This window comes from Desulfoluna sp. CLI2B, from assembly GCF_056847375.1.
Genome location: NZ_CP186557.1, coordinates 6,248,829 through 6,306,499, shown reverse-complemented (window position 1 = coordinate 6,306,499; position 57,671 = coordinate 6,248,829). Strand labels below are relative to the sequence as shown.

Here is a 57,671-nt window from a genome sequence, read left to right as displayed (position 1 = left end):
GGATGCGACGGCCCGTGCAAAACCCAGAGGGACCCGGGGCCGGGCGGCGGACTCAGCCGAAGAGGCTGGCCATGGCCTCGAATCGCTCAAGCTGGGTGTCGCCGTACCGGGCCATGAGGCGTCGCACCTTGTCCATGGATTTTTCAACGGTCAGGGTGTCGGGGTTTTTGGAAAAAAATTTATCGGCGTAGCAGATGATCTTCTCTTCCAGGGTTTCGGGCTGGAGGTCCCGGTGGGGCAGGGGCAGATCAGCGTCCATGATCTCCCGGGCCGAGAGCCCGGCCCCGGTATGGCGCTCGCACACCCGGGCATGACGGGGAAGCCCCGCCTCCAGGAGCATTTCAGCACCGATGACGCCGTGACGGATATAGGGGGCCTCCCCCCGGCACCCGATGCCCGGCGCCCAGGTACGGACCATGCCGATGTCGTGGAGCATGGAGGCCTCCTCGATAAACCGGAGGTCCGGGTTCAGGTGGGCCACCCGCTGAGCCACGGCCAGTGCCTTGTGGGCCACGCAGCGGCTGTGGGTCAAAAGCACCTCAAGGGCTTCTGACCCGTTGCCGTAGTGGGCCTTCAAGATGGCGTCGACGTCCACACTCATCGCTTGCGCCTCGCCATGAGGGCGGCTTCGATGAAGGGATCCAGGGCACCGTCCATGACGGCCTTGATGTTTCCGCTCTCTTCATCGGTGCGATGGTCTTTCACCATCTGGTAGGGATGCATCACGTAGGAACGGATCTGGCTGCCCCAGGCGATCTCGTCCTTGTTGTCGTGCATCTCCTGCATCTCGGACTCCACCTTCTGCATCTCCACCTGGTAGAGGCGGGAACGCAGCACGCTCATGGCGATTTCGCGGTTCCGATGCTGGGAGGATTCCTGCTGGCACTGCACCACGATCCCCGTGGGGATGTGGGTGATGCGCACGGCACTGCTCGTCTTGTTGACGTGCTGGCCGCCGGCACCGCTGGCCCGGAAGACATCCACGCGCAGGTCTTTCTCCTGAACGTCGATGACGATCTCGTTGTCCACTTCGGGACAGACGAAAACCGACGAAAAGGAGGTCTGCCTCTTGCCGTTGGCGTTGAAGGGAGAGATCCGCACCAGCCGGTGCACACCGCTCTCCACCTTCAGGTAGCCAAAGGCGTTGGTCCCGGTCACCGTAAAGGTGGCACCCTTGATCCCGGCTTCGTCACCGGGCTGGTAGTCCACCATGGTCACCTTGAACCCCTTGTGCTCACACCAGCGGGTGTACATGCGCAGCAGCATCTCAGCCCAGTCCTGGGAGTCGGTGCCCCCTGCGCCGGGGTTGATGGAAACGATGGCGTTTCGATCGTCATCTTTTCCATCGAGCATCATCTCAACAGAGAGGCTCTTCAGTCGCTTATCAATCCCGTCGGCATCACGCTCTTCAAGGGTCTCCTTGTCGCCCTCTTCCATGGCGAGTTCCAGCAGGAGTTCACCGTCTTCGATGTCCTTTGAAAGCTCGTTCCAGTTGTCTAAAAGGGTGGTCAGGAAGGACCGCTCCTTGAGAACGGCGGTGGTGGCGTCGGGATTGTTCCAGAAGTCCTTGTGGGACACCTGGGCTTCAAGTTCTTTTAGTCGAAACTCTTTGCCAGGCAGGTCAAAGACAACCTCCCAGCTGTCCCAGGCGAGTACTGAACTCTCGAAATGCCTGTTTCAACTCAATTGACATGTTTTATCTCCTTAAAGGGCTTGCCGTCAAAATCGTCTGCCCACGCCCTCAGCAACGCCCCCCGGACGGGTCAGCGATGGCAGAGCAATGGGTTACCAGCCGGTACACACCCGGCCTCAACTCCCCTATCTACCATTGATCCCCAGACAGTGAAACCGTTTTTTCATGCCCCCCGGAAAAGCCCCTGGCCTTTCACAGAAATCGCCGCCTGATGCCCCCGCCCACCGGCCCGAAAGCAAGGGCCATGGCAACACAAAGCCATGCAAAAAAATCACCGTAGCGCACATACAGGCTGGTCAGGGTCATCACCGGAAGGGAGGCCACGCGCCAGGCCTCTTCATACAGGTCCGTGGCCCCGCTCACGCGCCCCACGGGGTCCACAAACCCGCTGATGCCGGTGTTGGCGCTGCGGGCCAGGGCCCTTCGGGTCTCCACCGCCCGGAAACGGGCCATCTGAAAATGCTGGTAAGGTGCCCCGGACCGACCGAACCAGGCGTCGTTGGTCAGGTTGATGAGAAGCCCCGCTCCAGACCGCACCGACGCCACGGAGAGCTCCGGGAAGATGGACTCAAAGCAGATCTGGATCCCGGCGTGCCAGTCCAGCCCCTTGATGGTGTCTCCCTTGGTCCCGGCAGAGAAATTACCGGCCGAGGCCACCAGGCGCTTGACGAAAAAAAGCAGGTTCTGAAACGGGATATACTCCCCGAAGGGAACGAGGTGCACCTTGTCGTAGCTGCCGATGACCGCCCCTTCCGAGGTGACGGCATAGGCCCGGTTAAAATAGCGCCACCCCTGCCCTGCGCGTTCCGCCGCAGGGGCTCCCAGGATCCAGTCCGCATCTCCTTTGGCAAGCCCCCGGTTCACCTCGCGGGTCAAGAGCCCGTCCACCGGGTTCAGGTAATAAAAAGGTGTGGCTGTCTCGGGCCATACAACCACGTCGGGCTCTTTGGCCAGGGCTTCCGTTGAAAGCGTCTGATAGGTCTTGATGGTTGCGGTCTGGTAGGCTGCGTCCCACTTGACCGCCTGATCGATATTTCCCTGAATCACAGCAACCTTCAAGGCCTTGGCCTTGCCTTGCGCTTCATCCACCTCGGCCATGCGATGGGTGCCGTAGGCAAAGGCCCCGCCCACACAGGCAGCGGCCAGCGCCACCGCCAGCACGGGTGCGCCCCACGCCGAACCGAAATGCCCGTCGCCGTTTCGCCCCATTCCGTGCACCACGCACAGGGCCAGGGCCGTGTTCACCAGCACCACGAGGAACGAAAGCCCGTACACTCCGGTGACATCCGTCAGCTGAATAAGGGCCAGGGCATCCTGCTGGGTGTAGCCCAGAAGCCCCCAGGGAAACCCGGTGAGGGCTTTGGTGCGGAGGTATTCCAGGGCAACCCAGAGAACAGGGGCCAGCACCAGGGAATAAAGCGTACCCCGTCGCCAGCGGGCAAGGCACCAGGCAAAGGCCCCGACGTAGGCGCCAAGGTAAAGGCAGAGCAGGAGAAGGGCGGCAATGCCCGCAATCCAGGGAATACCACCGTATTGATGAATGGTCCCCACCACCCAGCGCAGCAGGGCCAGAAAATGAAGGACACCGGTGAGATACCCCACCCGCAGGGCGCGCTTGGGTTCAGAGGTCAGGGAAATCACGATCAGGGGAACAAGGGCCCCCCATGCCAGCAGCCCCAGGGCGGGGCCGGGAAAGGCAAAGGTCAGAAGAAGGGCCCCGGCACATGCCCAGAACAGCTCCGACCGGATCCGGGAACTTGACTCCCCCCGCCATACGGCGATGTCGCTTAAAGATACCACCTGTTTGTCTCCTCGCATGAGATGAGATGCGGAGCCGTGGGCTCCGGCTGAATTCAGTGCTTGCGGTTTCCATGGGGTCGGACCTGCCAACGGCCCTCAGCTGCCAACTATTGACCAGCCGCGGGCAGGGTGTCAATGGATTTTGCGACGGCTTGCGGCCCGCGCCAGCCCACGAATTCCTCATAAGGACAAGCGGTTGGGCCCATATTTTTATTTGTGATTTCCCAACCGGTGTGGTAAAAATAGCCATATATGCACCCTTGATGAGGAGGCTGCGGCCTTAATTCCTGACAAACGCCTCACACCGTAAGGGCACTGTCCCAATCCCCAGGAATCATAAACCGTGAAACCGTTACCCTCAGCGGAACCGATACGTCGACCAACGGGCCAGACAGCCCCGCCATTTCACGCTGACATCCCTCTTTCCCGAGCCCACCCCTTCGACAGGTGACGCGGCATGCGCAGCACCGCCAGGATTGCCGGACAAGAGGCCGGGGCATGCCCGGCCCACAACCCGAACAACCATAATGACGCCACAACCCCATCCTTATTTTAACGACGAAAAGGTGGAACATGAGTGAAATCATTCGAGATGACCGTCGCGTGACCATTCGCCCAGGACGAGATATTGTCGCCTCCATGGCCGGCGAGTTTCGATCGGAATTAAACGGTGAGATTGCCGAAGAGCTGGAGGAACTGACCATCGACCTGCATGGGGTTGAGATGGTGGACTCCGTGGGGATCGGGGTCATTATCGCCACCCACAACACCCTGGACCAGCACGGCGCCACCCTGAAGGTGATCAACATTGCCGAAGACATCTACGGGCTCTTCACGACCATGCGCCTGGATCGCCACTTTACCATTGAAAAGGCGGGGGATTCGCCCTGAGGCGAAGGCAGGGGCGGCCTTCATTTCGGCCATAAAAAAACCACCCCTCTTTTCAAGGGGTGGTTTCAAGAAATCTGGTCGGGGCGGCAGGATTCGAACCTGCGACATCCTGCTCCCAAAGCAGGCGCGCTACCAGGCTGCGCTACGCCCCGATTAAACGACAGGGAAACTAACACAGTTGCCTGGACCATGCAAGGGCTAATACCGCCGCCTGCTCAGCGCAGGAGATAAGCATCGATCCCGGCAGCCACGGCGGCTGCCACCCGCCGGAGGTGCTCGGGACTTTCGAGCCGCCCCTCTTCAGGGATGCATGGCCGCTCCCACCTCCAGAAGCACCACCGGCATCCCGGCGCCCCTGGCTATTCCCAAGGGGACCGCCGAGTAATCCACCCCTTCATACCCGTCAAGAAGGGCCAGGGGCCGCTCCAGCACCGTGGCCAGTGCCTGGCTCTCCGGAATATGGGGCCGATGGCCTCCGCCCCATCCGTTATCACGGCCCGAATCTGTCGCACGGCCCTTGGGTTCATGCTGAACAAAAAGGGCGATGCGGTTGGCATCACGGGAGAGCCCCCCACCTGCGTGCAATGAAATCAAGAGGTCACCGTGGAAGCTGTTGGCAAGTTCGACCCGACGCATGACGGACATCTCGCGGTCCGACTCCCGCGTCAGGCGCACATCACAGGAGAGTCCCAGCTGCCGCCTCAGTTCGAGGGCCAGGGCCAGGGCCACATCTTTCTCTCGGGACCCGTAGGAACCGGTCACACCGACATCGTCGCCGCCGTGCCCGGGATCCAGGACCACCACGGGCCTCTCCCCCCCATAACCTGCTGCCGCAAACAGCAGAACCATGACACAGGCGGAAACCAAGGCCACGGCCTTCGGCCCCCTTCCACTTTTGAGCATTCCTTCACCCCTTCGGCGGCGCTGCGCGGGGAGGATGAAACCCGAAGCCCCTTCTCATCACGCCCTTCACCAATAGTATTTGACATTGCCCGAAAAATTTATTGTCAATTTCGCCGATTTTAACCCAGGGCCCCCGAGAATCGCCCAAAATCTTGATTCCAAGGCCCTTTCAGGCGTTCAACGCCGCTGAAAACTATAAAAGATAAAGCGGCATTTGAACAGGAAAAAACATCCCCCGAGCCCCATGCCGAAACCCGGCAGGCACCGGAAGATGATGACATTATGAAACAGGGCTGCACCCTCGCGCGGCCCTTACGGGTATTCACCTTTTGCCGACCAAAGGGTGGGGTAACGTCAGCAGCAATCAAGGCGCATGTCGACCGCCTGGTTCCAGGCAGGCCGAAAGGGTGCCGAAGTGGAAAGGATCACAATGAATTTTACTGTAGAAGACGTCAGCAGCGTCAAGAAGACCCTGCATATCGAAGTGCCGAATGAAACCGTTGTTGGCGAACTGGATGCCGCATACAACCAGCTGAAGAAAACAGCCAAGGTCAAAGGCTTTCGCCCCGGCAAGGCCCCCCGTTCCGTTCTGGAGCGCATGTATAAAAATGATGTCCACGGCGACGTCGTCTCCAAACTGATCCAGTCCGCTCTCATGGAAGCGATCCGTGACAAAGAGTACAGCATCATCGGCCAGCCCGAGCTGGTGGAAGCCCCCGAGCTGGATCCTGCGGCTGATTTCAAATTCACCGCCTCCGTTGAACTCCGCCCCGAACTCGGCGAGATCAACTTCAAAGAGATGAAAATCACCAAGACCCTTTACAAGGCCACCGACGAAGAGCTCGACGCCCAGCTCCAGATGCTTCGCCGCAACGGCGCCAAGCGCGAGCCCATCGCCGAGGCACGCCCCGCAGCCGACGGCGACTACGCCGTGCTGACCTACGAGGGTTTCAAGGACGGCGAGTCCTTCGAGAACACCCCCCTCGTGGAAAACCAGCAGATGAAGATCGGCGCTGCGGCCATGAGCAACCAGTTCGATGAGCAGCTCGTGGGCATGAACGCCGGGGACGAAAAAGAGTTCGAGATCACCTACGCCGACACCTACGTCAACTCCAACCTGGCGGGCAACACCCTCACCTTCAAGGTGAAGCTCAACCAGATCCTGGAAGAGGTGCTCCCCGAGCTCACCGACGAATTCGCCAAGACCATGGGTCCCTTCGACTCCATTGACGCCCTCAAGGAAGAGATCGTTAAAAACCTCACCGCCAACTACGAAAAGAGAATGGAGCAGGAGCTCAACGAGCAGATCTTCTCCACCCTCATCGAGCGCCATGAGTTTGACGTCCCCGACATCATGATCGAGTACGAACTCGACGCCATTCTGGCCGAGGCCGAGCGCGCCTTCCAGATGAACGGCATGAGCATCGAGCAGCTTGGCAAGAGCCGCGAAGAGCTCCGTGATCAGTACCGTGAGCTGGCCGACAAGCAGGTTCGCCGTCACCTCCTCCTGGCCGCCATCGTCCAGCAGGAAGAGATGGAACTCACCGACGAAGAACTCGAAGCAGGTTACGCCGATATGGCCGCCATGGTGGGCCAGCCCGTGGACGCCATCCACGCTTTTTACCAGGCCAACCCCGACAAAATCGATGTTTTGAAGCTTACCCTGCTTGAAAAAAAGGCAGTGCGTCTTATTATTGAGATTAGCGACGTTGACGAAGTGGAACCAACGCTCGAAGACGCAGACGCCGCGGAAGCGGACGAAGCGTAACGCCGAATTAAAACCAAGGGCTGCCCTTTGGGGCAGCCTTTCACCAAGGAGGAGACACTCGTGCCACTTATCCCCATGGTAGTTGAGCAGACAAGCAGAGGTGAAAGGTCGTACGACATCTATTCACGACTTCTCAAAGACCGGATCGTTATTTTAGGCACCGCCATCAACGATGAAGTCGCCAACCTGCTGGTGGCGCAGCTACTCTTCCTGGAATCGGAAGATCCTGACAAAGACATCTACCTGTACGTCAACTCCCCGGGGGGGTCCGTAACAGCCGGTATGGCTATTTACGACACCATGCAATACATCAAACCGGAGGTTGCTACCGTCTGTATCGGACAGGCCGCCAGCATGGGGGCCCTGCTCCTGTGCGCAGGGGCCGAGAAAAAACGATACAGCCTTCCCAACTCCCGTATCATGATTCACCAGCCATTGGGTGGAGCCCAGGGCCAGGCGGCGGATATCGAAATCCACGCCCGGGAGATTCTCCGCATGCGCGAAGAACTCAACAACATCCTGGTAACCCACACAGGGCAGCCCTACGACAAAGTTCAGGCGGATACCGACAGGGATTTCTTCATGTCCGGCCTGGAAGCCAAGGAGTACGGCCTCATCGATCATGTCGTCAAGAACAGGGAAGATCTGGCGAACCTTGTAAAATCGGAGGAGTAATCCATGACAAAACAGTCGGACGGAAATGATAAGCTTTTCTGCTCGTTCTGCGGTAAAAACCAGAAAGAAGTCAAGAAGCTCATCGCCGGTCCCGCAGTGTATATCTGCGACGAATGCATCCAGCTCTGCAGCGAGATCATTGAGGATGAAGGCATCAAGGAGCCCCAGAGCCCCGAAGTGCTCTTGACCCCCAAGGAGATCAAAGAGCGACTCGATGAGTATGTCATCGAGCAGGATCGGGCCAAGAAAGTCCTCTCCGTAGCCGTCCGGAACCACTACAAGCGACTGGACTCGGCCATGAGCTCGTCGGAGGTGGAACTTCAAAAAAGCAACATCCTGCTCATCGGGCCCACCGGATCGGGGAAAACCCTGCTGGCTCAGACCCTGGCGCGCTTCCTGGATGTGCCCTTCACCATTGCCGACGCCACCAGCCTCACCGAGGCAGGCTACGTGGGCGAAGACGTGGAGAACATCATCCTCTCCCTGCTCCAGAATGCGGATTACGACGTGGAACGGGCCGAACGCGGCATTGTCTACATCGATGAGATCGACAAAATCGCCCAGCGTTCCGACAACCCTTCCATCACCCGGGATGTCTCCGGTGAAGGGGTGCAGCAGGCTCTCCTCAAGATCATCGAGGGAACAACGGCCAGCGTCCCCCCCAAAGGGGGCCGTAAGCACCCGCAGCAGGACTTTGTCAAGATCAACACCAACAACATCCTGTTTATCTGCGGCGGTACCTTTACCGGCCTGGAGAAACTGGTCCAGAGGCGAACCGGCGAAAAAGCGCTGGGCTTCGGGGCCACCGTCACCAGCCGACAAGACAAGAGCCTGGGTGAACTCCTCACGATGGTTCGACCGGAAGACCTCATCAAGTTCGGGCTCATCCCCGAATTTCTCGGACGCCTTCCCGTCATCGCCACCCTGAACGAGCTGGGCGAAAACTCACTGATCAAGATCCTGACGGAACCCAAGAACGCACTGATCAAGCAGTTCCAGAAGCTCTTCGAGTTCGAAGACGTGAAGCTCCGGTTCACCGACGACGCGGTGAAGGCCATCGCCCACGAGGCGGTGGAACGTAAGTCCGGTGCCCGCGGCCTTCGGGCCATCCTCGAGCGATCCATGCTTGATATCATGTACGAAATCCCTTCCCTGGAAAACATCAGCGAGTGCGTGATCAATGAAGATGTGATCCTCGAAAAAATCATCATTCTCTACGAAACACCTCAGCAGCAGGCTTGAGGAACACGGAACCCCTCCGCGGAACCACCTGACGTACCGGCGCAGGACCGGCCCCGTCCTTCAGACCCCCGCGGGTGACTGTTCCCCTGGCCCTCTGGCCGGCACAATCCGGTTGAACGCCCTTTCCGCCCCTTAGCGGTGCGGAAAGGGCCCCGGTTTGATCGGCGATCCCCTGTGGGACCATCCTTTGAACGTGCCCTTCAGGCCGCTGACCCTTCCTCCTCGACCAACTACCTTATCAGATGATGGTGAAGAAGCTCCGATGATCAATATACCGAAGATATTTAAAAACGATGATTCCAGTTCCAGCCGTGTGACGCTTCCGATTCTTCCCCTGCGGGACATCGTGGTTTTCCCCGGAATGGTGGTGCCCCTGTTTGTGGGACGGACCAAGTCCGTCAACGCACTGGCTGAGGCCATGGGAAAAAACAAAACCATTTTCCTGTCGACCCAGCGCATCGCCGGAGTGGACAACCCCGAAGAGCAGGACATCAGCAGTGTCGGAACCGTGGGCACCATCCTTCAGCTTCTCAAACTGCCCGACGGCACGGTCAAGGCCCTGGTGGAAGGCAAGGCCCGAGGCCGCATCGTCTCGTTTATCCCCGGCGAGGAATTCCTGTCCGTGGATGCCGAGCCCATGCCGGAAACCCCGGTGACCGAAGCCGAAGGCGAAGCCCTGTCCCGGGCCGTCATCGATGCCTTTGAAGAGTACACCAAGCTCAACAAGAGCATCTCCAAAGAGCTCATCGGAAAAGTTGCCGCCATCGAAGAATCAGGAAAGCTGGCCGACACCGTCGCCTCCCACCTGCCCTTCAAGGTCGCCGACAAGCAGACCCTTCTGGAAGCGGTGGACATCGGCAAGCGCATGGACATCCTTCTGGGGCTCATCAAGCGCCCCCCGAGAAGGCGAAATCTTCGAAATGGGTCAGAAAATTCGCGGTCGGGTGAAAAACCAGATCGAGCAGACCCAGAAAAACTACTACCTCACCGAACAGATGCGGGCCATTAAAAAGGAGATGGGTGCCGACGACAGCGCCGACGACGAACTCCAGGAGCTTGAGCAGCGCATCAAGGGCAAGCGCCTCTCCAAGGAGGCGGCCTTCAAGGTGAAGCAGGAATTCAAAAAGCTCAAGATGATGTCGCCCATGAGCGCCGAAGCCAGCGTGGTACGAAACTACATCGACTGGATGCTGGACCTGCCCTGGTACAACCGCAGCAAGACCAAGAGCGATCTCACCGAAGCCGAGGCCATCCTCAACAAGGACCACTTTGGCCTGGAAAAGCCCAAGGAGCGCATCCTGGAGTACCTGGCCGTGCAATCCCTGGTCAACAAGGTGCGGGGCCCCATCCTCTGCCTGGTGGGCCCTCCGGGTGTGGGCAAGACCTCCCTGGCACGCTCTGTTGCCCGGGCCACGGGCAGGCGCTTTATCCGCATCTCCTTAGGGGGCGTGCGCGACGAAGCGGAAATCCGGGGACACCGCCGCACTTACGTGGGCGCCATGCCCGGTAAAATCATCCAGAACCTGAAAAAAGCCGGAGTCAACAACCCGGTCTTCTGCCTCGACGAGGTGGACAAGATGAGCACCGACTTCCGGGGCGACCCCTCGTCCGCCCTTCTGGAGGTACTGGATCCCGAGCAGAACAACACCTTCAACGACCACTTCCTTGATGTGGACTACGATTTGTCGGACATCCTGTTCATCACCACGGCCAACACCCTCTCGGACATCCCCCTGCCCCTGCAGGACAGGATGGAGGTGATCCGTATCCCCGGCTACACCGAGCAGGAAAAATACATGATCGCCAAGGACCACCTCATCCCCAAACAGACCAAAATGAACGGCCTGAAAGTGGATGAGATCGACTTTACCCGCCAGGCGGTGTTCGACATCATCCGCAACTACACCCGGGAGGCAGGGGTTCGTAACCTGGAACGGGAGATCTCCGGCGTCTGCAGGAAAAGCGCCCTGGAGGTGGTCAAGAAGAAAGCGAAAAAGCCGGTGAAGATCGTGCCGAAGAAGGTGGAAAAGCACCTCGGCCCCATCCGCTTCCGCTACGGCCAGGGAGAAGAGAAGGACCAGATCGGCATTGTCACGGGCCTGGCCTGGACCCAGGTAGGGGGCGAGCTCCTCTGCATCGAGACAGCCCTGATGCCCGGCAAAGGCAACCTCACGGTCACGGGCAAACTCGGGGACGTCATGAAAGAGTCGGCACGGGCCGCGGTAAGCTACGTGCGATCCAAATCCGCAGCCCTGAAGCTCGACGACGATTTCTACAGCAAGGTGGACATCCACATCCACGTACCCGAAGGAGCCATCCCCAAAGACGGCCCCTCTGCCGGCATCACCATGTGCACGGCCCTTGTCTCCGCCTTTACCAAATACCCCGTGGACAAAGATGTGGCCATGACAGGCGAGATCACCCTCAGGGGACGGGTCCTGCCCATCGGCGGCCTCAAGGAGAAGATCCTTGCCGCCCATCGTGGGGGCCTGAAAAAGGTGATCATCCCCAAAGAGAACGAAAAGGACCTGGAAGAGATTCCGGCCTCCATCCTCAAGCAAATGGAGGTGGTTCCGGCCGACCATCTGGATGACGTGTTAAACGAAGCCCTTATCACGCCTGAAGGAACCAGCCTTTTCACCAGCCCGGAGCTGGCCTGATCCGAGGCAAAAAAAAATAACACCGGGTCACTTTATTCCCTTGACGTGACCCGATGAATATTGCTAAAAAGGCTTCGTTCCTGAGGGCGAAAGCCTTCACGGCAACGGGCGATTAACTCAGTTGGTAGAGTGCGACCCTTACAAGGTTGAAGTCGCAGGTTCGAGCCCTGCATCGCCCACCACCTGCGGGGGTGTAGTTCAGTTTGGTTAGAACGCCAGCCTGTCACGCTGGAGGCCGCGAGTTCGAGTCTCGTCACTCCCGCCACCATAAAAAGAACAAGGGTTCCTTTTTTAAAAAGGAACCCTTTTTTTATGCCCTGAAAATGCCTTTTTCATCCCCCTTACAAAAAAAAGGCCCCGAAGCCATGCCCCGGAGCCTTTAAAGTACGGTCGCTTCCGCGTTCGTTAGTCGCCGGACGCCCCGGGCGATGCCGCAAGGAAATCGGCCAGGGCATTGGCCAGCCCGACGAACTCGGCCACCGTCAGGGACTCGGCCCTTCGGTTCACTGCGATCCCCGCAGCGCCCAGCACCTCCTCGGCCTGTACCGGACTCAGGGGCAGCTCACTATTGGACAGAGCGTTGCGAAGGTTCTTGCGACGTTTCCCGAAAGCCGCCTTGATCACGGCAAACAATAACGCCTCGTCCGTGGCCACGTGGGGCGGATCGGCAAGGAAGGTCACCTCGATCACCTCAGAGTCCACCTTGGGCCGGGGAAAGAACTTGGAGGCATCCACCCGCACCAGGGTCCGAATCCGCGCACAATAGCCCAGCATGGCCGCCATACGGCCAAAATTCCGAGTTCCCTCAGGGGCCGTGATGCGCTCGGCCAACTCCTTCTGGAACATGAAAAGGGCCTTTTTCACCCAGCGACGCTCACGAATCATCTGCACGAGAATCTGGGACGAGATATTGTACGGGAGGTTTCCCGCCACAATAATGGGCCCCCCGTGGGCCTCGGCGATCTCCGTCAGGCTGACGTTCAGAATGTCTTCATTCAATATCTCCACGTTCTCGGTGCCCGAAGCAAGAAGCTCGGAGCGAAGAACAGGCAGGATCTGGCTGTCTTTTTCAATGGCACATACGCGGGCAGCCCGCTTTGCAAGGGGCACGGTCAAGGCCCCCAGGCCCGGGCCGATCTCCACCACAAGGTCCTCGGGCGCGATGCCCGCGCGCTCGGCGATAAGCTCCGGCACCGAGGGGTCGTTCAAAAAATTCTGCCCAAACTTCTTTTTCGCATGCATATCCCACGCAGCCAGGGTAATTCTAGGCGATGTCATCGTCACTCTCCTCGCCGCATTGGCGATTTCCATCATTCTTGTATCTTGATTTACTGATCACTTTTACACTCGTGTATGTGCCCGCAATCATCTTTCGCGTTAAAAAATAGGTTACAATGGTAGGAATAACAGCCAACACAATACTTCCCGCAAGCATCATGCACGCCAGCCCGAAATGGTGAGCAAGAAAGCCTTTGATCCGTTCCAGTTTTTCTGCCAGAGGGATCCCGCTTTCCATCACCCGAATCATCAGGTCGATATTCGGTCCATCCCCGCGGTTCCCGCCGAACAGCCCCACACCGACCTTGTAACTGCTGTAATAAAACAGGGGGATCGTCAACGGATTGGCAATCCAGACCCCTATTGCTGCCGCCGGCTTACTGCCATGGAGAACAAAGGCCAGGACGATTGCTAAAGCCGTATGAAAAGGAATGGTGGGAGTTACACCCACAAACACGCCGATTGCCATTCCCATGGCAATATAGTGAGGATAGCCCCAACCTCTAATTTTTTAGAAAGAAAAACGAAAATTGTTTTTTTTATTTTGTTCCAATACTTATGTCATTAGACATAAGGATTTCTGTCCAGATAAGAATCATTGTTCAAATCCCTAAAAAAGCAAAGCCTTAGAAAACAACGTCACATAAACAAAAACTGTAACAACGACCTAATTTTTTTCCCGGGTGGACGTTTTCGTTACAGTGACTGTCGCAGGGTATGGAAAGGGCTGAAACGGCACCGAAATTTTCATGGGCCGATCCACCAATCCATTTTATTTTCGGCGATTTGAAAATACCATGAAACGCATACCCTTTCAACACGATTTGTGCTTTTTCCGCCGTGACGTCCCCACGTTTTCATGATTTTTACTAAAAGGTCCGTTTTTTCCTTTGAAGATTGCTTGACTCTCATAAACAATTAAGTTATCTAACGGGTAATCCTTACTAGAGGATGTCTCTTGATCGATTTCTGTTTTGCCTACAAGCATAAACCATGTTTGTCATGGAGCTCCTGAGCGTGCGTGCTGACGAGAGGGGGGAAATGCGCGTGCAGGGGTGTGCAGATCGGTCGTGTGGTATTCAGACATCCTTCTGGTTGTATATAAACCCAAATAATAAGAAACAAAACAGCACAAGGAGGACATATGTCTGCAGAGACCCCCAACCCCGTTCAGGAAGAGCAAGCACCCGAAACCCCGGCCACCCGTCGTCGCGTACGTACCAAGCCGGTGAGCATTGACTCCCTTTTCAAGACCATCATCAAAAGCTACGATATCCCGTCCCGTCAGGACATCGAAAAGCTTTCTGCTCAGATTGATCGTCTTGAAAAACTGATTCGCCAGACCTCAGGCCGTGGCTACGTCGCCAGCGCCGGAAAAGAAAAAGGCGACCGCTCCGAAATGACTGCCTCCGGCACAGTGCTCAAGGTCATTAAGAGCTCACGCAACGGAGCCGACTTCGCTAAAATTCAGGCAAAAACCGGTTTTGAAGACAAAAAACTTCGCAACATCATTTTCCGCCTGAACAAAATCGGCCGCATCAAGCGCAAGACCCGTGGCGTGTATATCGCCGCCTAAAGAGCCGGAAGCTTCATACCGGGCACCTGCCCTCTGACGTCCTTCTTCCAAGTGACGCCCGGTATACACGCTTCAGGGACATGGAAACGGCCCGTGCACTTCGGCATACTCATCCGTGCCGACACCCCTCACCCGCTGTCACCAGACATCGTCGGGTTGAAATCCGGGTGCGCCTGTACGAACCCGCGTTTCCGGGTCCCACATCCATTTCATTTGCTCTTGCCCGATTCAGGATCGTTCTCCCTTACAGGTTGTGGATATCCCGGGCCCCTGGATTTACGCCAGGCACGTATTCGTGCCCCTTTGCATAGCAAACGGGTGATTCCAAGGCCCTTACGCCGTCGCGCACAGGCGATGCACTCCCTTTGCGCCCTGGCGGCCGGTGTGTTGTCCACAACCTGTCAGGGAGGACAACCCCCTTTCCTTCCCCACTGTTTCATCCGAAGAAAACACGAACTCTTTGGCCCAGCCCTCGACAAACGGGCTTGGGATGCCCATCTTATAGAATCGCAGCGCACCTTCACGCGCCCGACCGGATTGTCACGTTAGGGGCCCGAGGCGCCCACAACACATCACCCGGCCCCGAGCCGAGCACGGTGAATCGTCTTTGGTGGCCTTGTCCTGCATGCAACCCGGCGTGCGCAGAACCATAGATTTTGGGATGAACCAGACCATGACACACAACGACCCCTGCAACACCCCCCATCCAGACAGGGCAGCCCCTTCCGCCACTGGCCTGCGCGTCAAGGCGTGCCCCATCCCCGACATCCATGCCTATTATTACGAGCTGAAGCACGATGCCAGCGGGGCGTCCCACATCCACATCAGCGCAGAAGACCGGGAAAACACCTTTTCCGTGGCTTTCAAAACCGTGCCCAAAGACTCCACGGGGGTGGCCCATATCCTGGAGCACACCGCCCTTTGCGGCTCAGAGCGCTACCCGGTACGAGACCCCTTTTTCTCCATGATCAAGCGGAGCCTCAACACCTTCATGAACGCCTTCACCGCGTCGGACTGGACCATGTACCCCTTTGCCAGCCAGAACCGGAAGGACTTCTACAACCTCATGGATGTCTACCTGGACGCCGCCTTCTTTCCCCGCATCGATGAGTTGAGCTTCAAGCAGGAAGGCCACCGCCTCGAGTTCGAAGCCGGCAAAGAGGAGATGAACATATCCTTCAAGGGGTGGTCTACAACGAGATGAAAGGAGCCATGAGCTCCCCCCACCAGGTGCTGGGACGCGCCCTCAACAAAGCGCTCATGCCCGAGACCACCTACGCCAACAACTCCGGCGGGGACCCCGAAGCCATTCCCGACCTCAGCTGGGATGAGCTCAAGGCCTTCCACGCCCGGCACTACCACCCCAGCAACGCCTACTTTTTCACCTATGGGGACATTCCCCTGGCCGATCACCTCAAGGTCATCAGCGAAAAGGTCCTCTCCCGTTTCGAAAAAATCGACCCCAAAACCACGGTGGAACCCCAGGGGCGCTGGACCGCACCCCGCAAGGTGGTGGAGTACTACCCGGCCGACGAGGAAGAGGGACGGGACAACCGCGCCCAGGTGAGCCTGGTCTGGCTGGTAACCGACATCCTCAACACCCGGGAGACCCTGGCCTTCAGCCTCCTCTCCCAGATCCTCCTGGGCAACGCGGCCGCGCCCTTGCGCAAGGCCCTCATCGACTCGAACCTCGGCTCCTCCCTCTGCGACGCCACGGGCTTTGACTCCGACGCCCGGGATGCTTCCTTTGGCTGCGGCCTCAAAGAGACCCGCGTTGAAGACGCCAACGCCATTGAGGCCCTGGTCTTTGATTCACTGGCGCGCATCGCCGACGACGGCATCGACACGGACCTCATCGACTCGGCCATCCACCAGATGGAGATAAGGCGGCGTGAAATCTCCAACACCCCGTACCCCTACGGCATCAAGATCCTCCTGGGACTTGCCGGCTGCTGGTTCCACGGCGGGGATCCCGAAAAGCTCCTCCTTTTGGATGACGACCTGAGCGCCATCAAGGATGCCGTCAAGCAAGGGGGCTACTTCGAATCCCTCATACGTGAGCGCCTGCTGGAGAACCCCCACCGGGTCCGCTTCACCCTGGCCCCGGACAGCACCCTGGCCGCCAGACAGGCCGAGGAAGAGACGAGCAGGCTGCAAGCCATCGCCCAAAAACTCACCGAGGACGAAAAGAAGAAGATCAACGCCGATGCCCGGGCCCTGAAGGTCCTTCAGGAGGCAGAAGAGGACATCTCCTGCCTGCCCACCTTAGAGCTTTCCGACATCCCGGCCACCATCGACTCGGTCATCCCGGCAAGCAGGAACGGCCAGCGCATCTTCACCTACCCCTGCGCCACCAACACCCTTCTGTACTACACCGGCGTGCTGGAGGCAGGCAGCCTTGACGACGACCTGGTGCCCCTGGTCCCCTTCTTCTGCTCCGCCATCATGAAGGTGGGCACCGCCCAAAAGAACTACGAGGAGCTCGCCCGGGCCATTGCCGCCCACACCGGCGGCATGGGGCTCTCCCCGGCTTCCCGGAGGCGTTACGACGAAAACCGATCCGCCCTGCCCCTCATCGCCGTCAACAGCAAGTGCCTTGCCAGGAACCGGGGGGCCATGTTCGACCTTCTCACCGAAACCCTCACCCAATACCGGTTCACCGACCTCAAACGGCTCCGCAACCTCCTGTTGGAATACCGGGCGTCCTTAGAGGCCGCGGTGGTGCAGAACGGCCACAGCCTGGCCATCTCCCTTGCCAACCGAAACTTCACCGACTCCCTGGCCCTTTCGGAACTCTGGAACGGTGTCGGCCAGATCCGGTACATCAAAGAGATCACCGAGGACCTGGTACGCGGGGACGCCTCCGAAGAGCAGCTGGCCCGCATCGGCGACCAGCTCGCCCGCATCGGCGACGCCTTCCTCAACCGGGGCAACCTGCGCTGCGCCCTGGCCGGAGACGAAGCCACCCTGGCCCGGGCAGAGGCCGATCAGCTTGCCCTGTCCCAGGCCCTGCCCGAGGGCTCCTCGCCCTTGAGCTTTGCCTCGGTACCGGCAACCTGCACCCCGGTCCACGAAGGGTGGGCCACCAACAGCGCCGTCTCCTTTGTGGCCTCCTCCTTTCCCGTGGTCTCCATGGGGCACGAGGACGCACCGGCCCTGTCCATCATCGCCCGGCTCCTCCGCTCCCTCTACCTCCACCGGGAGATCCGGGAAAAGGGCGGGGCCTACGGCGCCTTTGCAGCCTACAGCAGCGAAGAGGGCACCTTCAGCATGGGATCCTACCGGGATCCCCACGTGGTAAAAACCCTTTCGGCATACGACGGCGCCGCCCGGTACATCACCGGCACCGACTACACCGACGAGGACGTCAAGGAGGCCATTCTCCAGGCCGCAGCCGCCATCGATCGCCCCGAGACACCGGCGGCTGCCGCGCGCAAAGGATTTTTCCGCGAGCTGGTGGGCCTCTCCGACGACACGCGCAAGGCCTTTAAAGAGGGACTCCTGGCCTTGAACGCCCAAAAGGTCCGGGCCGCTGCCGCGCGCTACTTCCCCCCCGAAGCCGACCTGGCGAGTGTGGCGATTATCTCCGGTGCCGACAGGCTCAAGGGACTCTCCGGCCGCCTGGACAAGGAGCTCGAGATTCACACCATCTGATCCGAATCCGGCAGGGGCGTAAGCACCGCCCCTGCCCTCCTCCCCTTCCGACACACACACCCCCCAAGGGTGTGCGTGTCCGTACCCCGCAGGACCACAAACAAACCGACCAACACCCCACACCGCCCCAAACTTAATAAAACTTTCTCACATTCTCTCATCACAGAGACTCTACGCAAGACGCTTTTTACCATTTAAATATAGATACTTGAATACACAAACCACTTTCCGCAAAATTTTATTCTCGGATAATAAAGATTTTCTTTGACAATAATTTTTTTTTCACTATAAAACCCTATCAGTCAACAGCGGTCATGATTGAAATCACGAGTTAAGGAATAGATCATGAAAGAGACACTTTTCACAGAAAAAGCACCGGCAGCCATCGGGCCCTACTCCCAGGGCGTCGTGACTCCCAACCTTGTCTTTGTTTCAGGACAGCTTCCGGTCGACCCGAAAACCGGAGCGTTTCCCGCAGGAGGCATCGCCTCCCAGACAAGACAATCCCTTCAGAACCTCGCCGAAATCCTCGCATGCAAAAACATGACCCTGGGCCATGTCGTGAAGACCACCGTCTTCCTGTCCAGCATGGACGATTTCAGCGAAATGAACGCCGTCTATCAAGAGATGTTCGGGGAAGGCAACTACCCGGCACGATCGGCCGTCGAAGTGGCACGACTTCCCAAGGACGCCCTGGTCGAAATTGAAGCCATCGCGGTCGTCGGTTAGGCACCGGACATCTCTATCTCTTACGATTCATATAAAATCAGATACATTGGAGGCTAACATCATGGCAATCAAATACGTCGCCGAACCCTTCCGAATCAAAATGGTCGAAACCATTAAAATGCTCACCCGCGAAGAGAGGGTGCAGAAAATCGCCGAGGCGAAATACAACACCTTCAACCTCAAGGGCGAAGATGTCTACATCGACCTGCTCACCGACAGCGGCACCAACGCCATGAGCCAGGAGCAGTGGGCCGGCGTCATGCGCGGTGACGAAGCCTACGCAGGCAGCTCAAGCTACTACAAGCTCCTCGACGCCGCCCGGGACATCACCGGCTACAAGTACATCCAGCCTGTGCACCAGGGCCGTGCCGCGGAAAAAGTACTCTTCGGCGTGATGATGGGAGAGGGCCAGTACTCCATCTCCAACATGCACTTCGACACCACCCGCGCCCACGTGGAACTTGCCGGGGCACGCGCTGTGGACTGTGTGGTTCCCATCGCCAACGAGCCCTCCAAACGAGCTCCTTTTAAAGGCAACATGGATGTTGAGCGGCTCGAATCCTTAATTAAGGAATACGGCCCCGAGAACGTAGCCCTGGTCATCATGACCGTCACCAACAACTCCGCAGGGGGTCAGCCTGTCTCCATGGCCAACGTCAAAGAGACCGCAGCCATCTGTAAAAAATACGGCATCAAGCTCAACATCGACGCCGCCCGCTACGCGGAAAACGCCTACTTCATCAAACAGCGCGAAGAAGGGTACGCCGACAAGTCCATCAAAGAGATCATCAACGAGATGTTCAGCTACGCGGACAGCTTCACCATGAGCGCCAAAAAAGACACCATCGTCAACATGGGCGGCCTGTTCGGCGTCAAGGATGACGAAGAGCTCTTCACCGCGTGCAAGGGACGCACCATCTCCTTTGAAGGCTTCACCACCTACGGCGGTCTCTCCGGCCGTGACCTCGAAGCCCTGGCCATCGGCCTCTACGAAGGTCTCGACGAGGACTACCTCAGGTACCGCATCGGCCAGATGGAGTACCTTGCCTCCCGCCTGGACGACGCCGGCATCGCCTACCAGTCCCCTGTGGGCGGCCACGGTGTCTTCGTAGACGCCAAGGCGCTGTTCCCCCACATCCCCTACAATGAGTTCCCGGGCCAGGCCCTGGCCATCGAACTCTACATCGAGGCCGGCATCCGAACCTGCGACATCGGCTCCTACATGCTGGGCAACGACCCGGACACCGGCAAGCAGCTCGAAGCCAACTTTGAGTTCACCCGCTTTGCCATCGCCCGCCGCGTATACACCCAGGCCCACATCGACATCATGGCCGACGCCCTCATCGAGATCAAAAAACGGGCCGACCAGGTCAAAGGCTACCGCATCACCTGGGAGCCCCCCGTCCTGCGTCACTTCCAGGCTCACCTTGAACCCGTAAAATAGTCCACCTCCACATACCTGCAGCCCTTCGGGGCTGCCTACAGTCTAGTATCCGGGCAAAAATCAGCCCAACGCCTTGCGGACACCCCCTACAAACGTGTACCAACCTTTTGTCTTGTTTTTGAACAACACATCCATGGGATGACCGTTCCACCCATGGATGTCGACCGCAGATTATGTTCCGGAAAAGCAGCAATGCAGCTGTATCTTTCCGGAAGCTCTCTCTTTGATTTTTTTTCTGGTGTTTTTTGAAGGAGTGAAGCTGTGTCTGAACAAAAGAAGATCAATACGGATCCCGTCGACAGGGATAACTTTGATTCGAGAGTTGGATTCATCCTCGCCTGCATCGGTTCTGCAGTGGGGATGGCAAATATTTGGCTGTTTCCTTATCGGCTCGGGCAATTCGGCGGAGCCGCCTTTCTCATCCCTTACATTCTATTTATTGTCATCATCGGCCTCTTCGGCGTCATCGGAGAGATGTCCTTCGGCAGGGCCATGGGCACCGGCCCCTTAGGCGCCTTCAAAAAGGCGTGTGAGCGTCGCGGGTTCCAACCCAGGCGAAGTCTTCGGCATCGTCCGAGTTGCTCAGGCTCACTGAGCATTGCCATCGGTTACGCGGTGGTGGTGGGCTGGATCCTCCGGTTCACCGTGGGCTCCTTCACCGGAGCCGTCACCAGTGCCCCGGACTGCGGCGCCTATTTCGGGCAGATCGCAGGGCCCATGGGCAGCGTCAGTTGGCACCTCCTCGGCCTTGCCCTCACCTTTGCCGTCATGATCCTGGGTATCTCCAACGGCATCGAAAAGGTCAACAAGGTCATGATGCCCGGCTTTTTTATTCTCTTTATCCTGCTGGCCATCCGGGTCTTCACCCTCCCGGGGTCCGGGGAAGGCTACCGGTATCTCTTTGTGGCCAAGTGGGACCTTTTAAAAGACCCCAAAACATGGGTCTACGCCCTGGGACAGGCCTTCTTCTCCCTCTCCCTGGCCGGATCCGGCACCGTGGTCTACGGCAGTTACCTCAAAAAGAGCGAAGACGTGGTGGGCTGCGCCAAGAACGTGGCCATCTTCGACACCCTGGCCGCCCTGCTGGCCGCCGTGGTCATCATCCCGGCCGTCTTTGCCTTCAAGCTTGATGTCACGGCCGGTCCTCCCTTGATGTTCATCACCATGCCCAACGTGTTCAAGATGATGCCGTGCGGCACGCTCTTCTCCATCGTTTTCTTTGTGGCGGTCCTCTTTGCCGGCGTCAGTTCCCTGATGAACCTGTTTGAAACGCCGGTGGAGGCCCTTCAGCAGCGACTCAAGATCTCACGGGTCGCGGCCATCGTCATCATCGCCCTCATCAGCGGCACCGTGGGGCTGATCCTGGAAAACGGGGCCACCTTGAGCACCTGGATGGACATCGTCTCCATCTATCTCATCCCCTTAGGAGCCCTTCTGGCGGGCATCATGTTCTTCTGGGTCTGCGGCCCGGGCTTTGCCAGGGAGCAGGCCCAGACCGGCCGGGACAAAACCATCGGCGCCTGGTTCGAGCCCATGACGAAATACGGCTTCTGCGGAGCCACCATCATCGTCTACATCCTGGGCATCGTTTACGGAGGCATCGGGTAAACCCCATGGCCATCGCCTGCTGATCCCATCCCGTAACCCAAGTGTGGGTTACGGGATTTTTTTTACGCCGGAGTTGCAAAGCCCCTTTATTTTCCGGGGTCTTCCCGGCGTTTAAGCCCAGTTACGCATTGCATCCTTACCGGCGGTGGTATAAGTACAAAAGGGTATCATTCACGCAACAACGTGCAGTCCGACACCAGCTGAGGGGCGAGGGGGCCCTTTCGGGAACCAGGCCGTATCGGCCCGAAGCCCGAGGTACAGGAAAACACGAAGACATGCCAGGCACCGGCGTTTCGCAAGCGTTAAAGCCATGCTGCCGTCATGCTGAAAACGGATCCGAGACCATGCTCCGGGGCCATTCCCCCCTTTCCACGGTGGCCGGTAAACGCACCCAACATATCTTGAAAGACAAAAGACCATGAACGACGCCTTAAAACGCCAGTACAGCCTGATCGTGGAATTTCTGGGAAAAGCCCTGGGCCCCGATTTCGAAGTGGTCCTCCACGACACGGAGGATCACATCAACTCCATCGTGGCCATCGCCAACGGGCATATCAGCCAGCGAACCGTGGGGGCCCCCCTGACCGACTTCGGCCTGGAGGTCATCTCCAACGAAAGCTTCAGCGAAAAAAAATACAAGATCAATTACAACGGGGTCTCTAAGGATCATCGCATCCTGAGGTCCTCCACCATGTTCATCCGCGACGACAACAAAAACATCGTGGGCCTTCTCTGCATCAACTTCGATGACCGCCGCTACAAAAACATCAGCGAGCAGATCCTGAAGCTCTGCCACCCGGACATGCTCATCGAGAGCAACAACGCCTACGAATCGGTGGATTCCCTTGTCAACAATGCAGGGGAACGGTTCTACGACTCGGCCATTGAAGAGACGGATGCCGTCATCCAGGGCTACCTGAACAAGCACAACACCTCCATCGACCGACTGGTCCAGGACGACCGCATCGACATCGTGGACATCCTGAACCAGAAAGGGATCTTCAAACTCAAGGGCGCGGTGCGCACCGTGGCCAAACAGCTCGGGTGCTCGGAGCCCACCATCTACAGGTACTTGAGCAAGCTGTAGCCGTGCGCCCTGCCCCTGTTCATCAGGATGTCAACCGGCGCACCAGCGCCTCTTCGGCCTCCGGGGTGAGGGTCCCCTTGCGGCTGGCCATGTCCACGGTGTGGAGGCACAACGCCTTGTAAAGGGCGGCAAGGCCCGGCTTCATCTCCGCGATCTTATCCAGGTGGGTGCCGATGGTGTCCACGTCGCCCCTGGCAACAGGCCCGGTGAGGGCCGCCACCGGGCCGACCTTCCGGATGTTGGCCATGGTCCCTTCGATCAAGGGCCCAAGCACGCTCCAGGCGTCCTCTTCCGAAACCCCGGCATCACCGATGAACTGCCAGGCCATGTCCTGGACGGTGACAAAGCAATTGGAGGCCACCACGGCTGCGGCGTGGTACATGGTCTTGGCCCGGGTCTCGATGGTAAGGCCCCTGGCCCCCAGGTCCGCTGCAAGGCCCAGGGCAAGCTCAACAGACGGCGCGTCCCCTTCAACGGACATGATGATGCCCTCAAAGGGGTTGATCTCCCGGTCGGCCCCGGCAAAGCTCTGCAGGGGGTGCATGGATCCGATACGGGCCCCGGCAAGTCTGGCCTTCTCCATGATGGTGGACGGCAGTGAGCCGCTGCAGTGAAGGACGGTGGCGCCATGTTTGAACCCTCCGGCCGCGGCAATGGCCTCGGCCACCTCGGTGATGGTGTCGTCCGGCGTGGTGATAAAGACCAGATCGGCGTCCCGGGTCACGGCCACCGGGTCCGTCGAATACGGGGTCCCGGAAACCAGGCCCGCCGCCTTCTCCGCCGACTCGGCGCTGCGGCTCGCCACCCCGCACAGGGGGTATCCCACACGGTCCAGATGGATCACCAGGCTGGTTCCCACTCGTCCACATCCCACCACTGCACATCTTGCTTTCACGTCTACTCCCCCTTCTTTCCAGCTTTTCATTGGAGCGCACCGGCCCCTGCAGGCCCAACGCCCTTTCCTGCATCGCGGATGCAAGGCCCAACCCTGTTCAACCACAGAACTTCCGGCTGGGCCAACAATGTTCATGCATACTGCAGCTCCGGGAAAAACTCAATTCATTTCCCGGTAACGCCATCTAAAAAACATTCATCTTCAGCCCGGCAATTACCTGTTGCGATACAAGTAGGGGTTGATTTGCACCCCTCCATGCACACGGGACGGCGCAACCGCTTGAAAAATCACTGGGAATCATCCGGACACCGCCCGCAGCCCCATGGCTGCCCCGGGCGCCTTACCTGCCAGTATCCGAGACTCCCACGGTCTTTTTAAGGGCGGCACTTTCGTGCATGCGGCAGGGGGCACCGACCCCATCCCGGAGCGCCGCACACGGGGCCGGCTTTTTCTTTTGAACTTCAAAACGCAGGTACGAAGGCGGTTTAAGCACAGCACATGATACAGCTTATCAAAGGATTCAAAGATGTTCTGCCCGGTGAAATCGAAGTGTGGCAGACCATCGAACGCGCAGCCAAAGAGACATTTGAAAACTTCGGGTTCCAGGAACTCCGCCTTCCCATCGTGGAAAAATCGGAGCTCTTTTCCCGAAGCATCGGCGACACCACCGATATTGTGGAAAAGGAGATGTACACCTTTGAGGACGGCAAACGGGGGCACGTGACCCTGCGTCCCGAAGCCACCGCATCGGTGGTCCGGTCCTACATCCAGCACAAGATGTACGCCAAGGACCCCATCCGAAAGTTCTACACCATCGGCCCGATGTTCCGCAGGGAACGCCCCCAGAAAGGGCGCTACCGCCAGTTTTACCAGATCGACGCCGAGGTGTTCGGGATCGACTCCCCGTACCTCGACGCCCAGCTCATCTTCATGCTGGCCACCCTGCTGGAAAAACTCAAGGCCAGGGACGTCAAGGCCCACATCAACTCCCTGGGCTGCCCCTGCTGCCGTCCCAACTTCCAGAAGGCCCTCAAGGACCTCCTCGACGCCAAGAAAGAGAGCCTCTGCGAGAACTGCCTCAGGCGAAGTGAGAAGAACCCCTTAAGGGTCCTGGACTGCAAGGTCCCGTCCTGCCGCGAGGCCGTGGAAGGAGCGCCCTCCATCCTCGACCACCTCTGCGACGACTGCCGCGAGCACTTTGAGACCGTCAAGGCCGTGCTCACGGAAAACGGGGTGGACTATGAGGTGGACACCCGCCTGGTGCGCGGCCTCGACTACTACACCCGCACCGCCTTTGAGGTGCTCACCACCTCCCTGGGCGCCCAGAACGCCGTGGCCGGCGGCGGGCGATACGACGGGCTGGTCAAGGCCCTGGGCGGGCCGGAAATACCCGCCATCGGATTTGCCATCGGCTTTGACCGACTGGCGGAGATCGTGGCCATGCAGCAGACCATCGAAGCGGACGGCCCCACCCTTTACATCGCCCCCTTAGGCGATGCGGCCACGGAAAAAGCGGCCACCTGGGCCATGCAGTTGGCCGCCAACGGCGTCTTCTGCGAGGCCGATTTTGCGGGGCGCAGCCTCAAAAGCCACATGAAGCGGGCCGATAAGCTGAACGCAGCCCATGTCCTCATGGTGGGCGACGATGAGCTGGACAGGGGCGTGGCCGCCCTGAGGAACATGGCCACCAAAGAGCAGTGGGATCTTCCCCTGGATGGGCTGGTGGAGACACTGGTCGACCGATTCAACTAAACGATATCAGAAAGCACAAAGGAGTCAGGGCATTGACAGATCTACTTGGTGATATGAGACGAACCCACAACTGCTGCGACTTAACCACCGCCCACGTGGGAGAAGAAGTGGTCCTTATGGGCTGGGTACAGACCCGGCGGGACCACGGCGGCGTCATTTTCGTGGACTTGAGAGACCGAAGCGGCATTGCCCAGGTGGTCTTCAGCCCCGAGGTGAACACCGAGGTCCATGAAAAAGCCCACGCCGTCAGGAGCGAATTCGTCCTCGGCGTCCGGGGCACCGTGGCCGCGCGCCCCGCAGACATGGTCAACGACAAAATGGTCACCGGCGCCATCGAGGTGAACGTGGACGAGCTGCGCATCTTAAACCGCGCCGTGACCCCGCCCTTCGCCGTCGAAGACGACATCGAGGTGGGTGAAAACATCCGCCTTAAGAACCGCCACATCGACCTGCGGCGTCCCAAGTACCAGAAAAACATCATCGCCCGGCACCAGACCACCCAGGCGGTTCGGAACTACCTCAGCGGCAAGGGATTCCTCGACATCGAGACCCCCTTCCTCACCAAAAGCACCCCGGAAGGCGCCCGGGACTACCTGGTGCCCAGCCGCGTTAACCAGGGCCTCTTCTACGCCCTGCCCCAGTCGCCCCAGCTCTTCAAGCAGCTCCTGATGATGAGCGGCTTCGACCGCTACTACCAGATCGTCAAGTGCTTCCGCGACGAGGACCTGCGCGCCGACCGCCAGCCTGAGTTCACCCAGATCGACATGGAGCTGAGCTTTGTGGGGGAAAAAGAGATCATGTCCATTGCCGAAGGCATGGTCTCAAGCGTCTTTAAAGAGGTGCTGGGTGTGGACCTTGAGCCCCCCTTTGAGCACCTGCTCTACGCTGACGCCATGGACCGCTACGGCCTGGACAAACCCGACCTGCGCTTCGACATGGAACTCAAGGACGTCTCCACCATCGTGGAAACCTCCGGCTTCAAGGTCTTTGCCGACGTGGTCAAGAAAGGCGGCATGGTCAAGGCCCTCAACGCCAAGGGCTGCATCGACTTCTCCCGCAAGGAGATCGACGATCTCACCAAGTTCGTCTCCATCTACCGCGCCAAGGGCCTGGCCTGGATCAAGGTTAAGGAAAACGAGTGGCAGTCCCCCATCGCCAAGTTCTTCACCGACGACGAGAAGAAGGCCCTTGCCGAGCGCATCGACATGGAGCCCGGCGACCTCATCTTCTTTGTGGCGGACCAGCCCAAGGTGGTCAACGAGTCCCTGGGCAACCTGCGAAACCACCTGGCCGAAAAGCTGGGCCTCATCAACAAGGACGAGTTCCGCTTTGTGGGTGGCCAGCTTCCTCTTCGATCCGGAGAAGAGACGGAAAAACGCTACCAGTCCCTGCACCACCCCTTCACCGCACCCCTGGAGGAGGATTACGAGCACATCGAGACCGATCCTTTGAAGCTGCGTTCCAGGGCCTACGACCTGGTTCTCAACGGCTCCGAGATCGGTGGCGGCAGCATCCGTATCCATGACCGTGCCATCCAGGAACGCATGTTCTCGGCCCTGGGCATGGACAAGGAAGAGTACGAGGAGAAGTTCGGCTTCCTCTTAAACGCCCTGGAATCCGGTGCGCCTCCCCACGGCGGCATCGCCTTCGGCCTGGACCGCCTGGTGATGATCCTGTGCGGCATGCCCTCCATCCGGGACGTCATCGCCTTCCCCAAAACCCAGAAGGCCTCCTGCATGCTCACCGACGCCCCTTCCGAGGCGGGCATGGCACAGCTCAACGAATTGGCCCTTCGGATCAAAAAAATCGAATCGTAGAGCAATTCAAGTCAGATACCCCCGACACCGGTTTCCCGCCGGTGCCGGGGGCAAAAAAAACAGGGTCCTCGCCCTGTTTTTTAATTGACACCGCCCGGAGTTCGGGCTAAATAGTCTGAGTCTTTTGACTGATCCCCAGTAGCTCAGTCGGCAGAGCAAGTGGCTGTTAACCACTGGGTCCGCGGTTCAAATCCGTGCTGGGGAGCCAAAAAGCAACTGTCTGTTTCAGACAGCGCCGATATAAAAAACCTCGAAGGCTTAAGTCTTCGGGGTTTTTTTGTGCCCTTTTGCCCACCAAATCGATAACCACCTGAAAAAACGTTTCAATACACCACACATGACCATTCCTTGGCGGAACACGATATGGTATAAAAGGAGAGCATTTCCTTTCCCCCCTTAGCAGAGGCTCACCGGACACCACGGCATACCACAGCAAAGCCCCTTGAAAGGCCCGCCTCGGTTTCCGTGGGAACCCCCGTGGGCCTGGCAAAAACAAACACAACCCGACAATTGAACGACGCGGGCGGTCTCAACCTGCTGATCTGCCCATCGCCTTTGGCGGCCGCGTCACCCCAAGGAGATAGGCCATGGCCCGCTCCACACGGGAATTTTTCATTGAGCAACGCCCCCACTCCGGCCAGTGGCTGTCCACGGCCCTGGGACTCGGCGGTGCGATCCCTCTCATGGGCACTCTGTTCATCGGCACCCGCTACCCGGACTGGCGTCTCGTCTCCCAGCCCCTCCACACCTCCCTGGAAGTGGCCGGGGCCACCCTCGGCCTGGTGCTGGCCGCCCTCCTCCTCCTGAGCCAGGAAAAAACCACCACCCGAAGGATGTGGATCGCCCTGGCCCTCATTGCCATGGCCGTCTTCGACATCTTCCACAGCTGCACCCCCGAGGGCCGGGCCTTCATCTGGTTTCGAAGCCTCTCCGTATTGACAGGCGGCCTCTTTTTCGCCCTGGTCTGGTTCCCCGACCGCCCCCTCTCCCGGACCACGGTGCTGGTGGCAGCCAACGCAACCCTGCTCGCCTCGGTGACCGCAGGCACGCTCATCACCACCTGGCCCCAGGGCCAGACGCTCCCCCAGGCAGGCTCACCAGGCCTCTCCCCCGCCGACATCACGGCCCTTGCAGGGGGCCTTCTTATCCTCATGGCCGCCCTCAACTTTGCGGTGAACTACAACCGAACCAGGCAGCAGGAAGAGCTCCTCTTCCTGCTTCTGGCCCTTTTGTTCGGCATATCCGGCATGTTGTTCTCCGTTACCACCTCCTGGAAGGCGGGCTGGTGGTTCTGGCACCTCCTGCGGTTTTCCGGGTACCTCATCGCCTTTCTCCTGGCCCTTGTGGCCTACCGCAAAACAGAACAGGAGATGCTCCGCACCCATGCCGAGCTGGACACCCTCTTCCATGTGGGGGTGGACGGCAAACGCATGGTGGACAGCCAGTTCAACCAGGTCCAGGCCAACGACACCCTGGCGGCCCTGGCCGGAGGCGCCCCCCCGGGACCCGGCCCTGTGAAATGCTACGAATCCTTCGGCGGCCCCCTGTGCCACACAGACGCCTGCCCCCTCACCCAGATGAAGTCAGGGGCCACCACCCACATCCACACCGAGGTGGAAAAAAAACACCCCGACGGCACCCAGGCCTTTTACCTCCTCAACGCCATGCGCCTTGAAAAACCCGACGGAACTTTCGGGGGTATCATCGAAAGCTTCTGGGACATCACCGACCGCAAAAAAACGGCCCGGGCCCTGGAAGACCAAAATGAGCTGAAAACCGGCCAGACACAACTCTCCCACCTCATGCAGAGCGAGTCGGACCCCGAGGCCCTCTGCCGCCGGATCATCACCTTTCTCTGCAAGTATTTAGGCGCCGTCACCGGCCTGATCTATCTGGCCGACGAGACCGGGACCCTGCGCCTGGTGGCCAGCTACGCCCACAAGCGGCGCAAGCACCTGGCATCCGCCTACCGCCCCGGCGAAGGGCTCGTGGGCCAGGCTGCCCTGGAAAAAGAGGAGATCATCCTCACCCAGGTCCCTGAAGGCTATATCACAATCGAGTCGGGCCTGGGCACGACAGCCCCCACCACCCTGTGCATCAAACCCGTGATCCGCAACGACCAGGTCAAAGCGGTTCTGGAGCTCGGCACCCTCACCACCTTTTCGGAGTCCCAATCCCAGTTCCTGGACCTGGTGACAGGCAGCATCGCCCTGGCCGTGGAAAACACCCAGGGCCGGACACGGCTTGCCCTCTCCCTGGAAAAGTCTGAAAAGCTGTCGGAAGAGCTCCGGGCCCAGCAGGAGGAGCTTCGCCAGTCCAACGAAGAGCTGGAAGGGCAGGCATCGACCCTGTTGCGCTCAGAAGAGAGGCTCAAAGAGCAGCAGGAAGAGCTCAAAGCCATCAACGAAGAGCTGGAAGAGAAAAACGAACTCCTCCAGTGCCAGGCCCGGGAGATGCTTGCCGTTAAAAGAGAGACCGAAGAGAAGGCCGAAGCCCTGGCCCTGGCCAGTTCCTACAAATCGGAGTTTCTGGCCAACATGTCCCATGAACTCCGCACCCCCTTGAACAGCCTGCTGCTCCTGGCCCGATCCCTTGCAGACAACAAGGAGGAGACCCTGACACCCGGGCAGGTGGAATCAGCCGAGGTCATCCACGCCAGCGGCACAGACCTGCTCAACCTCATCAACGACATCCTCGACCTCTCCAAAATCGAGGCCGGGCGCATGGAGCTGGCCCCGGTCACCGTGGATCTCAAAGAGTTCACGTCCGATGTCCAGGCCGGGTTCCGGCACCTGGCAAGAGAAAAAAACCTCGAACTCGTGACATCAGTCTCACCGGAAGCCCCGACGCACATCGTCACGGACCGAAAGCGCCTGGACCAGATCATCAACAACCTCATGGCCAATGCCATCAAGTTCACGGCATCGGGGCGTGTCACCCTCACCGCCAACCCCTGCCCCGAAGGCGTCCGGCTCCTTCAATCAAAGCTCACGCCCCAGACCACCCTGGCCCTGTCCGTAACCGACACGGGTATCGGCATCGAAGAGAGCCGCCAGAAAATCATCTTCGACGCCTTTCAACAAGCCGACGGAACCACCACACGGCATTGCGGGGGCGCCGGACTGCAACTATCCATCGCCGAAAGCTCGCGACCCTCCTGGGGGGCGAAATACAGCTCACCAGCCAGCCGGGCAAGGGAGCCACCTTCACCCTTTTCCTCCCCGTCTCCCTGCCGTCCAGGCAGCCCGTCCCGGAACCGACCCCGTCCCCCGGCACCGCCCCCTCACCGATACAGGACGACCGGGAGGCCCTGGACTCGGAGGACAGGATCATCCTCGTCATTGAAGACGACCCCGTCTTTGCCCGGCACCTCTGCACCACATGCAGGGACAAAGGGTTTAAGTGCCTGGCCGCCCCATCCGGAGAGGAGGGCTTGGCACTGCTGAAAACGCACCTGCCCTGCGCCGTGCTCCTGGACATCACCCTTCCGGGGATGGATGGGTGGGCGGTGCTCACCGCCTTAAAAGAAGACCTTCGCACCCGCCACATCCCGGTGCACATCATCTCCGCCCACGACGCAGCAGCGGAATCCCTCCGCCTGGGAGCCGTGGGGCACGCCACCAAGCCCATGAGCACCGAAGCCCTGGAGAAGACCTTTTCCACCCTGGAGGAGATGACGGCCCAACGTCCCAAGCACGTCCTGGTGGTGGACGACAATCGGGAGACACGCCAAAGCGTGGTGGGGCTCATCGGATGTGAAGGGGTGCGCACCACGGAAGCGACCTCGGCCTCTGAGGCCATGGACGCCCTTCGGGCCAGGCAGTTCCACTGCATCATCCTCGACCTGGGCCTGCCGGACATGGACGGCCTGGAGCTCCTGCGCGCCCTCCGCGCCGAGGGGGTGCCCCTCCCGCCGGTGATCATCTACACGGCCCGAAACCTCACCGTCGAACAGGAGATGGGCATCCGGGAACACGCCGATGCCATCATCGTAAAGGACGTCCGCTCCCAGGAAAGACTCCTGGACGAAGTCTCCCTGTTCCTCCACCAGGTGGTGAGCCGCATGCCGGACCGGCAAAAACAGATCATCACCAACCTCCACGACACCGATGCCCTTTTGCGGGACAAAAAGGTGCTCATTGTCGACGACGACATGCGCGCCACCTTTGCCCTCTCCAAACTCCTGCGGGAGAGGGGCATGATTCCCCTGAAGGCAGACAACGGGGAACGGGCCCTGAAGGTCCTGTCCCGGGAGCCCGACCTGCACCTGGTGCTCATGGATGTCATGATGCCCGTGATGGACGGGTTTGAAACCATCAGGAGAATCCGCGCCCAAGAGGCCTTCCGGAACCTGCCCATCATCGCCCTCACCGCCAAGGCCATGAAAGAGGACCGCACCAAATGCCTTGCCAGCGGTGCCAGCGACTACATGCCCAAACCCGTGGACCCCCACCGCCTCATCTCCATGATGCGCGTGTGGCTTCACCGATAGTAAGGAACCCATCAAGCGCCTCTGCTGACGAAAAGGCACAAACCGACACCCAGTCAACGCTCATGGGAAACGTTCCGGCAGACCTAGATGACACACACCACGGACACCCCCAGCCCCGCCCCCACGGAACCCTGCTCCTGGGCGCACAGGCAGAAAATCCTCATTGTCGACGACAAGCAGGAGAACCTCATTGCCCTCAGGAAGACCCTCACCTGCCTGGATGTGGAGATCATCGAAGCCTCAAGCGGCAACCAGGCCCTTGTGGCCACCCTGGACAACGATTTTGCCGTGGCCGTCGTGGATGTAAAGATGCCGGGCATGGACGGTTACGAGCTGGCGGCAATCCTCAGGGGAGAGGAGCGAACCCGGGTGCTCCCCATTATCTTCAACACCGCCGCCACAGCCGATGAGCACCAGGCATTCAAGGGGTATGAGGCCGGGTGCATCGACTACATCGTCAAGCCCGTTGACCCGGCCATCCTCATCGGGAAAGTCCGCACCCTGCTGGAACTCGACACCCACCGAAGGCAGCTTGAGAAGATGGTGGAAGCGCGCACCCTCCAGCTCAGCCACCTCAACTCCGTGCTCCTGGGCATCCGCCACGTCAACCAGCTCATCGTCCGGGAAAAAAAACCCGCCCGCCTCATCCGGGACGCCTGCCGAAAACTCATCGAGACCCGGGGCTTCCACTTTGCCTTCATCACCCTTCTGGATGCCTCGGGAAAACTGGAAACCGCGGCGGAGACCGGCCTTGGCAACGATTTCCCCCCGTTTCTGGACAACCTCAAAGCCGGCACATTGTCCCGATGCTATGAAAAAGCCCTGATCCAGCCGACCCCTGTTCTCACGTGCCTCCCCCACGCAGACTGCGCCGACTGCCCCCTGTCCGGTAAGGGCCGCGACCACGCCTCCATCACCATCCGGCTGGAGCATGCCGACAGGGTCTACGGTCTCATGACCCTGGCCATGCCGCGCCAGCTGGCAAGCGACCTGCACGAACTGAGTCTCCTGGAGGAAGCCGGGGGAGACCTCGCCTTTGCCTTGCACACCATCGAAAAAGAGCTCCGACTTCGCATGGTCCTGGACAACATGCGGGACGTGATCTGGCTCATGGACATGAACCTGTACCCCATCTGGATCAGCGCCGCACGCAGCCGCGGGTACACCACAGAAGAGCTCAAAGGCCTGCCCCTGTCAAAACAGATGACCCCGGACTCCTACCGTCGGGTGATGGAGGCGTACAACACCACCATCACCCCGGAAAACCTCATCGACCCCCGGAAAAAACTCTCCATCACCATGGAGATCGAGTTCACGAAAAAAGACGGCTCTTCGGCCTGGGCGTCGGCCACCTTTGCCGTGGTAAGGGATGACGCAGGTATCCCCATCGGCATCGTGGGATCAAGCCACGACATCGGCGAACTCAAAGCATCGGAGGCAGCCCTCATGATGAAGACGCGGGCCCTTACCGAACGGGTCAAGGAGCTCCATTGCCTCTACGAGGTGTCCCGGCTCGCGGCGGACTCCACCGCACCGGTCAGGGAGGTGCTGCAGGAGGTGGTCTCCCTCATTCCCGCAGGCTGGTTCTACCCGGAACTCACCTGCGCCCGCATCACCTGCCACCGCCAACGCTTCACCAGCGCGGGCTTCCGGGAAACGCCCTGGACCCTCTCCGCAGAAATCCTGGTGTCGGGTGAGAAGGTGGGCCAGGTGGAGGTCTTTGTCCTCAAAGAGTGCCCGTCCCTGGACGAGGGCCCTTTCCTGAAGGAAGAGAGGGAACTCATCGACAACCTGGCCCGGCGGTTGGGGACCATGCTGGAGGCACGGCGTGCCCGAAGCCGGGACAGGCTGGCCCGGGATGTGCTGGAACTGCTCAACCGCAAGGAGCACTCACCGGACTTTCTGGACGAGATCCTTTCCATCATCCGTCGCAGCACCCATGTGGAAGCCCTGGGCATCCGGCTGCGGGACGGCGACGAGAGTCCCTACGGACACACCCAGGGGTTCCCCGAGCATTTTATCCAGACCGAAACCCTCCTGTGCAGGCGGGGCGCCGACGGAAGTGCCCTCCGAGACAACAAGGGAGAGGCCCTCTTGTGGAAGGTCTCTGCGGCCGCGTGCTCTCAGGGAGCGCAGCGCCCCTGCCCCGTCACCGACAGGGGAAGCTCGACCAACAGCACCGAAACCTGGGGCCAATCCGCCCCCTCAGCCATACAGGAAGCCTGCCCCAGAAACCTCTGCAGCACCCAGGGGTTTCAGTCGGTGGCCCTGATCCCCCTGAAGGCTGATGAACAGATCCTGGGCCTGCTCCACCTGGGGGACTCCCGCCCCGGCTGTTTCAACCGGGAGATGATCCATTTCCTTGAAGGCCTGGGCACCAGCATCGGCATCGCCCTTGCCAAAAGCCGCGTGGAAGGGGCCTTAAGGGAGAGCGAAACCCTGCTCAACGAAATGGGGGCCATGGCCAAGGTGGGCGGCTGGGAGCTGGACCTGTCCACCCGAGCCATGCGCTGGACCCGAGAGACCTACCGCATCCACGAGATCCCCGAGGGCAAATCAGTGACCCTTGCCGAAGCCCTGGCCTTTTGCGACACCGCATCCAGGCCTGCCATGGAACAAGCCCTTGCCTCCTGCCGGGAAACAGCCACCCCCTTTGATCTCGAGCTCCACGTCACCACGGCGGGGGGCCGGAACCTCCAGGCCCGCGTCACGGGCCGTGCCGCAGGCCCTGCGGGCAAGGTCGAAAAACTGACCGGCACATTCCAGGACATCACCAAGCACAAAAAACTGGAAGAGCAGCTCCACCAGGCCATGAAAATGGAGGCCATCGGACGGCTGGCCGGTGGGGTGGCCCATGACTTCAACAACGCCCTGACCCCCATCCTGGCGGTGAGCGACATGCTCCTCAGCGACCTCTCCCCGGGAGAGCCCATGCACGAGGATATCCGTGAAATCCAGGAAGCGGCTGATCGATGCGCCCGCCTCACCCGGCAGCTCCTTGCCTTCGGCCGCAGGCAGCCCATGCGGCTCACCTGCCTGAACCTGAACACGGTGGTCACCCGCATGGAAAAAATGCTCTCCCGCGTCATCGGAGAAGACATCAAACTCGTAAAACGCCTCACACCGGACCTCGGCAACACCCGGGCAGACGAGAGTAAAATCGAGCAGATCATCGCCAACCTGGTCGTCAACGCCCGGGACGCCATGCCCCGCGGAGGAACCCTCACCATCGAGACCCGCAACGTCACCACCGATACAGGGCCCGACGGTCCCGACACCAGGCCGCCGGAGCCCATGGTGATGCTCGCCTTGACCGATACCGGAGACGGCATGGACGAAAAGACGCAGGCCCACATCTTCGACCCTTTTTTCACCACCAAGGAAAACGGCAAAGGAACGGGCCTCGGGCTTTCCACCGTCTACGGCATCGTCAAACAGAGCCAGGGGAACATCCGGGTCCGGAGCAAGCCGGGGCAAGGAACATGCTTCCGGGTCTGCCTGCCCCGGGTTGACGACGAGTCGACCAGCTGCCCGTCACCACCCCGGGACCCGGCCCCCAAACCCAGCTCCCGGGGCACCGAGACCATCCTGCTGGTGGAAGACGAAGAGAGCGTCCGGCGGACCGCCCGGCGCATCCTGGCCGCAAAGGGCTATACCGTTTTGGAAGCAGGTCACGGCGAAGAGGCCATCACACGCTTCAAGGGCCACACCGGGGCCATCCACATCCTGGTCACCGACGTCATCATGCCTGGCATGAGCGGCAAGGAGGTGGCCGACCACCTGGTGACCTTGGCCCCGGCCTTGAAGGTATTGTACGTATCCGGGTACACAGACAACGTCATCAGCCGCCGGGGTGTCCTCGACAACGGCACCTCGTTTATCCAGAAACCCTTTACCTCAGAGGACCTTGCCGCCAAGGTCCGGAAGGTCCTGGACAGCTAAAGGGCATGGGCATGCATTTTTCTATTGACACCACCGGCAAATCACACTAAATAGTCCGAGTCTTTTGACTGATCCCCAGTAGCTCAGTCGGCAGAGGCAAATCGTTTGTGACCCGCTGGGTCGCAAATTCTCAAATCCGTGCTGGGGAGCCAAAAACAACTGTCCGTTTCGGACAGAGCCGATATATAAAAACCCCGAAGGCTTAAGCCTTCGGGGTTTTTTTGTTTGGTCTGCCGGTTCAACGCATGGAAAAACATAAAAAAGTCCCCCACATGGGCTCAAACCCCTTGACAGCGTCAACCAAATAGCTATATTCACAAATAACGATTTATGTAGAACCTTCGTACCATGAGAGATGACCGGCCTGTCCCTTTCTCCCCACAGGCAGCCATCCAGCTTTTTAAATCGCTAAATGGCGATATATAGTTTCACAGAGACACAAAAAGGATATCAATCATGACCCACCAGCTCCTGACCGGCACGCCGTGCCCATGCAAAAAAGAGGCAACCGGCCGTGACACCGCGTCTGCCACCGGAGAAGAAAAATCAAAGACACCTGCCATGATCACGGCAAGCGCCCTGGGCATCGCCCTCTGGTTTGTGGTTTACCTGAACCTGACCCCCCTGGCCGAGGCCATCACGGCATTTTTATCGGCCATGACGGGCTTTTCGCGGGAAAGCCACCTGGGAAGCGCCCTTGCCTTCTTCATCTACGAAGTGCCCAAGGTACTTATGCTCCTTACCCTGGTGGTCTTTGCCGTGGGCATTGTCCGCTCGTTTTTTACCCCGGAAAAAACCCGGGCCATGCTGGCAGGAAAAGGGGCCTTCACCGGAAACATCCTGGCGGCCCTGCTGGGCATTGTCACCCCCTTCTGCTCCTGTTCCGCCGTCCCCCTTTTCCTGGGCTTCGTCACCACCGGTGTCCCCCTTGGGGCGACCTTCTCCTTTCTTATTGCCGCTCCCATGGTCAACGAAATCGCCCTGGTTCTCCTGTACGGCCTCTTCGGATGGAAGGTGGCGGCCCTTTACCTTGGCACCGGCCTGGCCATTGCCATGACCGCCGGGTGGGTCATCGGCAAGCTTAAGATGGAAGGCCACCTGGAGTCCTGGGTCCACGAGATCCAGGCAGGAGCCGGGCCCATGGCTGAAGACCTGGGCCTGGGGGAATCGGCTCCGGCGTCGAAGCCGTGGGGGAAATCCTCGGAAAAGTCTGGCTCTATGTCATCCTGGGCATCGCCGTAGGAGCCGGCATCCACGGCTACGTCCCCGAAGGGATCATGGCCGGGTTCATGGGCAAGTCGGCCTGGTGGTCCGTGCCCCTGTCGGTTCTTCGGGGCGGTGTGCCATGTACTCCAACGCCGCCGGTATCATCCCCATTGTCCAGGCCCTCCTGGGCAAGGGCGCGGCCCTAGGGACCGTCCTGGCTTTCATGATGTCGGTCATCGCCCTCTCCCTTCCCGAGATCATCATCCTCAGGAAGGTTCTCAAACCCAGATTGATCGCCACCTTCATCGGGGTGGTGGGCACCGGCATCCTCCTGGTGGGATACCTCTTCAACCTCATCATCGCATAGCACGGGGGATCAGCATGGATCACATCACGAAACTACGCGTCGGTAAAAACACCATCGGCATCCGGGGCCTCAAAGAGGCCCTTGCCGAGGCAGCGGAGAAATTTAACGGCACCCCCGACACCGCGGCGGGACGTGTTCTCCTTGAAAAACTCTCGGCAAAAAACTACATCGCCCCGGCGGCCGCCCCCACCTATGAGAAAGCCTTTCACAGAGCCTACCTCCGGCACATCGGCGCACCGGAAGACGACGCCGTGCCCGCAGGGCTGGTTGAGATCAAGGTCCTGGGCCCGGGGTGCCCCCAATGCGAACGCCTGGAGCGATCGTACGATTGAGCCAAGTGATGACCGGAGCCGGGGTCTGCAAGCGGCTTTCGACCCATGTCCGGGACCTCACGGAGATTGCATCCTACGGGGTCATGGGCACCCCTGCCCTCATCATCAACCGGGAGGTCAAAGCCGTGGGCAAGGTGCCTTCCAAGACCAACCTGACGGCCTGGGTCACAGAGGCCTCAGCCGGAGGCTAAGGAAAGGCTTCCCGAAAGAAAACCCGGGGCGTTGTCCCCGGGCTTCACAAAACCCTTGTTTGAAACAAATGGAGTATGTCCCATGTCTGAGTCCACCATCAAACGACTCTCTTTCTTTGACCGATACCTCACCTTCTGGATCTTCCTGACCATGGCCGTGGGGATGGAAGGGGGTAGGCTCCTTCCCGAGGTCCCAAAGCATCATCACCCGATTTTCCGTCGGAACCACCAACATTCCCATTGCCGTGGGCCTCATTCTCATGATGTACCCGCCCCTGGCCAAGGTGAAATACGAAAAGCTGGGCCTGGTGTTCAAAAACACACGGGTCCTCGCCCTCTCCCTTGTCCAGAACTGGGTCATCGGCCCCGTTCTCATGTTTCTCCTTGCCATGGCCTTCTTGTCCGGGCACCAGGAGTATATGGTGGGGCTCATCCTGATCGGGCTGGCCCGCTGCATCGCCATGGTCATTGTCTGGAACGACCTGGCCGGGGGAGACACCGAGTACTGCGCGGGGCTCGTGGCCTTCAACTCGGTGTTTCAGGTGCTCTTCTTCCCTTTGTATGCCTGGCTCTTTATCACCGTTCTGCCGGGGCTCCTCGGCCATGAAGGCATGGCCGTCGACATCTCCATGGGCCAGATCGCCGAAAGCGTCTTCATCTACCTGGGCATCCCCTTCATCGCCGGAATGCTCTCCCGGTTCATTGGTCTCAAAACCATCGGTGCGGACCGTTACGAAGACGAATTCATCCCCAGGATCAGCCCCCTGACCCTTGTGGCGCTGCTCTTCACCATCTTCGTCATGTTCTCCCTCAAGGGTGAGTACATTGTCCAGCTCCCCATGGACGTGGTACGCGTGGCTATTCCCCTGTGCATCTATTTCGTGGCCATGTTCTTCGTATCGTTCTGGCTCTCCCTGAAAGCCAAAGCCACGTACGGGCAGGCGACCACCTTATCCTTTACGGCCGCCTCCAATAACTTCGAGCTGGCCATTGCCGTTGCCGTTGCTGTCTTCGGACTCGATTCGGGACAGGCCTTCGCCGCTGTCATCGGCCCCCTGGTGGAGGTGCCCGTCCTCATCGGCCTCGTGAATGCCGCTTTGTGGTTGAAGAAATCCTGGTACCCTGAAACCGACGGGACCCCGAAGGATGAGGCCCCGTTTCCCGGCAACGTCCTGGAATAACGGATACGACGGGTCAAGCCCTTTACCCGGGCACGTCACAAGCTACCGGTCGTTTTGTTCCTCGGGAATCCCGGTGACCTCTAGCCGGGAAAACCGGGAGCAGGCGGCCTCCAGCTCATCTTGTTGCGTTACCCGGTTGACCACAAGGTGCCGGCAGGAGATCCCGGCCCGGGCCACGGATGCCACCAGACGTTCCGTCTCGGCCAGGACCATGCTTTCAGGCAGGGTCACGCAGACAAAGGCGGTCCTGTCCCTGTCCTGCAGCGCCCCCTGCATCCTCCGGACACGGCGGGACAGGTGGAGGGACCCGTTGGTGGCGGTCAGTTTCACCGCCCCATAATATTCCTCAGCACCGCAAAAAAGGCCTTGAGCCACTCCCTCACCAGGCCGGGCATTTCCAGGAATCTAAGCAGGTGGCCGGTGGGGGAGCCGTCCAGGATCAGGATGTCGTGGGCGCCGTCCCCCCTGGCATCCATCACCGCATCCAGGGCCATGATCTCATCGACAGGAGGCCGGGAGAGGAGTTTCTGCCATCACCTCCCGGTCAAAGGCGATGTCCATGCCCCGCCCTGCAAACCGCTTGAAGAGCGTCTGGATCTCTTTTCGGTACCCCTCCTTGAAACGCTCAAACAGCCCATCTGCATTGATCTCATACGCCGAGAGGTTCTCCGTTATGGGCGTGACCCGGTCCCCGATGGGCGTATGATAGGCATCGGACAACGAGTGGGCCGGGTCCGTTGAGACAATCAAAAAGCGTTTTCCCTTGAAGCAATCGGCCAGCTGAACCGCCAGGGATGCCGCCACCGTGGTTTTCCCCACGCCGCCCTTGCCCCCCACCACAATGACCTCCAGATCGGCGGCCACCCCATAGCGAAGAAACCGACACACCGCAGAGTCACAGAGTCCCGAAAGGGTCGATTCCGTTGCGTGGTCCGGGGCCTTGTCTTTATCCCAAGGCTCCGGTGAAGCAGCCCCAGGCTCACACACCTCACATTCAATGCGGGCCCCCAGGGCCTTCAGGCCGGGGAGCCCTTTCACCTCTGCCCCCTCCTTTGTCACCAGGACCAGGTCATACCGGCGGAACCGCGCCTGGATCTCCCCAACGATCCCGGGCCGGTTCTCCCCATTGCCTGACGGGTCCACCCGGTTCACGAGGATCTCCCGACACGGGATATGGTCGGCTTCGAGATGCTGCACCAGCCGCTCGGTCTCACGGAAACTCATAAGCTCCGGGGTCATCACCGGCACAAATCGGGTACGGTGACCGTTCCTGAAGAGCGTTCCCACCGCCTCGATATCCCGGCCCAGGCTCTCAAGGAACCGGTCACACCGATCCTTGGTGTACCTCTTCCCGGAAAAGACCGATGCCATGTAACGATGCTTGTGCAGCATCAAATCCATCACCCGAATCCACGTGCGCATGTGCTCCGGAAGGGCCAGAAGGCGCAAGGTATGCCCGGTGGGGGCCGTGTCCAGAATCAGGAGGTCACACGCCCCCTCGGCCAGGAGATCTGCCACCTCAAGGACGGCCATCACCTCGTCCAGGCCAGGCATGGACAGGGCGAAAAACCCGGAGATGTCCTCCCGGTCAAAATAGGTCCCCCTCTCGGCGATGGTCTTAAGGATCTCACCGTTGCGCTCCCTGAAGCGGTTTGCCAGCGTCTCCGCGCACAACTGGCGGGCAAACAGGTTCCCCTGCCCGTTCAGGGGCACCGGGGTCATGTCATGGGAGACGTCCATGTCCAGGCAATCGGAGAGGGAATGGGCAGGGTCCGTGGAAAGCAGGAGGACCCTGGAGGTTGGACGGGCTTCGGCAAGAGAGATGGCGGCAGCCGCAGACAAGGTGGTCTTGCCCACACCGCCTTTTCCGCCGAAGAGAAGAAGTTTCAGGTCAGGGTTATGGAGGTAGTCGGGTTTGATGGGATAACGCGTCCTCTGCGCGGGTTCATAACGGTCCCGGCCATGGGCGGCCGGGACAATGCGAAATCAGAGGCCATGGCCGCCCTCGGCCTTTTGCAGGCAGATCTCAAGCAGGGTGTTTTTCAGGCTCACCCGGTGGGCGTCGAACACGACCTTTTCGGGCAGCTCAAACCGCTCCACCCACGGAGCCGTCGGATGACGGGACGCAACGGTCAGCTCCCTGCCCTCCACCCCCACATGAAGATCGCTTCGCCCCACTCCTTTGACATCCAAGATGACCTGATAGTGACCGCCCTCGTCAAAGAGATCCAGCAGGCGTTCGGAGGAAGGGTGCCGCTTCCCCGGGCTTCCGGCAAGCCACCAGCTGAAAAGAACAGCCTCCCCGGACGCCGGGTCCACCCGTTTGCGTTCAAAGGTGAGGATGGGACAGCCCATGGTCTTGAGGGCCACGGGGTTGATGGCATCCCTGATGTGCATCAGCACGTCCATGTGGTTGTCTGTTCCGCAGACCTCGGCAAGGTCTGCGATCCTTGCGTGGCCCTGTTCCCAGAGATACATGAGAATGGCCCGGCAGCTGTCGTCGAGCTTCCCGGCAAGGGTTTCAATCAGGGACTCATCCACCTTCAGCAGGGCCATCTGGAACAGCCTGGCTTTCCAGATGGCTGCCCCATTGACAATAAGCCAGACCATCCGGGGGCGCAGGGTTCCGCCGGGGTGGTAACACACCCCCAGGGCATGGCGTTTACGCAGCACATAGTAAAAAGTCCCCATGCGCAGGTCCGTGATGGACCCCAGGGGAATCTCCAGAAGAACCGTCCTGAGCTGCCAGAGAATCAACCGCCTGTCCGTGAGCAGGCACTCCACCACCTTCCAGCCCGCCCCCGGATGCGCCCTGAAGCCCCCCTGGTCCCTCAGGATAAGGGTCTCATGGGGCTTCAGGGGCGGGGCGGGTTTGGTCAAAGGGGGCATGGAGCTCAATCGGGGTCTCATGGCCGGCTTCCTTTGCATGGGGGTCGGAGGTTGACACAAGGGACTGCAATGCCGCGCAACGGCTCCTGATCTCAAGGGCGCTGCCCCGCTTGAGGGCGTCCCGGCACAGGGCAACATGGGCTTCAATTTCCTTGACCAGGGTCTCGGCAAGGGAGGCTGAAGGGTCCTCCAGAAGCGCCTCCACGGACCGCATCAAGGTCTCTGCCCGAGTGGCGGCCTCGATCTGTTCCCGCTTCTCCAGGTCCCCATGGGCACAGGCCTCGGCATCGGCAAGCACCCGGCTCACCTCTTCGTCTTTCAAATTTTTCATGGCTTCCATGGAGAGGGTTTCCCTGGCTTCCGTCTGGAGATTCTCGGCAGAGACCGTGACGATGCCGTCGGCGTCGATGGAAAAACAGACCTCCACGTGGGCCTGTCCCCGGGGAAGGGGAGGAATGCCCGAGAGCTGAAACGCCCCCAGGCTGATGTTGTCCGTGGCCATCTCCCGCTCCCCCTGCAGCACGTGGATGTCCATGTTCTCCTGATCGTCGCGGGCCGTGGTGAAGAGCTCCTGCGCCGAGGTGGGAATGGTGGTATTCCGGGGGATGATGCGGGCAAAGAGCCCGCCCTGGGACTCGATGCCGAGGGACAGGGGGGTGACGTCCACCAGCACCACGTCGCGGATCTGCCCGGTGATGATCCCGGCCTGCACCGCCGCCCCGATGGCCACCACCTCGTCGGGATTGACGTCCAGAAAGGGGCGCTGCCGGAAAAAAGACTCGGCAAGGGCCCGAATACCGGGCATGCGGGTGGCCCCGCCCACCAGAAGGACCCTGTCGATACCGGCGGCCGTGAGCCCCGCATCGGAGAGGGCGCGCTCCGTGGGGGCAATAAGCCGATTCGCCAGGTCGTCGGTTACCGCCTCAAAGGCAGACCGCGCCATGACCTCCTCAAAGGCCGCCACACTCCGGGGCGCCCCGGACAGGTGCTGCAGGGAAAGCCTTGCCACCGGCTTATCCGACAATCTTTTTTTCACCCCTTCGCACACCAGCCCCACCCGCGCCAGCATCTGGGAGTCGCCCCGGATATCCACACCGCACGCCGCCTTGATCCGTGCAGCCACGTGGTCGGCAAAACGCCGGTCCCAGTCGTCCCCGCCGAGGCGGTTGTCCCCGCACACCGCGCGCACCTCAAAAAAACCCTCGGCAAGCTCCAGAACGGAGACGTCAAAGGTGCCTCCCCCTAAATCCCAGACCAGCACCGTGGAGAGTTCCTGACGATGAAGACCGTAGGCCAGGGCTGCGGCCGTGGGCTCGTTGATGATCCTGAGCACCTCAAAGCCAGCTGCCTGTCCAGCCTGACGGGTCTCTTCCCGGGCGGCGTGATGGAAATAGGCCGGCACGGTGATCACCGCCTGGGTCACGGAGCCACCCAGGGCCTCCTCGGCATCGGCCCTGACCCTTTCCAGAATGGCCGCCGAGATCTCTTTCGGTAACCGGGGCGTCCCCCGGACCATCACTTGCCTGCCGCTGCCCATGAGCCGCTTGACGCTGGAGACCGCATCACCGCCCCCCTCTGCAAGCCGCTGCCTGGCCGCGCTCCCCACAAGCCGACGCCCGTCCCCGGTCTCCGCATACACCGACGGCGTCAGGCGCTCCCCCTCTTTGTTGGGGATGATGTGGGCCCGTCCGTTGTCCACCACGGCGGCCACCGTGTTGGAGGTTCCAAGGTCGATGCCGATGACTCGGTCCATGGGCTGCCTCATTGTAAGTGATGCGTTACGCAGATGCCTGCACGCCTATTTGCACACCGTCTCCATGGGAAGCACATCATCGCCGGGCCGGTTCCCCTGCCAGATGGTCTTCCAGACGCCCTTGTCGAGGCTGACACCGGAGTCCACCCGCTGCGCCAGACACTCCTGAAGCCGGGGCGCCTCCCCGCTCCTGAGCTTTTCGATCCGGCCATCCACCATCACCAGGTGGAGTTCTCGAATCTCTGTCTCCTCGCAAGCGGCGTCTTCCGGTACCCCGAACCGGGCAACAGCCTTTAAAGGGGCCTCAAAAAGCATGCGTTCAAAGGGGTGCTGGTAGACAAAGAGCCTCTCCCGGGTAAGGTAGAGGTGCCCGTAACGCCAGGCCGGATGCAACCCCTCGGAGCAATACCATCCCCCGTGGGCCGAAAAGAGCACCTCCTCCCCGTTGGGGAGCAACACCTCCTTTTGCTGACGCGCTTCGCGTTCCCGAGCCCGCATGCTCTCGTCCAGATCCTTGAGCATCCCGTACTTCACCATGGTCTCCATACCGGCCAGGGCCGCCTTGAGGTTGAGCCCGATAAGGGGAATACCGGCCACGGAAACCACCAGGTCTGCATGGATCACCAACCCTTTGTCCAGGATGCGGTCCAGGAGGTCCACCAGGGTGGCTTTGGTGTGGTTTTCGGGCTCCATGATCTCACGTAAAGCTGTAGGGCGGCCAGGGGCCGGTGAATGTCACGGAGAACCAGGCCATCTCCTGAATACGCTCAAGCTCCCGGCCCAACTCCCCGCTTCTGGCCTCGGGCAGCAGGCAGGCAAGATTCATGATCATCTGCCGGGCAGGGTCCTCGGCCTTTTTCGTCTTCTCGATCTTGACCTCGGTGACGCACCCCTGGATGTCCTTGAAAAATTCCCGGAAATAGTGATCGGCCTTGGTCTCCAGCTCCTTTTTCAGCATCGCCTCGATCTTCTGGCGATGCAGATAAGCCGCCCCTTTGGGTTTGTCGCCCAGGTCTGCTGTCATGTGCCGGACGCTCTCGCTCTCCTGGGCAAGGGTCTCCATCATGGCCGGGGCGTCCCAGAACACCTGCACCCCGTACTCGGCCTGCCCGGCGAAACGGTCCAGCATGGCTGAAAAGTCTTCCCGGCCTTGGCGGAGCCACGCCGCCACGGTCTCGTCGGTCCCCTGCACCTCACCACCTGCCAGGATGGTGTCAAAGGAGAGGGGGATCACCCCACCGAACTCTCTCCAGGCGCGGTCAATGACCCCTTGATGGGCAAACAGCCACTGCTTCACGGTCTCCTCGTCCGTGGACTCGTAGGGTGCGGCCGTGCAGTCGTGGACAACGGCCCCTAAGCCATCCTCCCAGATGATGCGGACCTCCCTGCCGTCGATGCCCATGGGGCCCAGCACAGGCCCGGCCTCTCCCCGGATCACCGCGTAGACATAGCGCCCCTCTCCGGGCTCCCCGGGGTCACGGGGCGTTTCCTCCGGGATCGCTTCCCGGGACGAGGCCTCCTCCGGGGAAGAGGGCCTAGGCTCAGCCGGGGACTCCACCACTGGGGACGGCACCGGGGAAACCGGTGTCTCCGGGGCCAGCGCCCCGGCAATCTCATCCCGGATCACCCGCTGCAGCTCGGGAACAAAGGCCTCCCGCACAAGCCGCTGGATCTCCGGCCGGTATGCGTCAAGCAGGCTCCGGATCTCTTGCAACACTCGCTCTCTGAGGATGGGGTCCATGGGCAGAAAACCGTTGGGGTGGGTGTGGCTCAACCGGTTGAAACATGCCGTAACGATTCAGTTCAAAATTGCCTCCGGCGGCCCTGCCGGGGCCAAACGTTTGCAACGTTTAACAAACAGGCCTTACGTCATTATTTCTAAGGATCCGCCATAGGGTTTCAAGGTGCCCCCACCTTGCCGCCGGAGGCTCGCTTTTTAGGTATGGCCTTATTGCCCGGACCAGCGGTTCGGGTTGATCATTTTCTCCAGGACGTCGTGCACCGTTCGGCGGTGCACGTTTTTCACGGCCTCGGAGATGCCCTGCTGGGCCTTGATCTCGGCAATGGCCTCGTCCAGGTCCATCAAGGCCTGGCCCAGCCGGTCCACCTCCTCGTCCGACAGGCTCCCCCCCTCCACCCGCTTCATGGCTTGAAGCCGCAGGGCGTCCTGGATCACCTCCACCAGGGCCACCACCAGCCCCAGCACCCCGTGCTTTAAGTTGTTCTCGTCGATATCAATGGCCATGGGGGTTGCCTTTGTCCGTTCCTTCCGGGGAGAACCCGCAGAGGTAGCACCCGGTCCGTTCCATGGACTCCCGCACCACAAGGCGGCCGCACCCGGGACAGGAAATCTTGTAGGCCAGGGGGGCCCGGTTGTCCCCGCCCCCCTCAGGCCCTGCCCCGCACACATAGCACCCGGTGCTGACCAGGACCTTTTTCACCACGCCCTTGCCGCAGGAAGGGCATCGGGTCCAGTACCCACTCTGTTGCCGAAGGACCTGCTTCGCCTTCTGCCCCTGGCGGACTTTGTCCATGAGGGTCTTGAACACGGGTTACACCGAGGTGGTAAGGCCGGGGTTCGATTGCCTCGCCTTGGCGCTGATCCAGCCGCACCAGGGGCAACCGGTGGTGATGAGCTCTTCGGCGGGGAGCACCTTCTCGCACTGGGGACAATGCTCTTTGGCCGAAAGGGCCTCGTCCCAGGCCGGCGTCTGGAGCTCGGTGCCGGACGGGAACTCCAAGCCGTACTTGGCCGCGGTCTCAAAGGAGGCCAGGGCCGCCCGGATCCGGATCCCCAAGAGCTCCACCCCGGCCACGGACACGGCAATGTCCGCGTTGATCACCAGCCCCTTGTCCAGAATCCGGTCCACCACATCGGCCAGGCTTCCACTGCTTTCCCGGGTCGGTTCCAGGCTCATATAATCAACCCTCCGGATCGTCGGTGTCGGTACGTTTGCGCATGCGGACCCGCCTGAACTCCGATACCTTTCCCTCGTCGTCGAGCATGGTCTCGTACACCCCCAGGATGTCCAGGCTGTCGGGAATGGCTCTTTTCTCGATGGCTTCGAGCGTCACCCGCCAGCCTTCGGCGTTGGGCTCGGCGCTCACCGTGGAATCGATCTCAAGCCCGATGAGCATGTTGAGCTCCTCGCGGGCTTTCTGAATGGCCTCGGTAAATGAAATCGCCATGGCTGTGTCCTTTTTTGTCCAGGGTTGAAGGGGTTGTTCAACCTTCGTCCATCTCTTTTTTCAAACGCCGAGCCCGGTCCAGCCGGTCCATCAGCGCCTGCTCCTTCCGGTCGAACTCCGCCTCGTCAATCTCCTCCATCTCAAACTGCATCTGGAGGTGCAAAAGCTCTTCATGGATGCCGGCTTCGTCGGTCATCTCCTGAAGCGCCGTGTCCCGCAGCTTTCCGGCCACCCACACGGTCATCTTCACAGGCGCCAGCAATATGTCGTCGAGAATCAGCACCATGGGTCTACCACCTGACCACCAGCTCGATAAAATGGTTTGGGGGGACAGGCCCCACATACTTGATCTTCATGCGCCCCTCGGTGCTCTCGTCCAGCCGGTGCACCGCCTCATCAAAGGCCCTCTCCTTGTCCCGGGCCACGAGAAAGACGCTGTGGGTGATCATCCGGTCCCCAAAAGGCGGGTTTTTCTTCTGCTCCACCCAGAGCCCGTCGAAAAACGACCCGATACGCGTATCCAGGGCCTCGCGCTTCCGGGCCAGGGCGCCTGCCACCATCTCACCCAGCCGGATCTGCTCCTTGCGCGCCCCGCCTTTCTGCGTATTGAGCCGGTCCCTGAGCCTCTGGATCTGCCGGTTCTCCTCCACAATCTCCCGATATGCCTGGGACGGGTCGGTCCACAGCACCTTGAGCCCGAGCTCCACCTTGTCCGCCACGTAGGCCAGCTTTGCCTTGAGCTCATCGTAACGCTCGGCCAGAAGCTTCGTCCGGATGGCCTCTGCCCCGTCGCCCACGGTACCGAACTTCACCGGCAGGATGGGGGTCTCGGCCATCACCTGCTCCATGACGGTCTGGTGGGCCATGGTGTTTTTCCGGTTCACCGCATACTCCGTCACCGGCGACGGGCTCACCACCGCCCCGATGTCCCGATGGCAGATGATGGACACCTGGCCCCCTTCCTCGTCAATGCCGCCAAGTTCCAGGGTCCGTTCCTCGCCCGTTGCGGCCACTGCATAGATGTATTGGCCCATAGTCACCTTTGTGTCACCCGATCAGTTCCTCGCCCAGGCGAAGGAGTTCCTCTTCTCCCCCGCGACGCTTCACCGCCTTCATGTATGCCCGGACCAGCCCGGGCGTTTTGAAAGGTTCCACGCCAATATCCGCGTCAATGTGTTGCTGCACCTGATGGGCCGCCCCCACAAATAGAACGCCCACCTCCCCGTCTTCCAGGGTCGTGTTGATCCGATGCGCCATGAACCGGTCCCGGCGCTTCAGGAGCCCCCGTCTTTGAAACCGCGACAGGGCCAGGCGATAGAGCTTCTGCCACAGGGACCGGGCCTGCACCAGGTTCATGGTGAGTTCGTACTCCCGGCGAATCAGGGCAAGATCCTCGGTCTTGCGGATTTCCGCCCCCTGCGCCATGAGGCGGGAGATGCACAGGAAGTTGGGGCTGCCCTTGGCGGCCAGTTCCCGCACCACCGCATCGCCGATCTCGCCGGCCTCCACCATGCTGTCCTGATAGATCTTGAGCCGGTGGGCATCTTCGGCTCCCAGGCGCTGCTCCACCCCTCCCCAGAAGGCCGTCACCACCGCTTCGTGGCGCGCAAGCCGGTCCGGTCCGTAAAGTTTTTCCCGCATGAGCCGGATCTTCTCGGCGGCCGCCCCCAAGTCGGGGTCGGAATGGATCATGGGTACCAGGATCAGCTCTCTCATGGCCCCCCCCTGCCGGTTTGATCCGACCGTTGAACCGTCAGCCACCGGCTCTCACCGCCCTTTGCAAAGGAGACCGGCCCCTCCCCGCACAACGCCAGGAGCAGCCGGTACGATTTGCTCACGTCCTCAAACCGGCCTGCCTCAAGGCCTCCGTGGGAGCTGCTGTCCGGATGGCAATCCCGGACCATAAGCCGGTAAGCCTCCCGGATATCCGACGGGGTCACGCGCTCGGGAAGGGAGAGGCACCTTCGGGCCCCGTCGATCTCGGCAAAGTCCACCTGCTGGACGGACAGGGTGTAAAAGCTGTTGCAGGGAAGGGGCCCGATGAGGCGAAAGTCGACCCGGTCTTCAAGGCGCCGATCCAGATCGGTGAGGGCCTCTTCAAAGCGGGGCGCCTCCTTTTCTTCCACCAGGGCAGCCAGGCTGACGATGACGGCATCGTCCCGCACTTCAAGGGGGGCAAGAGCCGCCGAAGCCCCTTTGAGCCCCTCGACGATGGCCTCGGCATACCCTTTACGTTTCTGCTCCAGCTCCGCCTTGACCATCTTGCCCAGGGTCATCCGGGCCTTCTGCCGATCAGCCTCGGAGGCCAGCACCGCTTCGCGCCGGAAATGGGACACAGCCTCGGAGGTGCCGATCTCCCTGAGCTCCCGCTCAAAATCACTGAAACGGGCCACCACATCCAGCTCCGTCTTGCCGCAGGCCGTTTCAAAGGCCGCCAGGATCCGGGAGCGACCGTTGGCCAGCAGGGCCTCCACCTCAGAGCCCCGCCCCAAAACCGTACCGAACTTCAAGGGGATCACCGGGCCCCGGACCATCATCCCTTCAAGGACCCGCTGGTGCTCGGCCACGTACTTCAAAAGGGTGTCCCGGGGCAGCCTCGGAAAGTCCACGGGGGCCACCTCGCTTGCAGCCACGGCAAGGCCCGGACCGCCTTTGAGGACGACCTCCCCGTTGTCCAGCCCGAAGGGCCCCAGGCGCAAGGGGGCATCAGCGGTCATGAAGCCGTAAAGGTAGAGTGCGTTACCGTCCATCGCCCCGATCCCTCTGACGCGTTTCCACGGCCTCTTCAAAATGGCCCATGGTGATCTCAAACCGCTCCGTCTCATTCTCCCCGGAGGCAATAAAGGCTCGGATGGCAGCCATGGCCGCGGCCTTGCAGATAAACTCGATGTCGGCCCCCACCATGCCCTCGGTGGCCGCCACCAGGGCGTTGAGATCGATGCCGTCCGCCAGGGGCTTGCCCTTGGTATGCACGGAAAAAATCTCGCGGCGCGCCCCCCCGTCCGGAGGGGGCAGCTCCAGGTGGAAATCGAAACGGCCGGAACGAAGCAGGGCCGCGTCAATGAGGTCCACGCGATTGGTGGCCGCCAGCACCGCAATGCCGTTGAGCTCCTCAATGCCGTCCATTTCCGTCAGGAACTGGCTGATCACCCGGTCGGTGACGGCCGAAGACCCGTGCATGCCTCGCTGGGGCACCAGGCTGTCGATCTCATCCACAAACACAATGCAGGGAGAGGCCAGGCGGGCTTTGCGGAAGATCTCCCGCACCCCCTTTTCGCTGTCCCCCACCCACTTGGAGAGGAGCTCCGGGCCCTTGACGGGAGTGACCGACCCGGACTCCGAGGCTACGGCCTTGGCCAAAAGGGTCTTGCCCGTTCCGGGGGGGCCGTGGAGAAGGATCCCCCGGGCAGGGGAGGTATTTGCCCGCTCAAACAGAGGGGCATAGGCCAGGGGCCATTCAATGGTCTCTTTGAGCAGGGATTTTACCCCGTCCAGCCCGCCCACATCCCCCCAGGTGACGTTGGGCACCTCGGTGAAGACTTCCCGGATGGCCGAGGGCTCGATGCCTTTCATGGCCTCGGTGAAATCGCCCATGGTCACCTGCAGGTTCAGCAGGGTATCCATGGGAATCTCCTCCAACTCAAAGTCGATGCGGGGAAAGATGTTGCGAAGGGAGGCCATGGCCGCCTCCCGGCAGAGGGCCTCCAGGTCGGCCCCCACGTAGCCGTGAGTGATCTCAGAGACTTTTGCAAGGTCCACGTCGTCGGCCAGGGGCATCCCCTGGGTGTAGATGGTGAGGATCTCCAGGCGGCCGTTGCGGTCCGGAATGCTGATCTCGATTTCGCGGTCGAACCGTCCGGGGCGCCTTAAGGCGGGGTCGATGACATTGGGGATGTTGGTGGCGCCGATGACCATCACCTGCCCCCTGGAGGAGAGCCCGTCCATGAGGGTCAGAAGCTGAGCCACCACCCGTTTTTCCACCTGTTTTTCCCCGCCCATCTCCTCCCGCTTGGGGGCGATGGCGTCGATCTCATCAAGAAAAATGATGCTGGGGGCACGGGCCGAGGCCTCGTCGAAGATGCGCCTCAGGTTGGCCTCGCTCTCCCCGTAGAGCTTGTTCATGATCTCCGGCCCGCTCAGGTGGCTGAAGAAGGCATCGGTCTCGTTGGCCACGGCCCGGGCGATCATGGTCTTGCCGCAGCCGGGGGGACCGTGCAGGAGCACCCCCTTGGGGGGGTCGATGCCCAATCGGTCAAAGACCTGGGGGTACTTCAAGGGGAGCTCGATCATCTCCCGGATCCGCCGGATCTCCTTGCCCAGGCCCCCCACGTCTTCGTAGGAGACCCGGGCCGACTTCACCTCTCCCTTCTCCCGGGGCTCCTGGATCACCACCGCCGTCTCGGGACGGATAATGACCACCCCGTCGGGCTTGGTTCCCGTCACCTGAAAGTCCCGGGTCTGGGCCCCGAAAAGCTTGGCCCGCACCGTGTCCCCCGTCACAAGGGGGATGCCCTCCAGAAGGCTCCCGATGTAGGTGGAGTCGTAGGACCGCAGGGGCGTCAAAGGGCTCACCGTCAGTTTCTGGGCGGGCTTGCAGCCACAGGGCGCAATGCTGACCTTCTCGTCCAGGCCCACCTGGGCGTTGTCCCGGGCGATGCCGTCCAGGCACACCCATCCCTGGCCGCGATCCTCCATAAAGGCCGGCATCACCTTGGCCACGGTGGTTCGTTTGCCCTTGATCTCGACGATATCGCCCACCTCCACGCCGATGCCGGGAAAATCCGCAGGATCGAACCGCACGATGCCGCGGCCCACGTCCTTGGACTCCGCCTCCTTTACCTTCAGGGTCAGGCTTGTCTTATCCATAGGGCCTCTAATCCATGGTTAGGGTAATCTCCAGAATCCCGTTCTTGTACGTCCAGTTCACCTGGTCCTTCTCGGCCGGCTCGGACAGCAGCACCTCCTTCTGGTACTCCCGGTTCTTGCCCTCGGCGTGGATGGTCAGGATGTCGTCGGAGACGGATACCGAGATCTCTTCGGCCTCCACCCCCGGCATCTCCACCACCACCCGGACCTGGCCCTCCTCTTCAAAAAGGTCCGCAATGGGTTCGCGCACCTCCTCCACCACGGGCCCCTTGGGGCTCTTTTTGATGTTGCCGAAGGACTGCACAACGGGGCTGCCGTCCTGCAGGGTCCGCACGTTGATGCCGTAGACCCCCCGAATGTCCTTGAGCCCCTTGATCTTGTCCAGGCTGCTCAGGTCAAACTCTCCGGTTCGCTTCTGGCCCTCGCCGGTCTCGGCCAGCTTGGCGGCGGCGTCGATGAGGTTGCCGAGTCCTTTCAAGAGCCCCCCGAAACCGAAATCTCCGTGGGCTTCCATCTTCCTGTCGGATCTTTCCTTGTCGCTCATTGCCTACCCCCGTGCCTTGCTGATGGTGCCTGATGGCTCCCCGCTCCGTCTGCCGGGGCGACCATCACGCTTTGATTTCAATGTTGACGAAATGAAAGGGAGGCGCCGGGCCCACGTAGGCAAAGGCATAACGCCCCTCGTTTGCCTCGGCCAGCTCCTCCACCACATAGTCGAACTCCCGTTCCCGGGTCCGATCGATGAGGCAGGCCACATTGCACACCATGGCTCCGGCCTGGGGCTCCTTGGCTTTGACGTCCACGGAAATCCGCCGCAGGCGGTTCACCAGGGGCCAGCTCTCATCGGCCTTCTTCACGGCCAGGGCCTTCTCAACGGCCTTTCCCAGGGCCTCCTTGATCCCGGCGTCGTCCCCTCCCCTGCCCCCAAGCTTATGTTTGAGCTCTTTCACGGACGCATCGTCCCGATCGATCTCCTGAAACACCCCGGGCATCCCTTTCCAGTACGCCTTGATCCCCATCTCGATCTTGTTGTCCATGTCCCTGAGCAACCCCTTGAACTCGGCGTAGCGGTTTCGCAGAAGGGTCCGGATCTCTTCGGTGCTTTCGGCAATGGTGCAGAAGCGCACCGGCAAAATGGTGTACTCCTTCATCACCGCTTCGATCACCTTCTCATGGTGGGTCAGGTTCTCCCGGCTGATGACGTAGCGGGTCATGGGGGTGTTGCTGATCACCGCGCTGATGTCCTTGTACCCGATGGTGGTGACAACATCCTCCCGCCCCCCGATGCCCCTGGGCCCGAAGTTCCTGCCGTCGTTTTCACCCATGATGCAGTACACGTATTTGCCGTCCTGTCTCATGCCTCACCCCATATAGAAAGCGCAGATGGTGACCCGTCAGTACCCCAGTGGCATGGTCCGTATTCCGCTCTCGGGCCCCTGCTTTTCCACCTGCTCCTCGTCCATCTGCTCCATCTCCTCCTCCACCCCGCTTCTCATCTCACGAATCTTGGCATCCAGGCCTACCAGCTCGGCCTCGATCTCATGAACCCGTCGCAGCAGGTTGGCCCGTTCCTGCCGCAAACGGGTCCGGTGCTTGTCCAGAATAAACATCTCAAGGTAACCCGACTGCACCGGGCGAAACTTGGCCGCGAGGTTGTGCTTGATGGGGGTTCGCATGTTGCCGTAACTTCGGCGGTAGATGTCTTTTCCGTGCCGATGTTTTGCCATCACCCTCCCCCCTTGCCTTTGGCTTTGCCGTTGCAGTGCTTGTCGATGAGCTTGAAGAGTTCTTTGGTCACCTTCTCCTTGGTGGCCCTGCTTCCGATGCGGGTGGTCTCCGATGAGAGAATGTCCACACAGATCTGACGAAACGTTGAATCGTCCTTGTCCACGGAGGCCCCCAACACCCTGGCGGTCTTGGCGATCATCTGGCAACCCCGGATGGTAGGGGCAAACTCGAACACCTCCGAGTCCCGCAGGCCCCGGACAATGCCCACGATCTTTTTAGAGTCATCGTAGGAGACCCCCGAGCGGGAATGGACAATGCCCACCTCGGTCTCCTCGTCAAAGTAGTCAAGATCCAGGGTCACCATGCGATCCCTTAAGGCGTCCTGGCTGCGATGGACGCCTGCGTACTCTTCGGGGTTGCTGGTGAAAATCGCCGTAAAATCGGGGTGCACCTTGACGTAGTTGCTGTCCCCGTTGCCCGTGGTGGGAATGTCCAGCATCCGCTCCTGGAGCACGGAGAGCAGCACGTTGTTGGCCTCGGGGCGGGATCGGGTGAACTCGTCGTAAATCAGGGTAAACCCGTATTTGCAGGCCACGGTCAGGCGGTTGTCCACCCACTGCTTGCTCATGTTCTCCTCGGTTTTCAGCACCGAATGGATGAAGTTGTCCCGGACCTTGCTGATTCTGTATCCGTTTTCGCTGCCGATGAGGTTTGAAGTGGAGAACTCCTCGTCCCCGTGGATCAGGATCAGGGGGCGTTCCAGCTTGGCGGCGATGTGAATGGCCAGGGTGGTCTTTCCGGTGCCGGAAATGCCCCGAAGGTGAACGGGAAACCCTGCGGTGATGTACCCCAGGGCCCGGTCCGCCACACCTTTGATGTAGGGCGTCTCCACAAAATCGGACATGGAACGGGGCTCAAGGACGGTGGTGGGGTGAGCTATGGACATGGCACTCTCCTTTGCACAGGCACCACCTCATGGGGATGACGATGGCGCACAAAATTGAATTCTCGCCATCACTCGGAAACGTAGAGGGCCCCCTCTTTCCGGATCGTGCCGGCATCCTGAAGGTCTCGCATGATGGGAATGAGCATCCGCCACTGCCCGATGCCAAGGATCTCTGCGATCTGGGTCATCTTCAGCCCGTCCGGATGGGCCGAAAGGGTCTCAGTGATCTCGGCCTTAAGCCGGCCCAGGTCTCCGGCCTCTCCCTCGGCGGCCGCTGAAGAGGCCCCCGCCCCATCTGCCTGTGTCCCGCCCTTCGTTTTGCCTTTGCCCTGGCTCTCCCGGGCATGCCGCTCTAACACCGAGGTAATTTTGGTCAAGACCCCCTGCCAGGCAGCGGCCACCTCCTGGTGCTCCGTTCGCACCGTGTCCAGAAAGTCCTGCACACCGGCCTTTCGCTCCTCTTCAAAAGCCTTCAAGCCTGATTTGCGGGCACGCTCCATGGCTTCCCGGGTCTTGGCAAGCCCTCCGAGAAAAGAGCGGATCTCTCCCCGCATGGTGCCCACATCGTCCCGCCTGCTCTTGATCTCCTGGACGCGGCGGGTCAAATCCTTTTTGGACTGGGAACCAAAGGCCTTGGCAAACTCGGCCAACTCCGACTTCAGGCTCTCGCCCATGGCCCGGTGCGCCCCCTCCAGGCCCTCCAGAAAACTGCGGGTCTCGGCCTCCATCTGCCGCATGTCCGCCCGGAGGGCATCGATCTGCGCCATGCGATCCTGAGACGCATCCTCTGCCCCTTTCTGGCGCTTCTGGTCCTTCTCCCCGAGCTCATCGGTGAACTGCTTCAACCCCGCCTTCAGATCCTGCCCCATTTCAAACCGATGTTCTGCCAGGGATCCGAGCAGCTCTGCCGTCCCCTTTTTGATGTCGGAAAACTCCTGCTGCATTTTTTCCCTGAAGAGATATCGCAATTCGTAAGCCTGTGCGATCTCCTCCCCCAACCGATTGAAATCCTGGGTTGTTGACATGATACCCTCTCCATGGACTGCCGACCCAAAGGACGCCCGTTGCTCAGCGTCCCTTGCGCGTGTTGTTGAATACTTCCGACCGCACCGGCATTACGCCGCCCGGCACAGACCGGGGCTCCTCCCATCAACTGCTCAGACGGGCCACCTGCTGCCACTGCCCCTGGACGCGGCATCGCATCCGGTCAAAGTCGTCCAGAAAGGCAAAAAGCGTCTGGTTTGTCTCGCTCTGTTGGGCCCTGATCGCCTTGAGCATGGTCTTCAGGTCCTTCACCTTCACCTCGCCCCCCTTGTCCAGGAGCTTGCGCAGGCCGATTTTAAGTTCCACCTGCTCCACCTGAAACCGCTTCAAGATGCCGATCACCTCCAGTTCCCGTTCCTTCTGCCGGGACAGGATCTCTTCGCGGATGAACTCCACATCCTCAAGGGGGGTTGCGCACCCGCTGCTGATGATGTGACGCAACCGCTCGATCACCTCCTCTTCTTCCGTTCGAAACCGAATCAGGTGACCGGCGGCCTCTGTTTCGATCCGATGGTGCCGGTCCAGGACATCCCCCACCATGGCGTCAAAATCCTTGCGCCTCAGGCTGCGGGAGGAGGCCAGGTTGGACCGGACCTCGACCACCATGGCGGCCAGGTCGGACCGGTAGGTCACCAGCACCTCGTGGGCCTGTGCCATCAAGGCACACACTGTCTTGACGCGCCCTTCATAGGAATCGATGATGCTCTCCGCCAGTTGCCTCAACTCCTCACCGGTGCCCATGCGCCCACCTATTTTTTCCATGATCTTATGTTCAAAAACCGTCAATAAATCGGACAATAACCAGAATGGTTTGGCTCCGCGGGGTATTGTCGGATTGATTGACGGTTTTTTTAAATGGCGCCGTCCCTTTTTTGGGGGGCCTTTTGCAGCCGCCCGGGGATCGGTCCCATCCATTGCCATCAACACCCGAGATACCAGATATGCTTAAGGTTCGCGTCGTGATCAAAGGGGCGCTGAAAGGCGCCTTCGATGCCCTCAAGGATACCTGCCGATCTCACCTCCGCGTTGATGTTAGGCTGTTGTGGTCGCCGTTGCCGTCAGGCCCACGGCCTCGGCATACTTGAGGTAGGTGTCCACACCGGCAAGAACGACCCGGGCCTCCACTGCCAACAGCTCGATGCCCACCAGGGAAACCCTGGCCCAGGCATCCACGACCACACCCTTGTCAAGGATCCGGTCCACAACTTCCACAAGGCTTGACGATGCATTGGTTTTTTCAACTGCCATGGCTACACTCCTTTGTCGTAAGGGTAAGTAACAATGCGGTCTCATCACAAACCAACCGCCGGACGTGCCTGGAACCGCGGAAAGTTGCCCGCCGTTCCGCTGTCCAGCACCCGGCCGCCCTGCACCGGATGCTGAAATCTCGTCTTCGTTAAAACCTCCCCGGAGAGTCCGGTCCCCTCGGCCCCTTAGGCCTGGTTCACGGCCTCGGGCTTCATCCCCGGCTGGCCATTGAGGGCCATGCGGCACTGACCGATGAGCACATGCATGTCGAAGGGTTTTTCAAGAAACGCAAAGGCCCCTTTGCTCAAAAACCCCTCTTTCACCTCCCGGGTCCCGAACCCGGAAATGGCGATGACCGGGCGGGTGTACCCCCTCTCCCGAAGCCTTCGGAGCACACTCAGCCCGCTCATGTCCGGAAGGCGATAGTTCAAAATCACCAGCGCTGTCTCGGGGTGGCGGCCCCACTCTTCCAGAGCCTCGCCGCCGCTCAGGGCCGCCTCCACATGAAACCCTGCGGCATCAAGGATATTGGCGACCACCCAGAGCAACTCGTCCGAATCTTCCACAAGCAATATCAAGGGAGGTTTTTCATTCATTTTTCATGGCTGATATTTTTATTTTTAATTAACAAATTGTTGAATATTGGCTACGCATTACATCAAGTTAATGCAACTTGCGTACCACCACCCGCCATCACGAAAAATGCCCGAAAATCAGGGTTTCGGGCAATCTACCCCCCGTTCGGGGAAGGGCACCCGCACCCCACACCCACACCCCCGGTTTCACGGCAACGGAAACAGCCCGGAACCCATTGCCGGAAAACCC

Annotated in this window: 52 protein-coding genes, 4 tRNA genes and 2 pseudogenes; 26 read left to right on the top strand and 32 right to left on the bottom strand. The window is 60.3% G+C overall.

Going from position 1 to position 57,671, the window contains the following annotated elements:
* Positions 1 to 52: 52 nt before the first annotated feature.
* From ACOYW2_RS29165 to lnt, 3 genes are all read right to left on the bottom strand, one after another.
* Complete coding sequence (locus tag ACOYW2_RS29165) at positions 53 to 601, bottom strand: HD domain-containing protein (RefSeq protein ID WP_482414654.1); 549 nt, start codon at positions 599 to 601, stop codon at positions 53 to 55.
* A protein-coding gene (prfB, locus tag ACOYW2_RS29160) for a peptide chain release factor 2 (RefSeq protein WP_482768874.1) occupies positions 598 to 1,693 on the bottom strand; the annotation gives its coding sequence in 2 pieces (ribosomal slippage) (positions 598 to 1,635 and positions 1,637 to 1,693; 1,095 coding nt in all). The genes ACOYW2_RS29165 and prfB overlap by 4 nt, the downstream gene beginning before the upstream one ends.
* A gap of 192 nt (positions 1,694 to 1,885) precedes the next feature.
* Positions 1,886 to 3,493 carry an apolipoprotein N-acyltransferase gene (gene lnt / locus ACOYW2_RS29155; RefSeq protein ID WP_482768873.1) on the bottom strand — a complete coding sequence of 536 codons (1,608 nt, stop codon included), beginning with the start codon at positions 3,491 to 3,493 and terminating at the stop codon, positions 1,886 to 1,888.
* Between the two features lie 573 nt (positions 3,494 to 4,066).
* Between lnt and ACOYW2_RS29150 the strand changes: the two genes are divergently transcribed.
* A complete protein-coding gene (locus tag ACOYW2_RS29150; protein ID WP_180137228.1) occupies positions 4,067 to 4,384 on the top strand; it encodes an STAS domain-containing protein in 318 nt (105 codons plus the stop codon).
* Positions 4,385 to 4,459: 75 nt separating this feature from the next.
* On the opposite strand, the gene ACOYW2_RS29145 is transcribed toward ACOYW2_RS29150, so the two are convergent.
* Together ACOYW2_RS29145 and ACOYW2_RS29140 are read right to left on the bottom strand one after the other, a co-directional pair.
* Positions 4,460 to 4,536, bottom strand: a tRNA-Pro gene (locus ACOYW2_RS29145).
* A gap of 148 nt (positions 4,537 to 4,684) precedes the next feature.
* On the bottom strand, positions 4,685 to 5,287 hold the full coding sequence (locus tag ACOYW2_RS29140) for an N-acetylmuramoyl-L-alanine amidase family protein (protein ID WP_482768872.1): 603 nt from the start codon (positions 5,285 to 5,287) through the stop codon (positions 4,685 to 4,687).
* Between the two features lie 430 nt (positions 5,288 to 5,717).
* On the opposite strand from ACOYW2_RS29140, the gene tig reads away from it, so the two are divergent.
* The 7 genes from tig to ACOYW2_RS29105 all read left to right on the top strand — a co-directional run bounded on the left by tig (position 5,718) and on the right by ACOYW2_RS29105 (position 11,897).
* Complete coding sequence (gene tig / locus ACOYW2_RS29135; protein ID WP_482414650.1) at positions 5,718 to 7,055, top strand: trigger factor; 1,338 nt, start codon at positions 5,718 to 5,720, stop codon at positions 7,053 to 7,055.
* Between the two features lie 60 nt (positions 7,056 to 7,115).
* Complete coding sequence (clpP, locus tag ACOYW2_RS29130) at positions 7,116 to 7,730, top strand: ATP-dependent Clp endopeptidase proteolytic subunit ClpP (RefSeq protein ID WP_482414649.1); 615 nt, start codon at positions 7,116 to 7,118, stop codon at positions 7,728 to 7,730.
* A 3-nt stretch (positions 7,731 to 7,733) separates the two neighbouring features.
* A complete protein-coding gene (clpX, locus tag ACOYW2_RS29125; protein WP_482768871.1) occupies positions 7,734 to 8,972 on the top strand; it encodes an ATP-dependent Clp protease ATP-binding subunit ClpX in 1,239 nt (412 codons plus the stop codon).
* A 262-nt stretch (positions 8,973 to 9,234) separates the two neighbouring features.
* Positions 9,235 to 9,981, top strand: coding sequence for an LON peptidase substrate-binding domain-containing protein (locus ACOYW2_RS29120; protein WP_482421088.1), 747 nt, complete (start codon positions 9,235 to 9,237; stop codon positions 9,979 to 9,981).
* Positions 9,893 to 11,632, top strand: coding sequence for an endopeptidase La (gene lon / locus ACOYW2_RS29115; RefSeq protein WP_482421087.1), 1,740 nt, complete (start codon positions 9,893 to 9,895; stop codon positions 11,630 to 11,632). Before ACOYW2_RS29120 ends, lon begins: the two co-directional genes overlap by 89 nt.
* A gap of 106 nt (positions 11,633 to 11,738) precedes the next feature.
* Positions 11,739 to 11,814, top strand: a tRNA-Val gene (locus ACOYW2_RS29110).
* Positions 11,815 to 11,819: 5 nt separating this feature from the next.
* A tRNA-Asp gene (locus tag ACOYW2_RS29105) sits at positions 11,820 to 11,897 on the top strand.
* Between the two features lie 140 nt (positions 11,898 to 12,037).
* Here the strand turns inward: ACOYW2_RS29105 and rsmA are convergent.
* Complete coding sequence (gene rsmA / locus ACOYW2_RS29100) at positions 12,038 to 12,910, bottom strand: 16S rRNA (adenine(1518)-N(6)/adenine(1519)-N(6))-dimethyltransferase RsmA (protein ID WP_482768870.1); 873 nt, start codon at positions 12,908 to 12,910, stop codon at positions 12,038 to 12,040.
* Complete coding sequence (locus ACOYW2_RS29095) at positions 12,897 to 13,391, bottom strand: DUF2062 domain-containing protein (protein WP_482771104.1); 495 nt, start codon at positions 13,389 to 13,391, stop codon at positions 12,897 to 12,899. The genes rsmA and ACOYW2_RS29095 overlap by 14 nt, the downstream gene beginning before the upstream one ends.
* A gap of 663 nt (positions 13,392 to 14,054) precedes the next feature.
* On the opposite strand from ACOYW2_RS29095, the gene ACOYW2_RS29090 reads away from it, so the two are divergent.
* The 7 genes from ACOYW2_RS29090 to ACOYW2_RS29060 all read left to right on the top strand — a co-directional run bounded on the left by ACOYW2_RS29090 (position 14,055) and on the right by ACOYW2_RS29060 (position 23,008).
* Positions 14,055 to 14,486 (top strand): hypothetical protein, encoded by a 432-nt coding sequence (locus ACOYW2_RS29090; RefSeq protein ID WP_482414645.1) that lies wholly within the window; start codon positions 14,055 to 14,057, stop codon positions 14,484 to 14,486.
* A gap of 673 nt (positions 14,487 to 15,159) precedes the next feature.
* Entirely contained in the window at positions 15,160 to 15,690 is a 531-nt protein-coding gene (locus ACOYW2_RS29085; protein ID WP_482768869.1) for an insulinase family protein, read from the top strand.
* 8 nt (positions 15,691 to 15,698) lie between these two features.
* On the top strand, positions 15,699 to 18,140 hold the full coding sequence (locus ACOYW2_RS29080; protein WP_482768868.1) for an insulinase family protein: 2,442 nt from the start codon (positions 15,699 to 15,701) through the stop codon (positions 18,138 to 18,140).
* Between the two features lie 345 nt (positions 18,141 to 18,485).
* Positions 18,486 to 18,869, top strand: a complete 384-nt coding sequence (locus ACOYW2_RS29075) for a RidA family protein (RefSeq protein WP_482414643.1) — start codon at positions 18,486 to 18,488, stop codon at positions 18,867 to 18,869.
* A 61-nt stretch (positions 18,870 to 18,930) separates the two neighbouring features.
* Positions 18,931 to 20,313, top strand: coding sequence for a tryptophanase (locus ACOYW2_RS29070; RefSeq protein ID WP_482414642.1), 1,383 nt, complete (start codon positions 18,931 to 18,933; stop codon positions 20,311 to 20,313).
* A gap of 261 nt (positions 20,314 to 20,574) precedes the next feature.
* On the top strand, positions 20,575 to 21,921 hold the full coding sequence (locus tag ACOYW2_RS29065; RefSeq protein ID WP_482768867.1) for a sodium-dependent transporter: 1,347 nt from the start codon (positions 20,575 to 20,577) through the stop codon (positions 21,919 to 21,921).
* 418 nt (positions 21,922 to 22,339) lie between these two features.
* Positions 22,340 to 23,008: a helix-turn-helix transcriptional regulator gene (locus ACOYW2_RS29060; RefSeq protein WP_482414640.1), complete on the top strand. Its 669-nt coding sequence runs from the start codon at positions 22,340 to 22,342 to the stop codon at positions 23,006 to 23,008.
* A 22-nt stretch (positions 23,009 to 23,030) separates the two neighbouring features.
* Here the strand turns inward: ACOYW2_RS29060 and ACOYW2_RS29055 are convergent, their stop codons facing one another.
* Positions 23,031 to 23,903: a Rossmann-like and DUF2520 domain-containing protein gene (locus ACOYW2_RS29055; RefSeq protein ID WP_482768866.1), complete on the bottom strand. Its 873-nt coding sequence runs from the start codon at positions 23,901 to 23,903 to the stop codon at positions 23,031 to 23,033.
* A 498-nt stretch (positions 23,904 to 24,401) separates the two neighbouring features.
* On the opposite strand from ACOYW2_RS29055, the gene hisS reads away from it, so the two are divergent.
* The 11 genes and pseudogenes from hisS to arsB form a co-directional block, all read left to right on the top strand.
* Positions 24,402 to 25,655: a histidine--tRNA ligase gene (gene hisS, locus ACOYW2_RS29050; RefSeq protein WP_482768865.1), complete on the top strand. Its 1,254-nt coding sequence runs from the start codon at positions 24,402 to 24,404 to the stop codon at positions 25,653 to 25,655.
* Between the two features lie 32 nt (positions 25,656 to 25,687).
* Positions 25,688 to 27,472, top strand: coding sequence for an aspartate--tRNA ligase (aspS, locus tag ACOYW2_RS29045; protein ID WP_482768864.1), 1,785 nt, complete (start codon positions 25,688 to 25,690; stop codon positions 27,470 to 27,472).
* A 132-nt stretch (positions 27,473 to 27,604) separates the two neighbouring features.
* Positions 27,605 to 27,680: transfer RNA gene (locus tag ACOYW2_RS29040), tRNA-Asn, on the top strand.
* A gap of 379 nt (positions 27,681 to 28,059) precedes the next feature.
* A complete protein-coding gene (locus ACOYW2_RS29035; protein ID WP_482768863.1) occupies positions 28,060 to 30,918 on the top strand; it encodes a histidine kinase dimerization/phospho-acceptor domain-containing protein in 2,859 nt (952 codons plus the stop codon).
* Positions 30,801 to 31,964 carry a response regulator gene (locus ACOYW2_RS29030; RefSeq protein WP_482771103.1) on the top strand — a complete coding sequence of 388 codons (1,164 nt, stop codon included), beginning with the start codon at positions 30,801 to 30,803 and terminating at the stop codon, positions 31,962 to 31,964. The genes ACOYW2_RS29035 and ACOYW2_RS29030 overlap by 118 nt, the downstream gene beginning before the upstream one ends.
* An 87-nt stretch (positions 31,965 to 32,051) precedes the next feature.
* On the top strand, positions 32,052 to 35,906 hold the full coding sequence (locus tag ACOYW2_RS29025; protein WP_482768862.1) for a response regulator: 3,855 nt from the start codon (positions 32,052 to 32,054) through the stop codon (positions 35,904 to 35,906).
* Between the two features lie 456 nt (positions 35,907 to 36,362).
* Complete coding sequence (locus tag ACOYW2_RS29020; RefSeq protein ID WP_482768861.1) at positions 36,363 to 37,148, top strand: permease; 786 nt, start codon at positions 36,363 to 36,365, stop codon at positions 37,146 to 37,148.
* A 103-nt stretch (positions 37,149 to 37,251) separates the two neighbouring features.
* Entirely contained in the window at positions 37,252 to 37,479 is a 228-nt protein-coding gene (locus tag ACOYW2_RS29015) for a permease (RefSeq protein ID WP_482421076.1), read from the top strand.
* A 14-nt stretch (positions 37,480 to 37,493) separates the two neighbouring features.
* The gene (locus ACOYW2_RS29010; protein WP_482421075.1) at positions 37,494 to 37,811 is read left to right on the top strand and encodes a hypothetical protein; all 318 of its coding nucleotides are present in this window, start codon (positions 37,494 to 37,496) and stop codon (positions 37,809 to 37,811) included.
* Between the two features lie 5 nt (positions 37,812 to 37,816).
* Positions 37,817 to 38,002 (top strand): thioredoxin family protein, encoded by a 186-nt coding sequence (locus tag ACOYW2_RS29005; protein WP_482771102.1) that lies wholly within the window; start codon positions 37,817 to 37,819, stop codon positions 38,000 to 38,002.
* A gap of 194 nt (positions 38,003 to 38,196) precedes the next feature.
* Positions 38,197 to 39,183, top strand: a pseudogene (arsB, locus tag ACOYW2_RS29000) (ACR3 family arsenite efflux transporter); the annotation flags it as partial.
* Positions 39,184 to 39,225: 42 nt separating this feature from the next.
* On the opposite strand, the gene ACOYW2_RS28995 reads toward arsB, so the two are convergent.
* From ACOYW2_RS28995 to ACOYW2_RS28880, 24 genes and pseudogenes are all read right to left on the bottom strand, one after another.
* Positions 39,226 to 39,513: an ArsA-related P-loop ATPase gene (locus tag ACOYW2_RS28995; RefSeq protein WP_482768860.1), complete on the bottom strand. Its 288-nt coding sequence runs from the start codon at positions 39,511 to 39,513 to the stop codon at positions 39,226 to 39,228.
* Positions 39,510 to 39,677 (bottom strand): ArsA-related P-loop ATPase, encoded by a 168-nt coding sequence (locus ACOYW2_RS28990; protein ID WP_482421072.1) that lies wholly within the window; start codon positions 39,675 to 39,677, stop codon positions 39,510 to 39,512. The genes ACOYW2_RS28995 and ACOYW2_RS28990 overlap by 4 nt, the downstream gene beginning before the upstream one ends.
* Positions 39,678 to 39,681: 4 nt before the next feature.
* A complete protein-coding gene (locus ACOYW2_RS28985; RefSeq protein WP_482771101.1) occupies positions 39,682 to 41,073 on the bottom strand; it encodes an ArsA family ATPase in 1,392 nt (463 codons plus the stop codon).
* Positions 41,074 to 41,169: 96 nt separating this feature from the next.
* Positions 41,170 to 42,093 carry an Hsp20/alpha crystallin family protein gene (locus tag ACOYW2_RS28980; protein ID WP_482768859.1) on the bottom strand — a complete coding sequence of 308 codons (924 nt, stop codon included), beginning with the start codon at positions 42,091 to 42,093 and terminating at the stop codon, positions 41,170 to 41,172.
* On the bottom strand, positions 42,029 to 43,825 hold the full coding sequence (locus ACOYW2_RS28975; protein WP_482768858.1) for an Hsp70 family protein: 1,797 nt from the start codon (positions 43,823 to 43,825) through the stop codon (positions 42,029 to 42,031). The genes ACOYW2_RS28980 and ACOYW2_RS28975 overlap by 65 nt, the downstream gene beginning before the upstream one ends.
* 45 nt (positions 43,826 to 43,870) lie before the next feature.
* Positions 43,871 to 44,518, bottom strand: coding sequence for a gas vesicle protein (locus ACOYW2_RS28970; RefSeq protein ID WP_482768857.1), 648 nt, complete (start codon positions 44,516 to 44,518; stop codon positions 43,871 to 43,873).
* A gap of 4 nt (positions 44,519 to 44,522) precedes the next feature.
* On the bottom strand, positions 44,523 to 45,566 hold the full coding sequence (locus ACOYW2_RS28965; protein ID WP_482768856.1) for a GvpL/GvpF family gas vesicle protein: 1,044 nt from the start codon (positions 45,564 to 45,566) through the stop codon (positions 44,523 to 44,525).
* A 207-nt stretch (positions 45,567 to 45,773) separates the two neighbouring features.
* Positions 45,774 to 46,070, bottom strand: a complete 297-nt coding sequence (locus ACOYW2_RS28960) for a gas vesicle protein K (protein ID WP_482768855.1) — start codon at positions 46,068 to 46,070, stop codon at positions 45,774 to 45,776.
* Entirely contained in the window at positions 46,060 to 46,374 is a 315-nt protein-coding gene (locus tag ACOYW2_RS28955) for a hypothetical protein (protein ID WP_482768854.1), read from the bottom strand. The genes ACOYW2_RS28960 and ACOYW2_RS28955 overlap by 11 nt, the downstream gene beginning before the upstream one ends.
* A 3-nt stretch (positions 46,375 to 46,377) precedes the next feature.
* The gene (locus ACOYW2_RS28950; RefSeq protein WP_180137254.1) at positions 46,378 to 46,743 is read right to left on the bottom strand and encodes a gas vesicle protein; all 366 of its coding nucleotides are present in this window, start codon (positions 46,741 to 46,743) and stop codon (positions 46,378 to 46,380) included.
* 4 nt (positions 46,744 to 46,747) lie between these two features.
* A pseudogene (gene gvpO, locus ACOYW2_RS28945) lies at positions 46,748 to 47,017 on the bottom strand (gas vesicle protein GvpO); the annotation flags it as partial.
* A 34-nt stretch (positions 47,018 to 47,051) separates the two neighbouring features.
* Complete coding sequence (locus ACOYW2_RS28940) at positions 47,052 to 47,300, bottom strand: gas vesicle protein GvpG (protein WP_180137256.1); 249 nt, start codon at positions 47,298 to 47,300, stop codon at positions 47,052 to 47,054.
* A 4-nt stretch (positions 47,301 to 47,304) separates the two neighbouring features.
* A complete protein-coding gene (locus ACOYW2_RS28935; protein ID WP_482768853.1) occupies positions 47,305 to 48,048 on the bottom strand; it encodes a GvpL/GvpF family gas vesicle protein in 744 nt (247 codons plus the stop codon).
* A 13-nt stretch (positions 48,049 to 48,061) separates the two neighbouring features.
* Positions 48,062 to 48,730 carry a hypothetical protein gene (locus tag ACOYW2_RS28930; protein ID WP_482768852.1) on the bottom strand — a complete coding sequence of 223 codons (669 nt, stop codon included), beginning with the start codon at positions 48,728 to 48,730 and terminating at the stop codon, positions 48,062 to 48,064.
* Positions 48,727 to 49,764 carry a GvpL/GvpF family gas vesicle protein gene (locus ACOYW2_RS28925; RefSeq protein WP_482768851.1) on the bottom strand — a complete coding sequence of 346 codons (1,038 nt, stop codon included), beginning with the start codon at positions 49,762 to 49,764 and terminating at the stop codon, positions 48,727 to 48,729. The genes ACOYW2_RS28930 and ACOYW2_RS28925 overlap by 4 nt, the downstream gene beginning before the upstream one ends.
* On the bottom strand, positions 49,754 to 51,880 hold the full coding sequence (locus tag ACOYW2_RS28920; RefSeq protein ID WP_482768850.1) for a CDC48 family AAA ATPase: 2,127 nt from the start codon (positions 51,878 to 51,880) through the stop codon (positions 49,754 to 49,756). Before ACOYW2_RS28920 ends, ACOYW2_RS28925 begins: the two co-directional genes overlap by 11 nt.
* A gap of 7 nt (positions 51,881 to 51,887) precedes the next feature.
* Positions 51,888 to 52,424: an Hsp20/alpha crystallin family protein gene (locus ACOYW2_RS28915; protein WP_482768849.1), complete on the bottom strand. Its 537-nt coding sequence runs from the start codon at positions 52,422 to 52,424 to the stop codon at positions 51,888 to 51,890.
* A gap of 64 nt (positions 52,425 to 52,488) precedes the next feature.
* Positions 52,489 to 53,238: a GvpL/GvpF family gas vesicle protein gene (locus ACOYW2_RS28910; protein ID WP_482414621.1), complete on the bottom strand. Its 750-nt coding sequence runs from the start codon at positions 53,236 to 53,238 to the stop codon at positions 52,489 to 52,491.
* Positions 53,239 to 53,274: 36 nt separating this feature from the next.
* On the bottom strand, positions 53,275 to 53,607 hold the full coding sequence (locus tag ACOYW2_RS28905; protein WP_482768848.1) for a hypothetical protein: 333 nt from the start codon (positions 53,605 to 53,607) through the stop codon (positions 53,275 to 53,277).
* Positions 53,607 to 54,554 (bottom strand): gas vesicle protein GvpN, encoded by a 948-nt coding sequence (gene gvpN, locus ACOYW2_RS28900; protein WP_482768847.1) that lies wholly within the window; start codon positions 54,552 to 54,554, stop codon positions 53,607 to 53,609. The genes ACOYW2_RS28905 and gvpN overlap by 1 nt, the downstream gene beginning before the upstream one ends.
* Before the next feature lie 68 nt (positions 54,555 to 54,622).
* Positions 54,623 to 55,579 (bottom strand): hypothetical protein, encoded by a 957-nt coding sequence (locus tag ACOYW2_RS28895; protein ID WP_482768846.1) that lies wholly within the window; start codon positions 55,577 to 55,579, stop codon positions 54,623 to 54,625.
* Between the two features lie 124 nt (positions 55,580 to 55,703).
* Positions 55,704 to 56,360, bottom strand: a complete 657-nt coding sequence (locus ACOYW2_RS28890) for a hypothetical protein (RefSeq protein ID WP_482768845.1) — start codon at positions 56,358 to 56,360, stop codon at positions 55,704 to 55,706.
* Positions 56,361 to 56,630: 270 nt separating this feature from the next.
* On the bottom strand, positions 56,631 to 56,846 hold the full coding sequence (gene gvpA / locus ACOYW2_RS28885) for a gas vesicle structural protein GvpA (protein ID WP_092209254.1): 216 nt from the start codon (positions 56,844 to 56,846) through the stop codon (positions 56,631 to 56,633).
* Between the two features lie 185 nt (positions 56,847 to 57,031).
* Positions 57,032 to 57,412, bottom strand: a complete 381-nt coding sequence (locus tag ACOYW2_RS28880; RefSeq protein ID WP_482414616.1) for a response regulator — start codon at positions 57,410 to 57,412, stop codon at positions 57,032 to 57,034.
* Positions 57,413 to 57,671 lie beyond the last annotated feature (259 nt).

Bases quoted from the DNA above. Each gene is read 5' to 3' on its own strand.
- ACOYW2_RS29165 (WP_482414654.1), bottom strand. From the start codon at position 601: ATGAGTGTGGACGTCGACGCCATCTTGAAGGCCCACTACGGCAACGGG.
- ACOYW2_RS29150 (WP_180137228.1), top strand. From the start codon at position 4,067: ATGAGTGAAATCATTCGAGATGACCGTCGCGTGACCATTCGCCCAGGA.
- ACOYW2_RS29140 (WP_482768872.1), bottom strand. From the start codon at position 5,287: ATGCTCAAAAGTGGAAGGGGGCCGAAGGCCGTGGCCTTGGTTTCCGCC.
- tig (WP_482414650.1), top strand. From the start codon at position 5,718: ATGAATTTTACTGTAGAAGACGTCAGCAGCGTCAAGAAGACCCTGCAT.
- clpX (WP_482768871.1), top strand. From the start codon at position 7,734: ATGACAAAACAGTCGGACGGAAATGATAAGCTTTTCTGCTCGTTCTGC.
- ACOYW2_RS29120 (WP_482421088.1), top strand. From the start codon at position 9,235: ATGATCAATATACCGAAGATATTTAAAAACGATGATTCCAGTTCCAGC.
- lon (WP_482421087.1), top strand. From the start codon at position 9,893: ATGGGTCAGAAAATTCGCGGTCGGGTGAAAAACCAGATCGAGCAGACC.
- rsmA (WP_482768870.1), bottom strand. From the start codon at position 12,910: ATGACATCGCCTAGAATTACCCTGGCTGCGTGGGATATGCATGCGAAA.
- ACOYW2_RS29090 (WP_482414645.1), top strand. From the start codon at position 14,055: ATGTCTGCAGAGACCCCCAACCCCGTTCAGGAAGAGCAAGCACCCGAA.
- ACOYW2_RS29085 (WP_482768869.1), top strand. From the start codon at position 15,160: ATGACACACAACGACCCCTGCAACACCCCCCATCCAGACAGGGCAGCC.
- ACOYW2_RS29080 (WP_482768868.1), top strand. From the start codon at position 15,699: ATGAGCTCCCCCCACCAGGTGCTGGGACGCGCCCTCAACAAAGCGCTC.
- ACOYW2_RS29075 (WP_482414643.1), top strand. From the start codon at position 18,486: ATGAAAGAGACACTTTTCACAGAAAAAGCACCGGCAGCCATCGGGCCC.
- ACOYW2_RS29070 (WP_482414642.1), top strand. From the start codon at position 18,931: ATGGCAATCAAATACGTCGCCGAACCCTTCCGAATCAAAATGGTCGAA.
- ACOYW2_RS29060 (WP_482414640.1), top strand. From the start codon at position 22,340: ATGAACGACGCCTTAAAACGCCAGTACAGCCTGATCGTGGAATTTCTG.
- hisS (WP_482768865.1), top strand. From the start codon at position 24,402: ATGATACAGCTTATCAAAGGATTCAAAGATGTTCTGCCCGGTGAAATC.
- ACOYW2_RS29035 (WP_482768863.1), top strand. From the start codon at position 28,060: ATGGCCCGCTCCACACGGGAATTTTTCATTGAGCAACGCCCCCACTCC.
- ACOYW2_RS29025 (WP_482768862.1), top strand. From the start codon at position 32,052: ATGACACACACCACGGACACCCCCAGCCCCGCCCCCACGGAACCCTGC.
- ACOYW2_RS29020 (WP_482768861.1), top strand. From the start codon at position 36,363: ATGACCCACCAGCTCCTGACCGGCACGCCGTGCCCATGCAAAAAAGAG.
- ACOYW2_RS29015 (WP_482421076.1), top strand. From the start codon at position 37,252: ATGTACTCCAACGCCGCCGGTATCATCCCCATTGTCCAGGCCCTCCTG.
- ACOYW2_RS29010 (WP_482421075.1), top strand. From the start codon at position 37,494: ATGGATCACATCACGAAACTACGCGTCGGTAAAAACACCATCGGCATC.
- ACOYW2_RS28990 (WP_482421072.1), bottom strand. From the start codon at position 39,677: ATGGCCCTGGATGCGGTGATGGATGCCAGGGGGGACGGCGCCCACGAC.
- ACOYW2_RS28980 (WP_482768859.1), bottom strand. From the start codon at position 42,093: ATGAGACCCCGATTGAGCTCCATGCCCCCTTTGACCAAACCCGCCCCG.
- ACOYW2_RS28975 (WP_482768858.1), bottom strand. From the start codon at position 43,825: ATGGACCGAGTCATCGGCATCGACCTTGGAACCTCCAACACGGTGGCC.
- ACOYW2_RS28970 (WP_482768857.1), bottom strand. From the start codon at position 44,518: ATGGAGCCCGAAAACCACACCAAAGCCACCCTGGTGGACCTCCTGGAC.
- ACOYW2_RS28965 (WP_482768856.1), bottom strand. From the start codon at position 45,566: ATGGACCCCATCCTCAGAGAGCGAGTGTTGCAAGAGATCCGGAGCCTG.
- ACOYW2_RS28960 (WP_482768855.1), bottom strand. From the start codon at position 46,070: ATGGCCATTGATATCGACGAGAACAACTTAAAGCACGGGGTGCTGGGG.
- ACOYW2_RS28950 (WP_180137254.1), bottom strand. From the start codon at position 46,743: ATGAGCCTGGAACCGACCCGGGAAAGCAGTGGAAGCCTGGCCGATGTG.
- ACOYW2_RS28940 (WP_180137256.1), bottom strand. From the start codon at position 47,300: ATGGTGCTGATTCTCGACGACATATTGCTGGCGCCTGTGAAGATGACC.
- ACOYW2_RS28935 (WP_482768853.1), bottom strand. From the start codon at position 48,048: ATGGGCCAATACATCTATGCAGTGGCCGCAACGGGCGAGGAACGGACC.
- ACOYW2_RS28930 (WP_482768852.1), bottom strand. From the start codon at position 48,730: ATGAGAGAGCTGATCCTGGTACCCATGATCCATTCCGACCCCGACTTG.
- ACOYW2_RS28925 (WP_482768851.1), bottom strand. From the start codon at position 49,764: ATGGACGGTAACGCACTCTACCTTTACGGCTTCATGACCGCTGATGCC.
- ACOYW2_RS28920 (WP_482768850.1), bottom strand. From the start codon at position 51,880: ATGGATAAGACAAGCCTGACCCTGAAGGTAAAGGAGGCGGAGTCCAAG.
- ACOYW2_RS28915 (WP_482768849.1), bottom strand. From the start codon at position 52,424: ATGAGCGACAAGGAAAGATCCGACAGGAAGATGGAAGCCCACGGAGAT.
- ACOYW2_RS28910 (WP_482414621.1), bottom strand. From the start codon at position 53,238: ATGAGACAGGACGGCAAATACGTGTACTGCATCATGGGTGAAAACGAC.
- ACOYW2_RS28905 (WP_482768848.1), bottom strand. From the start codon at position 53,607: ATGGCAAAACATCGGCACGGAAAAGACATCTACCGCCGAAGTTACGGC.
- gvpN (WP_482768847.1), bottom strand. From the start codon at position 54,554: ATGTCCATAGCTCACCCCACCACCGTCCTTGAGCCCCGTTCCATGTCC.
- ACOYW2_RS28895 (WP_482768846.1), bottom strand. From the start codon at position 55,579: ATGTCAACAACCCAGGATTTCAATCGGTTGGGGGAGGAGATCGCACAG.
- ACOYW2_RS28890 (WP_482768845.1), bottom strand. From the start codon at position 56,360: ATGGAAAAAATAGGTGGGCGCATGGGCACCGGTGAGGAGTTGAGGCAA.
- gvpA (WP_092209254.1), bottom strand. From the start codon at position 56,846: ATGGCAGTTGAAAAAACCAATGCATCGTCAAGCCTTGTGGAAGTTGTG.